General features: G+C 61.8%; 54 protein-coding genes and 3 pseudogenes (2 of these 57 running past the window's edge). 24 read left to right on the forward strand and 33 right to left on the reverse strand.

What is annotated here, in order from left to right; all coding sequences use genetic code 11:
- Positions 1 to 1567 carry the 5' portion of an amino acid permease gene (locus NJU76_RS15275; RefSeq protein WP_254530168.1) on the reverse strand. It extends 821 nt beyond the left edge of the window, so 1567 of the gene's 2388 nt are visible here — the first part of the coding sequence; its start codon is at positions 1565 to 1567; the stop codon falls past the left edge of the window.
- Between the two features lie 168 nt (positions 1568 to 1735).
- Between NJU76_RS15275 and NJU76_RS15280 the strand changes: the two genes are divergently transcribed.
- Both NJU76_RS15280 and NJU76_RS15285 read left to right on the forward strand, forming a co-directional pair.
- Positions 1736 to 2896, forward strand: a complete 1161-nt coding sequence (locus tag NJU76_RS15280) for a thiolase family protein (RefSeq protein ID WP_254530170.1) — start codon at positions 1736 to 1738, stop codon at positions 2894 to 2896.
- Positions 2893 to 3258, forward strand: a complete 366-nt coding sequence (locus NJU76_RS15285) for a nucleic acid-binding protein (RefSeq protein WP_254530172.1) — start codon at positions 2893 to 2895, stop codon at positions 3256 to 3258. Before NJU76_RS15280 ends, NJU76_RS15285 begins: the two co-directional genes overlap by 4 nt.
- Here NJU76_RS15285 and NJU76_RS15290 read toward each other — a convergent pair.
- Positions 3255 to 4049 carry a DUF7547 family protein gene (locus NJU76_RS15290; protein WP_254530174.1) on the reverse strand — a complete coding sequence of 265 codons (795 nt, stop codon included), beginning with the start codon at positions 4047 to 4049 and terminating at the stop codon, positions 3255 to 3257. The two genes, NJU76_RS15285 and NJU76_RS15290, sit on opposite strands and share 4 nt — an antisense overlap.
- Before the next feature lie 142 nt (positions 4050 to 4191).
- On the opposite strand from NJU76_RS15290, the gene NJU76_RS15295 reads away from it, so the two are divergent.
- The 3 genes from NJU76_RS15295 (at position 4192) to NJU76_RS15305 (ending at position 6558) form a co-directional block, all read left to right on the forward strand.
- On the forward strand, positions 4192 to 4866 hold the full coding sequence (locus tag NJU76_RS15295) for a DUF7504 family protein (protein ID WP_254530176.1): 675 nt from the start codon (positions 4192 to 4194) through the stop codon (positions 4864 to 4866).
- Between the two features lie 594 nt (positions 4867 to 5460).
- The gene (locus NJU76_RS15300) at positions 5461 to 5703 is read left to right on the forward strand and encodes a hypothetical protein (RefSeq protein WP_254530178.1); all 243 of its coding nucleotides are present in this window, start codon (positions 5461 to 5463) and stop codon (positions 5701 to 5703) included.
- 102 nt (positions 5704 to 5805) lie between these two features.
- Complete coding sequence (locus NJU76_RS15305; protein WP_254530180.1) at positions 5806 to 6558, forward strand: ribonuclease H-like domain-containing protein; 753 nt, start codon at positions 5806 to 5808, stop codon at positions 6556 to 6558.
- Between the two features lie 246 nt (positions 6559 to 6804).
- Here NJU76_RS15305 and ddfA read toward each other — a convergent pair whose 3' ends face one another.
- Positions 6805 to 7098 carry a DdfA family disk-determining factor gene (ddfA, locus tag NJU76_RS15310; protein WP_254530183.1) on the reverse strand — a complete coding sequence of 98 codons (294 nt, stop codon included), beginning with the start codon at positions 7096 to 7098 and terminating at the stop codon, positions 6805 to 6807.
- A gap of 244 nt (positions 7099 to 7342) precedes the next feature.
- On the opposite strand from ddfA, the gene NJU76_RS15315 reads away from it, so the two are divergent.
- Positions 7343 to 7975: a DUF7998 family protein gene (locus tag NJU76_RS15315; RefSeq protein ID WP_254530184.1), complete on the forward strand. Its 633-nt coding sequence runs from the start codon at positions 7343 to 7345 to the stop codon at positions 7973 to 7975.
- 44 nt (positions 7976 to 8019) lie between these two features.
- Entirely contained in the window at positions 8020 to 9228 is a 1209-nt protein-coding gene (locus NJU76_RS15320) for a hypothetical protein (protein WP_254530186.1), read from the forward strand.
- A gap of 14 nt (positions 9229 to 9242) precedes the next feature.
- Here NJU76_RS15320 and NJU76_RS15325 read toward each other — a convergent pair.
- A pseudogene (locus tag NJU76_RS15325) lies at positions 9243 to 9589 on the reverse strand (cation:proton antiporter domain-containing protein); the annotation flags it as partial.
- Between NJU76_RS15325 and NJU76_RS15330 the strand changes: the two are divergent.
- A pseudogene (locus NJU76_RS15330) lies at positions 9566 to 9847 on the forward strand (DUF8159 domain-containing protein); the annotation flags it as partial. The pseudogenes NJU76_RS15325 and NJU76_RS15330 sit on opposite strands and share 24 nt — an antisense overlap.
- A gap of 19 nt (positions 9848 to 9866) precedes the next feature.
- Here the strand turns inward: NJU76_RS15330 and NJU76_RS15335 are convergent.
- Positions 9867 to 11243, reverse strand: coding sequence for a heme-copper oxidase family protein (locus NJU76_RS15335; protein WP_254530188.1), 1377 nt, complete (start codon positions 11241 to 11243; stop codon positions 9867 to 9869).
- Positions 11244 to 11336: 93 nt separating this feature from the next.
- Here NJU76_RS15335 and NJU76_RS15340 point away from each other — a divergent pair, with 93 nt between their 5' ends.
- Positions 11337 to 11786 (forward strand): pterin cluster protein, encoded by a 450-nt coding sequence (locus tag NJU76_RS15340; protein ID WP_254530190.1) that lies wholly within the window; start codon positions 11337 to 11339, stop codon positions 11784 to 11786.
- A 237-nt stretch (positions 11787 to 12023) separates the two neighbouring features.
- Here NJU76_RS15340 and NJU76_RS15345 read toward each other — a convergent pair whose 3' ends face one another.
- On the reverse strand, positions 12024 to 13235 hold the full coding sequence (locus NJU76_RS15345) for a TIGR04347 family pseudo-SAM/SPASM protein (RefSeq protein ID WP_254530192.1): 1212 nt from the start codon (positions 13233 to 13235) through the stop codon (positions 12024 to 12026).
- Positions 13232 to 13603 carry an Htur_1727 family rSAM-partnered candidate RiPP gene (locus NJU76_RS15350; protein WP_254530194.1) on the reverse strand — a complete coding sequence of 124 codons (372 nt, stop codon included), beginning with the start codon at positions 13601 to 13603 and terminating at the stop codon, positions 13232 to 13234. The genes NJU76_RS15345 and NJU76_RS15350 overlap by 4 nt, the downstream gene beginning before the upstream one ends.
- Before the next feature lie 147 nt (positions 13604 to 13750).
- Between NJU76_RS15350 and NJU76_RS15355 the strand changes: the two genes are divergently transcribed.
- Positions 13751 to 14905 carry a TIGR04053 family radical SAM/SPASM domain-containing protein gene (locus NJU76_RS15355; protein ID WP_254530196.1) on the forward strand — a complete coding sequence of 385 codons (1155 nt, stop codon included), beginning with the start codon at positions 13751 to 13753 and terminating at the stop codon, positions 14903 to 14905.
- A 68-nt stretch (positions 14906 to 14973) separates the two neighbouring features.
- Here the strand turns inward: NJU76_RS15355 and NJU76_RS15360 are convergent, their stop codons facing one another.
- Positions 14974 to 15912: a hypothetical protein gene (locus tag NJU76_RS15360; protein ID WP_254530198.1), complete on the reverse strand. Its 939-nt coding sequence runs from the start codon at positions 15910 to 15912 to the stop codon at positions 14974 to 14976.
- Positions 15913 to 16408: 496 nt separating this feature from the next.
- A complete protein-coding gene (locus NJU76_RS15365) occupies positions 16409 to 18244 on the reverse strand; it encodes an acetyl-CoA carboxylase biotin carboxylase subunit (protein ID WP_254530200.1) in 1836 nt (611 codons plus the stop codon).
- 253 nt (positions 18245 to 18497) lie between these two features.
- On the opposite strand from NJU76_RS15365, the gene NJU76_RS15370 reads away from it, so the two are divergent.
- Positions 18498 to 19670 (forward strand): SPFH domain-containing protein, encoded by a 1173-nt coding sequence (locus tag NJU76_RS15370; RefSeq protein WP_254530202.1) that lies wholly within the window; start codon positions 18498 to 18500, stop codon positions 19668 to 19670.
- Between the two features lie 110 nt (positions 19671 to 19780).
- Here NJU76_RS15370 and NJU76_RS15375 read toward each other — a convergent pair whose 3' ends face one another.
- Together NJU76_RS15375 and NJU76_RS15380 are read right to left on the reverse strand one after the other, a co-directional pair.
- Entirely contained in the window at positions 19781 to 20143 is a 363-nt protein-coding gene (locus NJU76_RS15375) for a DUF8022 family protein (RefSeq protein ID WP_254530204.1), read from the reverse strand.
- A gap of 1 nt (position 20144) precedes the next feature.
- Positions 20145 to 21689 (reverse strand): acyl-CoA carboxylase subunit beta, encoded by a 1545-nt coding sequence (locus NJU76_RS15380; RefSeq protein WP_254532479.1) that lies wholly within the window; start codon positions 21687 to 21689, stop codon positions 20145 to 20147.
- Between the two features lie 157 nt (positions 21690 to 21846).
- Here NJU76_RS15380 and NJU76_RS15385 point away from each other — a divergent pair, with 157 nt between their 5' ends.
- Entirely contained in the window at positions 21847 to 23199 is a 1353-nt protein-coding gene (locus tag NJU76_RS15385) for a sodium-dependent transporter (protein ID WP_254530206.1), read from the forward strand.
- Positions 23200 to 23249: 50 nt separating this feature from the next.
- Here NJU76_RS15385 and NJU76_RS15390 read toward each other — a convergent pair whose 3' ends face one another.
- The 8 genes from NJU76_RS15390 to NJU76_RS15425 all read right to left on the reverse strand — a co-directional run bounded on the left by NJU76_RS15390 (position 23250) and on the right by NJU76_RS15425 (position 33776).
- The gene (locus NJU76_RS15390) at positions 23250 to 23984 is read right to left on the reverse strand and encodes an SDR family oxidoreductase (protein ID WP_254530208.1); all 735 of its coding nucleotides are present in this window, start codon (positions 23982 to 23984) and stop codon (positions 23250 to 23252) included.
- Positions 23985 to 24061: 77 nt separating this feature from the next.
- On the reverse strand, positions 24062 to 24508 hold the full coding sequence (locus tag NJU76_RS15395) for a response regulator (protein ID WP_254530210.1): 447 nt from the start codon (positions 24506 to 24508) through the stop codon (positions 24062 to 24064).
- 207 nt (positions 24509 to 24715) lie between these two features.
- Complete coding sequence (locus NJU76_RS15400; RefSeq protein ID WP_254530212.1) at positions 24716 to 25006, reverse strand: hypothetical protein; 291 nt, start codon at positions 25004 to 25006, stop codon at positions 24716 to 24718.
- A 155-nt stretch (positions 25007 to 25161) separates the two neighbouring features.
- Complete coding sequence (locus NJU76_RS15405) at positions 25162 to 25536, reverse strand: CBS domain-containing protein (protein ID WP_254530214.1); 375 nt, start codon at positions 25534 to 25536, stop codon at positions 25162 to 25164.
- A gap of 477 nt (positions 25537 to 26013) precedes the next feature.
- Positions 26014 to 28032: a SpoVR family protein gene (locus tag NJU76_RS15410; protein WP_254530216.1), complete on the reverse strand. Its 2019-nt coding sequence runs from the start codon at positions 28030 to 28032 to the stop codon at positions 26014 to 26016.
- A gap of 65 nt (positions 28033 to 28097) precedes the next feature.
- Positions 28098 to 29426: a YeaH/YhbH family protein gene (locus NJU76_RS15415; RefSeq protein WP_254530218.1), complete on the reverse strand. Its 1329-nt coding sequence runs from the start codon at positions 29424 to 29426 to the stop codon at positions 28098 to 28100.
- A complete protein-coding gene (locus NJU76_RS15420; RefSeq protein WP_254530220.1) occupies positions 29417 to 31702 on the reverse strand; it encodes a PrkA family serine protein kinase in 2286 nt (761 codons plus the stop codon). Before NJU76_RS15420 ends, NJU76_RS15415 begins: the two co-directional genes overlap by 10 nt.
- Position 31703: 1 nt before the next feature.
- Positions 31704 to 33776 (reverse strand): PrkA family serine protein kinase, encoded by a 2073-nt coding sequence (locus tag NJU76_RS15425; protein WP_254530222.1) that lies wholly within the window; start codon positions 33774 to 33776, stop codon positions 31704 to 31706.
- A gap of 649 nt (positions 33777 to 34425) precedes the next feature.
- Between NJU76_RS15425 and NJU76_RS15430 the strand changes: the two genes are divergently transcribed.
- The 3 genes and pseudogenes from NJU76_RS15430 to NJU76_RS15440 form a co-directional block, all read left to right on the forward strand.
- A complete protein-coding gene (locus tag NJU76_RS15430) occupies positions 34426 to 34860 on the forward strand; it encodes a DUF5820 family protein (protein ID WP_254530224.1) in 435 nt (144 codons plus the stop codon).
- An 85-nt stretch (positions 34861 to 34945) separates the two neighbouring features.
- Positions 34946 to 35392, forward strand: a complete 447-nt coding sequence (locus NJU76_RS15435) for a UPF0179 family protein (RefSeq protein WP_254530226.1) — start codon at positions 34946 to 34948, stop codon at positions 35390 to 35392.
- Positions 35393 to 35599: 207 nt separating this feature from the next.
- Positions 35600 to 35837 (forward strand): annotated as a pseudogene (locus NJU76_RS15440) (histidine kinase); the annotation flags it as partial.
- Between the two features lie 87 nt (positions 35838 to 35924).
- Here the strand turns inward: NJU76_RS15440 and NJU76_RS15445 are convergent.
- Together NJU76_RS15445 and purL are read right to left on the reverse strand one after the other, a co-directional pair.
- Positions 35925 to 36512: a HalX domain-containing protein gene (locus NJU76_RS15445; protein ID WP_254530228.1), complete on the reverse strand. Its 588-nt coding sequence runs from the start codon at positions 36510 to 36512 to the stop codon at positions 35925 to 35927.
- Between the two features lie 168 nt (positions 36513 to 36680).
- The gene (gene purL / locus NJU76_RS15450) at positions 36681 to 38885 is read right to left on the reverse strand and encodes a phosphoribosylformylglycinamidine synthase subunit PurL (protein ID WP_254530231.1); all 2205 of its coding nucleotides are present in this window, start codon (positions 38883 to 38885) and stop codon (positions 36681 to 36683) included.
- 280 nt (positions 38886 to 39165) lie between these two features.
- Here purL and NJU76_RS15455 point away from each other — a divergent pair, with 280 nt between their 5' ends.
- Both NJU76_RS15455 and NJU76_RS15460 read left to right on the forward strand, forming a co-directional pair.
- Positions 39166 to 39849, forward strand: a complete 684-nt coding sequence (locus NJU76_RS15455) for a PHP domain-containing protein (protein ID WP_254530233.1) — start codon at positions 39166 to 39168, stop codon at positions 39847 to 39849.
- Positions 39850 to 39865: 16 nt separating this feature from the next.
- Positions 39866 to 41002: an asparagine synthase C-terminal domain-containing protein gene (locus tag NJU76_RS15460; protein ID WP_254530234.1), complete on the forward strand. Its 1137-nt coding sequence runs from the start codon at positions 39866 to 39868 to the stop codon at positions 41000 to 41002.
- 17 nt (positions 41003 to 41019) lie between these two features.
- Here the strand turns inward: NJU76_RS15460 and NJU76_RS15465 are convergent, their stop codons facing one another.
- The gene (locus tag NJU76_RS15465) at positions 41020 to 41346 is read right to left on the reverse strand and encodes a cupin domain-containing protein (RefSeq protein WP_254530236.1); all 327 of its coding nucleotides are present in this window, start codon (positions 41344 to 41346) and stop codon (positions 41020 to 41022) included.
- Positions 41347 to 41821: 475 nt separating this feature from the next.
- Here NJU76_RS15465 and NJU76_RS15470 point away from each other — a divergent pair, with 475 nt between their 5' ends.
- On the forward strand, positions 41822 to 42253 hold the full coding sequence (locus tag NJU76_RS15470; RefSeq protein ID WP_254530237.1) for an ester cyclase: 432 nt from the start codon (positions 41822 to 41824) through the stop codon (positions 42251 to 42253).
- 441 nt (positions 42254 to 42694) lie between these two features.
- Here the strand turns inward: NJU76_RS15470 and NJU76_RS15475 are convergent, their stop codons facing one another.
- The 5 genes from NJU76_RS15475 to NJU76_RS15495 form a co-directional block, all read right to left on the reverse strand.
- Positions 42695 to 43786 carry an Mrp/NBP35 family ATP-binding protein gene (locus NJU76_RS15475; protein ID WP_254530239.1) on the reverse strand — a complete coding sequence of 364 codons (1092 nt, stop codon included), beginning with the start codon at positions 43784 to 43786 and terminating at the stop codon, positions 42695 to 42697.
- Positions 43787 to 43935: 149 nt separating this feature from the next.
- Entirely contained in the window at positions 43936 to 44244 is a 309-nt protein-coding gene (locus NJU76_RS15480; RefSeq protein WP_254530240.1) for a hypothetical protein, read from the reverse strand.
- Positions 44241 to 45602 carry an NrfD/PsrC family molybdoenzyme membrane anchor subunit gene (gene nrfD / locus NJU76_RS15485; protein ID WP_254530242.1) on the reverse strand — a complete coding sequence of 454 codons (1362 nt, stop codon included), beginning with the start codon at positions 45600 to 45602 and terminating at the stop codon, positions 44241 to 44243. The genes NJU76_RS15480 and nrfD overlap by 4 nt, the downstream gene beginning before the upstream one ends.
- Positions 45599 to 47254 carry a 4Fe-4S ferredoxin N-terminal domain-containing protein gene (locus NJU76_RS15490; RefSeq protein WP_254530244.1) on the reverse strand — a complete coding sequence of 552 codons (1656 nt, stop codon included), beginning with the start codon at positions 47252 to 47254 and terminating at the stop codon, positions 45599 to 45601. The genes nrfD and NJU76_RS15490 overlap by 4 nt, the downstream gene beginning before the upstream one ends.
- A 450-nt stretch (positions 47255 to 47704) precedes the next feature.
- On the reverse strand, positions 47705 to 48379 hold the full coding sequence (locus NJU76_RS15495; RefSeq protein ID WP_254530246.1) for a helix-turn-helix domain-containing protein: 675 nt from the start codon (positions 48377 to 48379) through the stop codon (positions 47705 to 47707).
- Between the two features lie 135 nt (positions 48380 to 48514).
- On the opposite strand from NJU76_RS15495, the gene NJU76_RS15500 reads away from it, so the two are divergent.
- The 3 genes from NJU76_RS15500 (at position 48515) to NJU76_RS15510 (ending at position 49466) form a co-directional block, all read left to right on the forward strand.
- On the forward strand, positions 48515 to 48742 hold the full coding sequence (locus NJU76_RS15500; RefSeq protein WP_254530248.1) for a DUF2249 domain-containing protein: 228 nt from the start codon (positions 48515 to 48517) through the stop codon (positions 48740 to 48742).
- Positions 48743 to 48929: 187 nt separating this feature from the next.
- A complete protein-coding gene (locus tag NJU76_RS15505) occupies positions 48930 to 49163 on the forward strand; it encodes a DUF2249 domain-containing protein (RefSeq protein ID WP_254530250.1) in 234 nt (77 codons plus the stop codon).
- Between the two features lie 39 nt (positions 49164 to 49202).
- Positions 49203 to 49466, forward strand: coding sequence for a DUF2249 domain-containing protein (locus tag NJU76_RS15510; protein WP_254530251.1), 264 nt, complete (start codon positions 49203 to 49205; stop codon positions 49464 to 49466).
- A 54-nt stretch (positions 49467 to 49520) separates the two neighbouring features.
- On the opposite strand, the gene NJU76_RS15515 is transcribed toward NJU76_RS15510, so the two are convergent.
- From NJU76_RS15515 to NJU76_RS26595, 3 genes are all read right to left on the reverse strand, one after another.
- On the reverse strand, positions 49521 to 49718 hold the full coding sequence (locus tag NJU76_RS15515) for a hypothetical protein (protein ID WP_254530253.1): 198 nt from the start codon (positions 49716 to 49718) through the stop codon (positions 49521 to 49523).
- A 144-nt stretch (positions 49719 to 49862) separates the two neighbouring features.
- On the reverse strand, positions 49863 to 50726 hold the full coding sequence (locus NJU76_RS15520; RefSeq protein WP_425604304.1) for an alpha/beta fold hydrolase: 864 nt from the start codon (positions 50724 to 50726) through the stop codon (positions 49863 to 49865).
- A 246-nt stretch (positions 50727 to 50972) separates the two neighbouring features.
- Positions 50973 to 51098: a hypothetical protein gene (locus NJU76_RS26595; protein WP_256566087.1), complete on the reverse strand. Its 126-nt coding sequence runs from the start codon at positions 51096 to 51098 to the stop codon at positions 50973 to 50975.
- A 454-nt stretch (positions 51099 to 51552) separates the two neighbouring features.
- Between NJU76_RS26595 and gatC the strand changes: the two genes are divergently transcribed.
- From gatC to NJU76_RS15535, 3 genes are all read left to right on the forward strand, one after another.
- On the forward strand, positions 51553 to 51831 hold the full coding sequence (gatC, locus tag NJU76_RS15525; RefSeq protein ID WP_254530257.1) for an Asp-tRNA(Asn)/Glu-tRNA(Gln) amidotransferase subunit GatC: 279 nt from the start codon (positions 51553 to 51555) through the stop codon (positions 51829 to 51831).
- A gap of 2 nt (positions 51832 to 51833) precedes the next feature.
- Complete coding sequence (gene gatA, locus NJU76_RS15530; protein ID WP_254530258.1) at positions 51834 to 53102, forward strand: Asp-tRNA(Asn)/Glu-tRNA(Gln) amidotransferase subunit GatA; 1269 nt, start codon at positions 51834 to 51836, stop codon at positions 53100 to 53102.
- A gap of 134 nt (positions 53103 to 53236) precedes the next feature.
- Complete coding sequence (locus NJU76_RS15535; protein ID WP_254530260.1) at positions 53237 to 54037, forward strand: formate/nitrite transporter family protein; 801 nt, start codon at positions 53237 to 53239, stop codon at positions 54035 to 54037.
- 368 nt (positions 54038 to 54405) lie between these two features.
- On the opposite strand, the gene NJU76_RS15540 is transcribed toward NJU76_RS15535, so the two are convergent.
- From NJU76_RS15540 to NJU76_RS15550, 3 genes are all read right to left on the reverse strand, one after another.
- The gene (locus tag NJU76_RS15540; protein ID WP_254530262.1) at positions 54406 to 54756 is read right to left on the reverse strand and encodes a helix-turn-helix transcriptional regulator; all 351 of its coding nucleotides are present in this window, start codon (positions 54754 to 54756) and stop codon (positions 54406 to 54408) included.
- A gap of 133 nt (positions 54757 to 54889) precedes the next feature.
- Positions 54890 to 55681 carry an NRDE family protein gene (locus NJU76_RS15545; protein ID WP_254530264.1) on the reverse strand — a complete coding sequence of 264 codons (792 nt, stop codon included), beginning with the start codon at positions 55679 to 55681 and terminating at the stop codon, positions 54890 to 54892.
- A gap of 90 nt (positions 55682 to 55771) precedes the next feature.
- Positions 55772 to 56063 carry the 3' end of a class I adenylate-forming enzyme family protein gene (locus NJU76_RS15550; RefSeq protein ID WP_254530266.1) on the reverse strand. It continues 1295 nt past the right edge of the window, so the window shows 292 of its 1587 coding nt (coding positions 1296-1587); its start codon lies off the right edge, out of view; the stop codon is at positions 55772 to 55774.

Consider the following 56063-nt stretch of genomic DNA (forward strand, 5'->3'; position numbering starts at 1 on the left):
ACAGGTTTCCGATCATCGCCGCGAGTCGCACGTGCGTCGGCGCACGGGTGAGACGGCGGACGGGGACGAGAATCTGGAACCGATCCGTTTCCGCCGTGGCCGCTTCGGTGCTGGTGCTTTCGACCTGCGCAGATTCGACCGCAGAGCCGCCCTCACCGCCCGCCGAGTGGGCCGCCATCTCCTCTGGCGAATACGGGGAAACGATCTGCTCGAACAGTTCTTCCGTCCCGGGGGCTCCACCCCAGATCAGGTACGCTACGAGCAACGCGACGACGAGAATCGAACCGACGACGACCCCGACAATCGGCAAACTCGTGATGAGCCCCAGGTTGGCCACGATTCCGATGATCGGCACCACCGGGACAAGCGGGACCTTGATCGGGCGATCGAGGTCCGGAAAGCGCCGACGCGAGACGATGAGCGCGACGTTGACGACCGACAACGGCACGAGCAGGTTGAACGTGGCGAACCCGGTCAGTGCCTCGAGGCCGAGACGCACGCCACCGACGCCGCCGTCAGCGGGAAAGAGCATGATGAACGTGACGATGAGGGCAACGATAGTCGCGGTGACGGTCGTGACGCTCCAGAACGGAGTGCCGTAGACGGGATGAATCCGAGAGAACCGCCGCGGTGCCTGTCCCTGTCGTCCCATGAGCGAGCCGATGCTGCTGGCCGCGAGGACGCTCGCGTTCGACGCACTGACCATACTGAAGATCGCACCGGCGACGATCAGCGCCATCCCGATATTGCCGAGAAACGCGTTCGCGACGCTTCCCATCGCCGTTTCGCCTTCTTCCGCGATGACTTCGGCCGGGATCGGCGCGTTGACCATCGCAACGATGACGAACGCATAGAGGATCGTGACGGCGATGATGCTCGCCGCGATGGCACGGGGAACCGTCTTCCGCGGTTCGATGATTTCGCCGGCGCTGGCGGCGATGGCCGAGAAGCCGAAGAACGTGATGAACGCGAGTGCCGCGACCGAGATGATCCCGCCGACGTTCGTCGAAATCTCCGCCGTGAACGTACCGAACGTCTCCGCCGGGGCCTTGTACGCGAACGCGCCGCCGATGAACGCGATGAGGACTGCGACCTTGGCGCCGCTGACGACGACCTGAAACGTTCCGCTTTCTTCGGTCCCCTGTGCATTGAGCGCGCCAAGCAGAACGGCTGCGAGCACTCCGATCGAGCCGTGGGGTATCGGCCATCCGTGGGGCACGACGAACTCGAGGAACCACTCATCCATCGTCGCGAGGTAGAACGCCGTGGTTCCGGTGTACCCCAGAAACAACGACGCGCCGACCGCGTACTCGAGGAGATCGCGATCGAACGTTCGGGAGCTAAACAGGTATCCGCCGCCGTTTTCCGCGTAGATCGATGCGAACTCGGAGTACGATGCGGCCGTTACCCCCGCGATGAGCGCCGCGATGACGAACGCGATCACCGCGCTGGATCCAATCTCCGCGACTGCCGTCCCCGACAACGAGAAGATGCCGGCTGCAATCATCGTCCCCAGCCCCAACGCGAATGCCACCCAGAAACCGAGCGTTCGGGTGTGTTCGACCATACGTCCGCTTCGGGAACGAGGCGGATAACCGTTCAGACGGAACACGCAACCAGAGTGACCAGATCGGTTGGTGACACGAACGTTTCCGGGTAAACTGGAAGTGGGGGACAGCCGACCGCCGCGCACCCAACCCCATAGTATAAATTGATGACTCGAGTCCGGGAACGTATGGAACGTGTTGCAATCATCGGAGCCTCGATGACGCAGTTCGGTCAGCGCGAGGGAGAGTGGGTCATGGATCTCCTCGCAGAGGCCGGGATCGAGTGTCTCGAGGATTCGGGTGTCGAAGCCGAGGACGTCGACCACCTCTACGTCTCGAACATGGCGAGCGGCGAGTTCGAGGGACAGACGGGCGTCCCGAACGCGCTGGCACACGATCTAGACGCCATGCCGGCGTATACCCAGCGTGTCGACCAGACGAGTTCGAGCGGCGGTGCGGGAATCTACGCCGCCTGGCAATCCGTCGCCAGCGGGGCTAGCGATATGACCCTGTTGGTCGGTGGTGAGAAGATGACCCACCGGACGACCGGGGAAGCAACCGACGTCATCGCGTCGTTGACTCACCCCGTCGAGTACAAACACGGCGTGACGCTGCCGTCGTTCGCCGGGCTGACGGCCCGACACTACCTCGAGCGATTCGACGCGCCTCGCGAGAGCCTCGCAAAAGTCGCCGTCAAGAATCACAAAAACGGCGTCGATAACCCCCACGCCCAGTTCCGGAAGGAAATCGACCTCGAGACGGTTCTCGACTCGCCGATCGTCGCCGACCCGCTTCGGTTGTACGATTTCTGTCCGATCACCGACGGATCGGCAGCGCTCATGCTCTGTCCAGCGTCTGTCGCGCAGGAATATACCGACGACTACGCCGTCGTGACAGGTATCGACGGGGCGACCGACACCCACGTCGTTCACGAGCGTGAAGACCCGACCGTGATGGGCGGCGTCGTCGAAAGCGGGCGGGGTGCCTACGAGATGAGCGGGCTCGGTCCCGACGATATCGACGTGGCCGAACTCCACGATATGTTCACCATCCTTGAGTTCCTGCAGATGGAGGGCCTCGGTTTCGCAGACCAGGGCGAAGCGTGGCGGCTCGTCGAAGAAGGCTACACGGAACGCGAGACCGGCGAACTACCTATCAACACGTCGGGCGGACTGAAGTCGAAGGGCCACCCGCTCGGTGCGAGCGGGGTCGCACAGGGCGTCGAGATATACGAACAACTCGTCGGCGAGGCCGGGTCGCGACAGGTCGATGCGGACGCGGGCCTGTGTTGTAACGTCGGCGGCTTCGGAAACTGTGTTATTACGACGATTATGGAGGCAGCACGATGACGATGGACGCGACGCGGTACGACGACGGCTCGATTAGCTACCCCGGACACCCGCGCGGCCCGGACGGCTCGGAACCGGCGGAAACGATCGATCTTAGCGAATACACCGCAGAAATCGTGACCTGGACGACGAGCACCGCCACACCGCCGGGCGTTCGCGAACCGAATCAACTCGCCATCGTCGAGTTCGACGTCGACGGTGAATCGGTCCGCGCGATCGGTCAGTTGACCACTGGAGACGTCGAAACGGGCGACGTCGTCCGCCCGGTTCACGTCGACGAACTGCGCGAACCCGGTGCGGGCATCAGAGAACCCGAGAGTCAAAACTGGGACGGCTATCGGTTCGAACCGATTTCGGATTAACGATCGGGCTCGTCGCCATCTTTTTCCGACGTATCGGGTTCGTCGTCGGCACTGTGGGTGCCGCCGTTACCGTCGCTAGTCGGATCAGGGTCAGCGCCGTCACGGTCGTCGTCGCCGTTCGAGTCTCCTTGCGCACCTTCGTCGGAGCCGTACCGATCCCGCAGCGTCTCGAGTTCGGCGTCGACGTCGACGGCCGAATCGCGGTCGTCGCCCGGTCGGTCGCCATCCGCGTCAGTCTCGGTATCGGCTGGCGTCCCATCCTCGATATCGATCTCGATGCCTCGGTCGGCAGTCGTTTGCGACTGGTCCGTCGTTCGAGTCTCGCGTTCGGCAGCGTCCCGAAGGCGGCGATCCACGTCGTCCCGAAGGGTACGTGCCTCCGTGAGGAGGTCGCGAGCCTGTTCGTCCGCCGGCAGGCCCCCCTCTGAGACGGCTCGCTGGAGTTCCGCGAGTACCGCGTCGAGTTGCGAGAGCGTCGTTCGGCGGAGTTCGCTCGTGCGTTCGCTCGTCGCCTCGGCGGCTGCGGCTGTCCGATCCCTGGCTTCCCGCTCGCCTCGGACGAGTTTGAGGCTCCGCTGGAACGCCTCGAGAGCGCGGACGCTAGTCTCGAGGACGGCGAGAATGGCGGGGAGTGCGACCTCGTCGGAGAAACGGAGCAACTCCCGCGGCGTGGGCGGTCGGAGCGAGGTCCGGCGGCGAGAACGCGAATCGTCGAGTTCGTCACGAAGCGCGTCGATCGTTTGTGCGAGTTCGCGAACGGCGTCGACGAGTTCGTCGTCGTGATCGGCCATACCAGACCTACGGTCGCCGGTATGAAAAGCCGGGCGATCGGTGAGATCGGGATCGAGAAACGCTTCGGTGCGAACGCGAATCGTTCTCGATCTCCTGTCAAGACACAATTTTTATGAATGATCACGTATTCGTTGAAATCGAATGGATGACGAGCGAGGGGGGCTCGCATCAACCGATGTGACGTTCGCACGGACGCTTGATACGCTCAGGCAGGAGGGGTGCAATATACTACTCGTCGGTGCTGAGGCGCCCGAGGCACAGGAAAGTGCCTGTGAGCGGCTGCTCGGGGCACCAGAATGCGACTCACGGTACCGGGTGTTCGTCTGTGGCGACGAAACGCAGGTTTCCTGCGGAAAAACCCACGGGGCCACGGCCGAGCGAATACGAACGATCGAATACGCGACCAGGGGGGTCGAAACGGACGGAAGAACCGAACCGGAGTCTGCGGCGAACGGTGGACGCCCGTCGCCTGGAATGATCGGTGTCGAAATCGTCGAGGCGGTCGACGAACTCGCGGAGACAGCCGCGGGGTTCGAACCGGCAGACCTTCGCGTCTGCGTCAACTCGTTAGTTCCACTTCTACAGGACCACGACGCGGAGACGGTGTTCCGATTACTTCACGTGGTAACGTCTCGCGTCGAACAGGCCCGAGGAATGGCGCACTATCACTTGCCGGTCAGGCCGGATTACGACGCCGTCAATCTCTTCGAACCGATGTTCGACGCGATCGTGACGGTGCGGTCGCGAGACGGATGCGCAGAGCATCAGTGGTACCTCCGAGAGGCGGATACGACGTCTGAGTGGCTCGACCTCTAGACCGCAGCGGCGTCGGTCACTCACTAACGACAGTCTGATATGTGTGAAATCGTGAATCGTATCGCAGTTCTGAGAATTGCGCTGAGACCGCGACTGATTGCTGTTTTCCCGCGCTATCGTTCCAATCATATCGGTGTTGTGAAATAAAGTCGATATGTAGAATGAATTATCAGTTTGCAGAGTATCATACGTGGTCGAAGCCGCCACAGAGCTCCTCGGTGGAACCACCGTTGCCATATTCCTTGCACTCTGTTCTTCGGTATTGTCGTCCCGTGGGACGTGGTACTGGCTCTGCAAATCGACGGCGGTGAACTACCCCGACCTACCGCGCTCGGGCCTACTCGACAGGCTTGAGGACAGCATCGACGACGACCTGACGGATATCGTACATAGTTTGGATGGAATGACGAACGGCCCCGGGCACGGGACGCAGTTGCATCAGAGCGGCGGTACGATGAGTTCCGGCCCGGGAGCCACCTATGTCCAGCAGGCCCGCAGCCAGGTCGGCAATCGGGGGATCGACACGACAGGCTGCCTCGAGCCAGGCCCCACCGCAGAAGGGAACTGGGCCGCAGCCTCGGGCGTAACCGAACGATGTTGACCTTCGAATTCGATACCGAGACGATCGACATATCTGGATCGACCGAACAGTTGCGCCAGTATCAGATGCAGCGCTTCGCGAAACGGAGCTCGACGCCGGACAGGAACGTATCCATCGGTCGGGATCAGATCGTGATCGAGGTTCCCGGCTCGGACGGAACTGCTATCAACCGATGGGGTAACACGGCCGTAAGCATCATCGATCGGACGCTGTATTCCTCGGACACCAGCAGCTGATCCCGAATTGGAGCCCGGCGTTTTACCATCGTATCGGTCCCGAGCCCCCGATCCCCCGGGATGATCCAAGCGTTTTTACCGGTTCAGTGCGCCCCCAGTGGTGTGCGAATTGAGAACAGTTTCATTCCCGTCCGTGGCGTCGGAGAAACTACCGAACGACGCCTCTGGGAGAACGGTATTACCCACTGGGACGACTTCGACGGTAGCGTGGTTGGATCGACCCTCTCCGATCGTATCGAAGCGTTCATCGAAGCGGGATGGACCCACCTCGAGCAGGGCGATGTCTCCGTCTTCGTAGACGCGCTGCCGGCGTCGAGTCGCTGGCGGTGCTACGAGAACGTCAGCGATGAGACCTGCTTTCTGGACATCGAGACGACCGGGCTCAGTGCTGCGACGAACGACGTGACGACCGTCAGCCTCCACCGCGGCGGTGAGACGACGACGTTCGTCAAAGGACGCGACCTCACGAGCGGCCGACTCGAGCGAGAGCTGTCGAACTCGGCCTTGCTCGTCACGTTCAACGGCCAACGGTTCGACGTCCCGTTCCTCGAGACCTGTTTCGATATCGACGTCGGCGTGCCTCACGTCGACCTTATGTACCCCTGCAAGAAGCTCGGACTCGACGGCGGCCTGAAGGCAATCGAACGGGATCTCGGAATCGACCGGGATATGCCCGAGATCAGCGGCCACGACGCCGTCCGGCTCTGGCACGAGTACGAACGCGGCGACGACCGCGCGCTCGAGACGCTCGTCGAGTACAACCGCGCGGATACGGCTAACCTCGAGCCGCTGATGGACATCGTTTCGCGTCGTCTCCACGAGGACGTCTTCGAGGCGGTGAGAGCGAACGACTGAATCGAGGCCGGTATCGAGCAAGTGAGGTTCGATTCTAGTGGGAAGTGATTTCCTCGTCGAGCGGCAACGAAGGCCAATCTTCGGTACGAGCGCCCCCTCATAGACGCTCTTGGTGTTTCGTTGGCAGAAACCGATCCCGTTCTCGTCCGCCTGGAATTTGGGTACGATCGAGCAATCGAGCTAAACGGCGACGTCACCATCGCGCTGTGCGGCCCAGGTGGCCATCCCTGTGTGGTGCAATCGAGATTACTCGAACGAGGTGGTGGAATCAGAGACTGTTACCTCGCGGTCGCTCGTAACGACGACGTGATAGCCGCAGTACGGAAATTCGACGCGTCCGGTCGGTCGTTCACACCCGTTCTCTCGGGCCGCAAAGAGCGCGTCCAGCGCCTCGGGATTGATTACTTCGTAGAGTGCGTCGTATTCGGGCGGTTCGAGGTCCATCGGATCTATACCTTCCCGTTCTGCGACAGCCGCGATTACGTCGAAGCTGATAGACTGTGTCGCTGCCGCATCCGGCCGATCGACTGAGAGTAGCATTGGCCAGACTCTTACTTTGATCCGATATAAATCCTCTGGCCTCAACCTTTGCCTGGGGACTACATTTGATCATCAGGTAACACATCTGTCCCTCATAGTATACATTTTCCCCCAATTTTACCATGATGTTAGCATAGTCCTCGTCTCGTGAACAATTCAAGAAGCTGTACTCTTCGTGTGATTGATTGTGATCGACCGACGTGAAGTCCATCCGTCGGTACCGACGGGTTGTCGATGGCGGTACATGTTCGGCGAACCGTACTGGTCGTTTCAGTCCCACTCTTCACATACGATGTACCCCTTCTCGAGCGGACGAACGACGGGTTCGGAAGGCGACGATAGCTTCGACGAGCCGGGAACGTACGTCCCAAAACACATCCCGGAACCGGGAGTCTTTCTCGAAGGCCACGACGTCCTCGCGGACGGTGATCACGTAGCGTTTCACGAACTCAGTCGGGAGTTGTTCGAAGAACGAGGCGTCTATGACGCGACCTTCGGCTACAACCTGGCGCAGCTCAACTTCGATCGACGGCATCCGGACGCCGGATACCGGTACGCGATCGACGCAGACGATCGCACCGCCCTCCGGGCGGAGTTCAAGCCGACCACGGAGTTCTGTCCGCAGGCCGACGCGCTCGCCACCGGGTCGTTTCGGGCCTGGAACGGTCTGCGCCACCGTCACGAATACGACCTGGTTCGCGTTCGGGTCCGGTCGACTCATCACCAATCGGAGGCCATCAACGAGGCGCTTGAGTCCCTCGAAAGCCGATTTGCCGAAACGGGAGTCGTCCCGAACGAATCTGTCAGTCCGAGCGGAGAAAGCGGTACATCAAACCGTTTGGACCGTGACGATCCGTCCGTACAATCACCGTTCTGATCCGCGATGGGAACTGGTTCGAACGGGTTCCGTTTCGATCTGCTATGGTAACAGGAACAGGGAACGCGACCAAGACGGTCACACGCTGGTCGCGCGCGTTCGTCGCGACCGGGGTCGGCTTCTTCGTCGTCTGGCAGTTCGGTGTAGCAGCGGGGTTCCCTCGAGCGGCGACCGTCCCGCTCGGTGTCTTCGGGTTCGTTCTCCACGTCGTCTTCGGAAAGGCCTACACGCTGGTTCCGTCGTACTTCGCCCGCCAGCTGACCGTCCCGTACGCGCCGGCGGTTCACCTCCCGTTTGCGGTGACCGGCACGGCCGGAGCGGCTGCCGCCGGAGCCGGAATCGGACCTCCAGCCGTCGCGCTCGCCGGTGCCACGTGCTGGTTCGTCGGCTGCCTCGTGTTCGTCACTGCGATTGGCTTGACCGTTCGGACGGACCCGACGGGACGTCACACCGGAACCGGTGCAGCCGACGCACACCGTGAAACGGTCGATCGACTCGCCAACGCCGCCGTTCCCGTCGTACTCGCGTATCTGCTCGTCGGCTCGTCGCTCCGTCTGATCGCCGAACTCGGACTCGAGCCGCCGACCCCATCGGGACCGGCGACGACACACCTGCTCGCGGCCGGGACTGCGGCGCTCCTGGTGTTCGCGATCGGATTCCGTCTGTTACCGCGTCTCCTGGTCGCCGTTCCGAGGACGGAACTCGTCGGAATCGTGCTGATCGCGGGTAGCGTCGGTCCCGCGCTGCTCGCGATCGACTTCCGCGGCGACCTGCCGTTCCGGATCGGTGCGGGACTACAGGCGACTGCACTCGTCGGCTTCGCTGTCGCGTACGTCGACCTCTCCCGACAGAGCGAACGCCATCGGGTCGGTCGCCGGGCGATCCTCGCCGCCTCTTGCTGTGCCGTCCTGATCGCCGCACTCGGAATCGTCTTTGCGTTCGCACCGTCCTCCAACGTCCCGCCGTCCGCGTACGACGCTCACTACCGCCTCGCCGTGGGCGGGTTCGTCGGCCTGACGATCGTCGGCGTCACGTACCACTTCTATCCGCCTGCGATCGCGTCTCGAACTGGTATCGACGATCGGACCGCTCGGCTGTCGATCGTCGTACTCGTCGTCGGCCTGGGCCTCGAGGTCGTCGGATTGCTCGCATCGATTGCGGCGCTGGTCGCCGTTGGTCGCTGGCTCTCCGTTCTCGGCGCGGTGATTTACGCCACCGTTCTCTGGACGATCTTTTTCGAGCGGGCAAAGTGAGACGATCCAACGAGTCAGTCCGCGCCCGTCACGAAGCGCCGTTCCGCTCGCCTCTCGAGCCACCGAATCGCCGGCGGGGCGGTGATACCATGGACGACGATCGAGACCAGGACGATCGCCCCTACGGACGCCAGAGTAAATCGGTACCGGGGAACGCAGCCGCGTTCAACCCGTAAGCGAGATAGTAGAACGAACCAATTCCGCGAACGCCGTAGAAAGAGATCGTCGCCCGTTCGGCGAAATCGCGCTCGAACCCCGCGAAGCCGATCAGGCCGGCGAGCGGTCGAACGACGAAGACGATAAGCATCGCCGCGAGAACGGCCTTACGCGTCAACGGATCGAGTACGTCAACACGGATCGCCGCGACGAGGGTAACGTCCACGACCGTGCCCTGATCGCGGGCGGATACACGGCGCTGGTTGAGGCCGACTACGACGCGAACGCGCTCGGAGCCACGATCCTCGACGATGCACCTGCGTCGTACGGAACGGCCACGGTCGAAACGCCGTGGGCGGCGTACAACGAGGACGAACTGACGGCCGCCGAATACGGCGAACTGGTCGTGACGACCGTCGAATCGCAGCGGTACGAACCGAAGGTTGACGTCTCGCCTGACGAGTACCAGATCGACGCGCCGCCTACCGATCAGGAGACGTTTCGAGGTCGTTCCTGCTCGCGGTCGGTGCTTCCTCGTTCGGCTCGAGTGCGCTCGTGAGTACGCCGGTGAGCCCGCCCCGTCCGTGCCGGTGGATCGTCAGCACCATGTTCGCCACGAACACGACGACGCCAAGCGTTGCGATGGCGCTGCTCGCAGTGACCGCGACGGTAGGGAACCCGACCAGCGGTCCCGCCGACAGTCCACCGAAGCCGACCAGCATCGCCCAAAAATCCGCCCGCTCGAGCCGGTCGTCGTATAGATCGTCGATCGTCGGGACCTGCTCGAAGCCGAGACGGCCGCTGTAGCGTTCGATCCAGATGATGAAGGGGACGATGTGGTAGAGCGAGCCGAGTATGACGAACCCGAAACCACCGAATATGAGGAGCCATCGACTATCGGGATGGCCGAACAGCGTGTCGTATGAGATCGGATTCGCCCACCACGTCGGCGCCGCGAGCGCGACCCACGTTAGTACCGATGCGACGACGACCCAGTAGCGGACGATCATCGGCGATCGGTCGACCGTCGAACCGACCAGTAATCTGGTAATGACGACCGCAAACGCGGCGAGACCGACGAGTAGCGCCACCGCCCCAACGCGGGCTAGCGATTCGATCGCGAGACCCCGTCCGAGCGCGAGCATCACGACCCCCGCCGGGAAACAGACGTGCTCGATGGTCAGCAACGACTCGTTCAACCGGTCCGGTTCGGTCTGCGTGAACATCTGAGCCAACTGGAAGAGGGCGCCGACGACCGGTGCGAGCAGCGCCCCGAACAGCGCAATCGTCGCGTGGGTGAGTTGGACCTCGAGTCGGGTAGCTCCCAACGGATCGAAGACGGGTATCGTGAAATCGACCGAGAGAAGGAACCCGAACGGTGCGACGAGCCCGAAAGACGCGAGTGCGAGCGCGAAGTGACGCTCAGTGAAGTCGTACGGGCGCGCGAGCGCGAGCGTACGGCCGACGTTGTAGACGAACGTCCAGATCCCGGCCATCATGAGTGCACCGGCGGCCGGAAGCCACTGGAGCGCGCCGGCCAGCATCACCGTCGCGGACCCGGCCACACCGACGGTGACGAGCCACAATTGTGCGAGAGCAAGTCGTCTCGAGTGGATCGTCACGCCCGACCAGACGGGCACGAACTGCGTCATCGCACCCATGATCGTCACTGCGATCCAGCCTACGAGCAGGACGTGCAGGTGCGCCAGCCCCGACAGCCCAGGGAGCGTCGTCACGGCCAGCACCGTTCCACCGCCGACGCCGACGACGAGGAATCCGAGCGCGAGGACGAAGTGCCACAGGGGTATCGCCATCGGCGGTTGCTGGTCGGTCCGTCGCCCGCCCGGTATCTGGATCATATCTCGTGATTAGACCGCGACCGCCGTGCGATTCGTCCCGAACATATTCGGAATGGAGCGTTTGTCTGTTCGACCCGTATCGTCATCGAAGCAATGAGACCGGATCAAGCGACCACCGCAGAAACGCAATCAGCGACGACCACTGTCACGGATCGAGACGCGGCGGTCGATCCGAATCGAGAGACGACTACCGTCACCGTTCGGTGTACCGGTCACGTCCGCGACGCCGTCGGGACTCACGAACTCGAGTTCACGTTCGAGGGTGACCAACTTCGGGACTTTCTCGAGTCGTTTTTCGAGGTCTACGATCTCGAAGCTATGCTCATCGCCGAAACCGAAGCGGATGCGACCCACAGCGGCTGGGCACCGGTGCCGGACGACTTGCCCGGCACCTGGCGTAAGAATCCGGAGGGCGAGCAGACCCGGCCGTACGCTCGCGTCTGTATCAATGGCCGGTTCAACGAACACCTTGGTGGATTCGAAGCCGGTCTCGACGACGGCGACCGGGTCGCGCTCATCTACCCGTTCATGTTCTGCTGTTGATCGGACGGCAATCTGCGCGAGCGCCCCGACGAGTTGCTGTTCGCGTGGCCGAAATGCGTTCGCGAACCGGCTCGAGAGACGATCGGCTACTGCACGGCGCCGTGGAACGGAAATCGGGTCGGGCCCCACCCCCTGGCGGCAGTGTCGTGAACGCCGTCCTGCGAGGGCTACGCCCAGAACCGACCGAATCAATCGCGCCGGGCACGTTCGAGACGCCGAATACGGGACGGCACGGGGTCAGTCCGCGGCACCGCCGGCGATCGGTTCCGCGCCGTGTACCTCGTCGTCGCGGAGATAACATTGCGGATCGGGTGCGAACAGGTCCCCGGTCGTCGAAAGCGCACGCAACCGCGATGCACCCCGACAGATCGAGCGGTACCGACAGTCCGCGCACTTCCCCGTCAACAGTTCCTCACGGTCACGAAGCGCGGCGAGCAGCGGGTTGGATTCGTCCACCCAGATCTCGCCGAACGGCCGGTCGCGGACGTTGCCGAGGCTGTAGCCCTGCCAGAACTGCGTCGGATGGACGTTCCCCTGATAATCGACGTCGGCGATGCGCTCGCCCGTCGGATCGCCGCCGTTTCGCTCAAGATACTCGTAGACCGTCCGCGCCTTCGCGTCGCCGAACGTTTCGCGGGCGTATTCTACGAGGAACGCGGCATCGGCGTAATTCCCAACCAGTAGCGTCTCGATCTCTTCGCCCCGGTCGTGATATTCGAGCGTGAGGTCCGCCACTCGTTCGACCGCGTCGCGTTTCTCGCGAGGTGTGAGGTCGGCGTCGACGATATCGGCCCCGCGACCCCCGTAATCGAGGTGGTAGAAACAGAACCGGTCGAGACCCCTGTCGACGAGCAGGTCGACGACTCCCTCGAGATCGGGTGCGTTCACGTCGGTGATCGTGTACCGAAGGCCGGTCTTGAGGCCGGCTTCGAGACAGTTTTCGATACCGCGGACGGCGGCCCTGAACGCGCCATCTGCGCCCCGGAAGCGGTCGTTCCGTTCGGGAAGCCCGTCGACGGAAATGCCAGCGTACTTGAGGCCGGCGTCTCGCAACGCTGCGGCCTTCTCCCGGGTCAACAGGGTCCCGTTCGAGGACAGCACTGCACGGAGATCCAACTCGGTTGCGTAGGCGACGAGTTCGGTTAGATCGTCACGAACGAGCGGTTCGCCGCCGGAGAACAGCACGACTGGAACGTCGAATCGAGCGAGTTGGTCGAGGAACGTCTTGCCCTCGGCCGTCGTGAACTCGCCGGAACCGGGGTCGGACTGAGCCCCAGCGTAGCAGTGCGAGCAGTAGAGGTTGCATCGACGGGTCGTGTTCCAGACGACCACCGGTCGGTGCTGTTTCTCCTCGGCGATCTGTGGCTTGGCGGACTCGGCGGCCGCGTCGTATCGCAAGCCGTCCCCCTCGGCGTCTATGTCACACAGGAGCTTACTGATCGAAATCACGCGTTTCTCGCCTCCGGAGTCTCCGCCGGTTCGTCGTCGGCTCGCAGGTCATCTGGATCCGTATCGGTGCCCGTCTCGCCACCGCGTTCGTCACTGGCGGTCTCGTCCGGCCGGTCGTCGGCAGCTTCCGCAAGCCCTCGTGTCGAGTACCGTTCGACCGCCTCGGCCGGACAGAGCCAGACGTCCACGACGGTCCGGCCGAACAACCGGGACGCGTGTTCGTGCGCCTCCGTCCCGCTCGCGGCGGCGACGCTGCCGACGTGTCGCATCGGACCGCCCGCCTCGTCGCGGACGAACACCTCCCACTGCGGGGTCGGATTTCCGCGTCTGTCACTCGTGACGCTCGAGCGGCGTGCCCTCTCTCCCATACCCCCTCCTTCGACACGAACTGAAAGATTGTTCCGTCACCTCCCAGCGCGTGGGAATACCGGATCCAGTCGACGAACATCTTCCCGTCTTCCCGCTTGTCGGGAACGAGAGTCGCGCTTTCGGCCATCGAAGCCCACCCTCCGACAATGCGCACCGGAACCCTCGATACGTCCGATCGACCGTTCGTCCTGATTTGGGAACTCACTCAGGCCTGTGGGCTCGCCTGCGATCACTGTCGAGCCGACGCCAGACCGCACCGCCATCCCGACGAACTCACGACGACCGAGGGCAAACGGTTGCTCGCGGAAGCTGCAGAGTTCGGCGACGGCCAGTTGGTCGTCCTCTCGGGCGGCGATCCGCTCGTCCGGGATGACGTCTCGGAACTGATCGCCTACGGCGACGATCTCGGATTGCGGATGACGATCACGCCGAGCGGCACGGGATCGCTCACCGCCGACCGAATCGACGGAATGGCCGACGCGGGACTCAAACGAATGGCCGTCAGTCTCGACGGTGCATCGCCCGAAACGCACGACGCCTTCCGGGGCGAGGACGGCAGTTTCGAAGCGACGATCCGGGCCGTCGAAGACGCCCACGCGAGCGGCGTCCCCGTTCAGGTCAACACGACCGTCTGCCGGCAGACCGTCGATGAACTGCCTGCGATCCGGGACTTACTGACCGACATCGGGGCCGTCATGTGGAGCGTCTTCTTTCTCGTGCCGGTCGGTCGTGGGCGGGTCTTAGAGCCCGTCACCCCCCAGCGAGCTGACGCCGTGATGGAGTGGTTGCACGAGGTCAGCGAGACTGAACCGTTCGGTCTCAAGACGACCGAAGCACCGCAGTACCGGCGGGTTTCGATGCAGCGTCGGGCGGCCGCAGACGAGGTGGGTGAGGAGGCGGGCGGTCCGAGGCAGACTGACACCGCGGCCGGACCCGGTTCCGGTATCGAGCGCCGTACTGGCATCGTCGCCGGCGACGGTTTCGCCTTCGTCAGCCACACGGGTGACGTGTTTCCGTCCGGATTCCTCCCGGAATCGGTGGGCAACGTGCGCGATCGACCGGTGACGGACCTCTATCGCGACTCGCCCCTGTTCCAGTCGCTGCGCGACCGCGATCGGCTCACGGGCAAGTGTGGGGCCTGCTCGTTTCGCAATGTCTGTGGCGGCAGTCGGTCGCGAGCGTTTGCCCATACCGGGGACCCGTTCGCGAGCGACCCGCTTTGTCCGTACGTTCCCGACGGCTACGACGGTCCGCTGCCGTGGGATGGCGTTGAGCAGGAGTGTCTCTCGGCCGACGGCTGAATCGACGAGTAAACGTTTCACCGGCCATCATACCGGCACGAAAACGCGAAAAACGCGACGAGACGAACTCACTCGCCCGTATCGACACGATGGGAGTGCGGCATGACCTGTTTGAACACTTTCGTAAACAGGTAGTTCGCGAGTTGAGGTGCCCCGAGAAGGACAACGACGGTGATGACTCCCTGGACCGACCCGATGCGCTGGGCGAAGTGAATGCTGATCCCGAGGACGATTGCGACCCAGCCGACGAGAAGCACGATCGGTTTGATGAACGCGAGGTACGAGAACGAGGAGACGAGGACGCTCGCGATGGTGGTATTACTCGTCGTTTGCGCGATGTCGTCCGAGAGCGAATCGAGTCTGTGGTTCGTTTGATCGGAGAAGTGTTCGATTAGTGCGCCCGCGAACGGAATGAAGGTACGGTCCAGGCTTTCTTCCGGCGTCTCGGATTGGCTGATGTTCGCGACGTACCTGTGGACGGCCGGCGTGACGTGTGGAGAAATGATCGACTGCTTCGAAAACGGATACGGTGAGAAGGAGCTATCGAGCGATCGATCCAGCTTTTGTAGATGGGTGATCGTCCTCGCAGTGTTCTCTTTTTCTTCGTATTCTTCGATTGCCTTCGCGAGGTGATACTCCGAGAGCATCCGTTCTGAGAAATCGAGGGCGATTGCTTTCTTGGATAATGCGAGAATGACGAGCGTCAGTACGAGTGCAATCGCCCCACAGGCGACCGTCGCCGGAAGGATGAGCTCTTCCGGGACGGTGAGAGCGACTGCGGGAATCGAGGCGATATCGTACTCGAGAAGCACGCCGTAGAACGCGAGTGCAAAGAACAACGCGAACGCCTGGATCGAAACCTTCGAGAGCGTTTTCGTGAGTGCGTACTCCTTGACGTGATCCTGGTTAGCGAACACTGAACCAGTAAACGTGCGTATTCGTTCGTGCGTTTCCTCTTCGGGTTCGAATTGCTCGTCTTCCCCCCAGTGTACCATTTCTTCGCTCATGATCTGATAATTATCCCGGCCCCGTTGTTCTCGAATCCGGTCGCACCCATATTGTCTCGTACGCCACTTATAATTTTCTTTAAACATAATTAATTAAAATACGTTCGAATCGTACGACGGTACTCGTACTGAGAAGAGTTCTGATAGGTCTACAGGCGGAGCAGGCCGATTGCCTCGGGGCTTGACCCCGAGGTGGTTCACTCTGTGAATCTTCCGAGGAGGCAAAACGATGGTTCCGAGCAGACGGCTGACCAGCCCCATGTATTATACAATATCTGACAACTGGGATCTGTCGGCGCTATCCGGAAACCGAATTCACTCGAACGAGAACGAAACCCGTCCACTCGCGTTCGCGGTTCTTACACTGGATAGCCGACGTCCACCCCGCAAAATCGTCTCGAGCGCCGATGACGGTGAGTGAGACGAAACGCTCGGATTTTCTCTTCGACCGCGGGTGCCTTGCTCCCACAAAAACTGAGAGCCGCGATAGTCTCCGTTACTCGAGGACGACCAGTGTATCGCCCATGTCGACGCTCTGGCCTTCATCGACGGCGATCTGGGTGACGATTCCGCCGCGGGAGGCGACGATATCGTTCTCCATCTTCATGGCCTCGAGGACGACCAGTACGTCTCCGGCCGCCACCTCGTCGCCTTTCTCGACGTCGACGTCGAGAATCGTCCCCTGCATTTCGGCGTCGACGGTCTCGCCTTCGCCCTGTATCTCGGTTTCGTCGCCGCTCGACCCACCGGCGGGCTCCGGCCGACTCGCCTGGCCCCCGGCAGCTTCGACGTCTCCGGCCGGGATCGCGGGCGCGCCGTGTTCCTCGAGTTCGACCTCGAAGCGCTTGCCGTTGACCTCGACGGTGAATTCACGTTCGACAGACTCCTCGTCGTCCTCGCTCGCACCGTCGCCTGTGTCGCCGCCCCACTGTTCCTGGGCTTCTTCGATGCGCGTCTCGTCGAGTTCCTCGTCGAGATACTTCGTGGTGTGGGTGCTCTGGACGAACTCCTGGTCGGTGAGCATCAGCCGGTGGAACGGGATGATCGTCGGGATCCCCGCGACCTCGTACTCGCGCAGAGCGCGCAGCGACCGCTCGATGCACTCGTCGCGGTCTTCGCCCCAGACGACCAGCTTCGCGATCATCGAGTCGTAGTCGGTAACGAGGTCGTCGCCCTGGCGCAGCGCGTCGTCCATCCGGACGCCGATTCCACCCGGCGGATCGTAGGTCTCCAGAGTCCCACCGGTCGCGGGGGCGAAGTCGTTGGCCGCGTTCTCGGCGTTAATTCGGAACTCCATCGCGTGGCCGTCGATCTCGACGTCGTCCTGCTCGAAGTCGATCACTTCGCCCGCTGCGATCCTGATCTGGCGTTTGACGATATCGATGCCGGTGATCTCTTCGGTGACCGTGTGCTCGACCTGAATTCGCGTATTGACCTCGAGGAAGTAGAAGTTCGTGTCTGTACCGAGCGGACCGTCACGACCGGGTTCTTCTTCGACGAGAAACTCGACGGTGCCCGCATTGGTGTAATCGGCGGCGGCGACGCCCCGACGTGCGGCCTCGCCGATCTTTTCGCGGAGTTCGTCGGTCAGCGCCGCGGAAGGGCCTTCTTCGATGACCTTCTGGTGGCGCCGTTGCAACGAACAGTCTCGTTCGCCGAGGTGGCGAACGTTGCCGTGCTTGTCGGCGACGATCTGTACCTCGATGTGACGCGGGTTCTCGAGGTAGCGTTCGAGGTAGACCGAATCGTTGTCGAAGTACGCCTCACCCTCTCGCTGTGCGCTCTCGAGTTGATCTTCGACCTCGCTCTCATCCCAGACGACTTTCATTCCGCGGCCGCCTCCGCCACCTTCGGCCTTGATGGCGATCGGATAGCCGTGTTTTTCGCCGAATTCCGTGACTTCTGCCGGGTCGGTGACCGGGTCGGTGGTCCCAGGAACGATCGGTACCTCGGCCTCGTTCATGATCGTCCGCGCCTTGGTCTTCTCTCCCAGCGATTCCATCGCGTCGCTGGACGGACCGATCCAGGTGATCCCGTCTGCGTCCTCGACTTTGCCCGCGAATTCCGCGTTTTCGGCGAGGAAGCCGTAGCCCGGGTGGATGGCGTCGGCATCGGCTTTCCGAGCGGCCTCGATGACAGCTTCGTGATCCAGATAGGAGTCGGCCGCACGCGCCGGCCCCACGTTGTATGCCTCGTCGGCATAGCGGACGTGTCCCGAATCCTTGTCGGCCTCGGAGTAGACGGCGACGGTCCCGATGTTCAATTCTTCGCACGCCCGCATGACTCGAACAGCGATTTCCCCGCGATTCGCCACGAGAACCTTCCTGAACATTCTTGTGGAAACCGTCGTGAGGGGCCTACCTTACTTTTTCGCAACGGGTTCGACGACGTGGTCCATCGAACATGTTGGTACGATGTTACTCTCCGGCGGTCACCGGTTCAGTCATCGCCGACAGTGGGTGACCGCGGCCACAGGACCGCTAGACCGACCGAAGTACAACTGGTATGACACCGACCGGCCCCACTACCACGGTGATTGGTATGCATGGGCAAGCGTTATGCGGTTTGGTCCCTTGAAGCACACGATGTATCCAGAACTCATTCCCGCGCAACTTCAGCCGGTACTCGAGGAGCCGCTCTTACTCGTCGGACTGGTCGTGCTCGTGCTCGTTCTCGTCACGGTCTGGCAAATCGTCGAAATCGTCGACGCCTACGACAAAGCCGCACTGACCGTCTTCGGTGAGTACCGAGGGCTGCTCGATCCCGGGCTCAACATCGTTCCGCCGTTCGTCTCGCGTGTGTACACCTTCGACATGCGAACGCAGACGATCGACGTCCCGTCCCAGGAGGCGATCACACGAGATAACTCGCCGGTTACGGCCGACGCAGTCGTCTACATCCGCGTTATGAACGCCGAACGAGCGTTTCTCCAGGTCGACGACTATCAGCGGGCCGTTTCGAATCTCGCACAGACGACGCTTCGGGCCGTCCTGGGAGACATGGAACTCGACGACACGCTCAGCCGGCGGGAGCTGATCAACGAGCGGATTCGCACCGAACTCGACGAACCGACCGACGAGTGGGGTATTCGGGTCGAATCCGTCGAGGTCCGCGAGGTCACGCCCTCCCAGGGCGTGAAAGGCGCGATGGAACAGCAGACGTCCGCCGAACGTCGGCGACGCGCGATGATTCTCGAGGCCCAGGGTGACCGGCGCAGCGCCGTCGAACGTGCGGAAGGTGAGAAACAGTCGAACATCATCCGCGCACAGGGAAAGAAGCAAAGTCAGATCCTCGAGTCACAGGGAGATGCCATTTCGACTGTGCTGCGAGCGCGCGCCGCCGAATCGATGGGCGAACGCGCGGTCATCGACAAAGGTATGGAGACGCTCACGGAGATCGGCCAGGGCGAGTCGACGACGTTCGTCCTCCCCCAGGAACTCTCCTCGCTGGTCGGCCGCTACGGCAAGCACCTCTCGGGTAGCGACGTCACCGGGAGCGGCGCGGAACTCGAGAGCCGCGAGTTCGACGAGGAGACCCGCGAGCTGATCGGTCTGGACAACATCGCCGAGATCATCGGTGAGATCGATCAGGAGGCGACGATGGACGTCGAAGCGATGGAGCAGGAAGCCCAGGCAATCCAGGAGGGCGAGGACATCGCGTCAGACGGGAGCACGGGGATCGATATTTCCGAGACGGGAGACGGACTCTCTGAGACGGAAGACGAACCCGAACCGGATCACGACTCCGGATCGGAGTAGTCTCGCATCTCGGATACAGCCCAAAACCGCTCCCCACACGGCAACACCGCCGCCTCCGTCTCGACATCGGCAGTCGACGTCCGTTCCGAAGCCGAGTCTGGCCGGGTCTGTCAGAAGCGGTCCGTTCGCCCCGCGGCCGACCACGCGTTCGTCGGTGCGTCGCGGGGGACGCGGACGGTCCGATGTTGTTGTTCGCGAACTCGACCAGCGAATGCCCAGCGTTTCTCGTCCCACGTTTCCTCGCCGCCGGCCGCTGCGGCTGCTGCGGCAAGCGCCCGGTCGTGGAGATGCGCACCGACGGCGGCCACGATTGCCGCCGCCTCCGCGTCGTCCGCGTCGTCCGGCACCTCGATGGAGGTGTCACTGGACAGTACCGACTCGAGTCCAGTCGGATCGCCGTCTGCGACGGTCGTTTCGTCCGCAAAGGCTGATGCGGTCGTGCCGTCGTTGGCGGTCTGTTGCTGTGACGTCATACTACAGCGGGATGTTACCGTGTTTCTTGTCAGGGTTCGACGCGCGCTTCGTCTCGAGCATTTTCAGATCGTTGATCAGTCGCGGCCGGGTTTCGGTGGGGACGATGACGTCGTCGAGGAACCCTTTGTCCGTCGCGGTGTAGGGATTTGCGAACTCCTCTCGGTACTCCTCGATGAGTTCGTCGCGGAGTTCGTCGGGATCGTCCGCCTCCTGGAGTTCCTCCCGGTAGAGGATGTTAACTGCACCCTGTGGCCCCATGACGGCAATTTCGGCTGTCGGCCAGGCGTAGTTGACGTCCGCGCCAAGGTTCTTCGATGCCATGACGCAGTAGGCGCCGCCGTAGGCTTTGCGCGTGATGACGGTCAACAGCGGGACGGTCGCTTCGGCGTAGGCGTACAGTAGTTTCGCACCGTGGCGAATGATCCCGCGGTGTTCCTGGTCGGTGCCGGGCATGTAGCCGGGAACGTCGACGAACGTGACGATCGGAATGTTGAATGAGTCGCAGAAACGGACGAATCGTGATCCCTTCATCGATGCGTCGACCGTCAGGGTTCCGGCGTTGACGCGCGGCTGGTTGGCCACGAGGCCGACCGAACGCCCGTCGAGCCGGCCGAACCCGACGACGATGTTCTGAGCGAAGTTGTCCGCGACCTCGAAGAACGACCCCTCGTCGACGACGCTGTCGATGACGTTGGTCATGTCGTAGGGTTTCTGCGGGCTCGGCGGGACGATATCCGTGAGCGCATCGTCACGCCGGTCGGGGTCGTCCCACGGCTCAACGCGCGGTGGGTCCTCGACGTTGTTTTGTGGGAGATACGAGAGAAGCCGCTTGATGTCGTCGAGCGCTTGTTCTTCGCTTTCGCACGCGAACTGAGCGACACCGGTCTTGTCCGCGTGGGTCATCGCGCCGCCAAGTTCCTCGTGGGTGACCTCCTCACCGGTGACAGTTTGGGTGACGCCCGGCCCCGTGATGTACATGTGACTCGTGTCCTTCACCATGAAAATGAAGTCCGTGATCGCCGGGGAGTAAACGGCACCGCCGGCACACGGCCCCATCGTCGCGGAAATCTGGGGGATCACGCCGCTTGCCTCCTGGTTCCGGCGGAAGATTTCGGTGTAGCCGGCAAGACTCTTGACGCCCTCCTGGATACGGGCACCGGCAGAGTCGTTGAGCCCGATAACGGGCGCCCCGACCTCCATGGCCATGTCCATGACCTTGCAGACCTTCTCAGCGAACACCTCGCCGAGCGAGCCGCCAAAGACGGTGAAATCGTGTGCGAAGACGAATACCGTTCGTCCGTTGACCTCGCCGTAGCCCGTGACGACGCCGTCGCCGGGAACCTTCTTCTCTTCCATCCCGAACTGGCTCGTTTGGTGAGTCCGGAGCTGGTCGAACTCCGTAAACGTTCCCTCGTCGAGGAAGTAATCGATCCGCTCGCGGGCGGTCATCTTCCCCTTGTCGTGTTGTTTTTCGATTCGAGCTTCGCCACCTCCCTTCCGGGCCTCTTCGCGGAGTTCCTCGAGGTCGTCGATGCGATCTTCCATCGTCATGCTGGGAACACCCCTGCTCGACTCATACGGCGAAGTCCGAGGACCAACTGGAAAAGGATTCCGTAACTCTATCACAATCAATAACTCATCCCCGGCAATTGATGGAACGTCCACAAAAAGTTATATAGTACTTGTTTTGAAAAAGAGGGGTATGGCACAACGGGAATCATGGGCAACGCGAACAGGCTTCATCCTTGCTGCGGTCGGGAGCGCAGTAGGGTTAGGAAACATCTGGCGGTTTCCATATCAGGTAGGTGAACAAGGGGGAGCGGCCTTCTTAATTATATACCTCCTGTTGATTATCGGCGTCGGCTTTCCGGTCATTCTCGTCGAATTCGTCGTCGGCCGACATACGGAACGGAATCCCGTAGGGGCACTGAAACGAATCGGCAGCGGTGCGTGGACGAAAATCGGCTGGGTGTTCGTGACGGCCGGGTTCGTCATCCTCTCGTATTACAGCGTCGTCGCAGGCTGGACGCTCAGATACGTCCTCATCGGCCTGCAAGGGGACTATTCCGCCGATGCCGCACCCGCTCAGTTCGGCCAGGCTGCGAGTGGGCTCGATGCCGTCTTCCTGCACGCGCTCTTTATGGCGGCGGTCATCGTGATCGTCGCCTTCGGCATCGAGCGCGGGATCGAACTGTCGGTGAAGTTCATGGTGCCGGCCATCATCATCATCTCGGTCGGTCTCGCTGCATACGCGTTCACGCTCGAGGGGGCAGGCGAAGCATACGCGTACTACCTCACGCCGGAGATCAGTACGATCGCCGAAAACTGGACGACGATTCTTCCGGCGGCGGCCGCACAGGCGTTCTTCACGCTCTCGCTCGGGATGGGTGTGATGATTACGTACGCGTCCTATCTCGGCGAGGATCGAAACATGGCGTCGGACGCGGGTATCATCGCGACCCTGGATACCTTCATCGCCTTCACGGCCGGGCTGATCGCGTTTCCGATCCTGTTCGCCGCGGGAATCGAACCCGGCGCGTCCGGGCCGGCGCTCATCTTCGTGAGCCTGGCCGCGGCGTTCGCCGAACTGCCCCTCGGAGGGATCCTCGGTGCGGTCTTCTTCGCGACCGTCGCAATCGCCGCCCTCTCGAGTGCGATCAGCATCATGGAGGTCGTCGTCGCGTATTTGATCGACGAACACGGCATCAGCCGTGTTCCCGCGACGGCCGCATTGGGTGTGGCGATGTTTCTCGTCGGGGTTCCCGCGGCACTCGACCTCATCTTCGTCAGCCTCTACGACGGCTTCGCGAACAGCATCCTGCTCATGCTCGGCGGCCTCCTGCTGTCGGTCTTCGTGGGCTGGGTCGTTCCTGACCTCGCGATCGACGAAATCGGCAAAGGGATTAGAAACGTCGGATCGCTCGGTCGGGCGTGGCTCTGGTTCGTCCGCGTCCCGGTCGTCCTGGCGCTGATCGTGCTGGTCGCGCTGAACGCGTTGGACTACTGGTCGTTCCTGACCGGCGGCTTCGCCGAGTGGCTGAGCACGAATCTCTAACCGAGCGGCGAATCGCGGCCGAGTATCTGCGCTTCTTCTCGCAACGAGCGTCAGGCTTCCCCGTACACCGGCACGGCCGCGCCGCTGGTCACTGCAGCCCCGTCGCTACAGAGGAAGGCCATCACGTCTGCGATCTCGAGCGGGTCGACCCACGTATCGTGATCCGCGTCGGGCATCATCTCACGGTTCATCGGCGTGTCGATCACGCTCGGCATCACGCAGTTCGCCCGCACAGTCCCGCGGTTCTCCTCCGCGAGGGTCTCCGTCAGAAGTCGGATGCCAGCCTTCGTGATTCGATAGGGGCCGTCGCCCTCGCCGCCCTCGAGCGAGGAGCGCGCGCTGACACTGACGATCGCACCACGTGTCTCCTGAAGGTGAGGGAGTGCGTGCTTCGAAGCGAGGAACGTCGTCTTCAGATTGATGTTTACGAGAAAGTCGAATTCGTCGAGCGCGGTCGCTTCGATGTGATCGCCGCCGCGCCACGTTCCTGCGATGTTCAACAGGTGATCGATCCGGCCGTGATCGTCGACGACGCGCTCGACGAGACCCGCGACGTCGTCCTCGTCGGTCAGGTCCGCCTCGTAGAAGGCGAGCGCCGGTTCGTCGTCCGGGTCGATATCGAGCAGGCTATCCTCGTCGGTCGGCTCGATCACGTCGACGGCACAGACGGTGTCACCGGCCTCGAGGAATCGTTCGACGGCGGCACTGCCGAGCGCGCCGCTTGCACCGGTGATCACCGCGACGGTTCCGTCGAAGTCCACGTCGAACTCGTTCGTCGCTTCCATACCGTACGTGCGTTGTCCGTTCGCATGAAAGGGGGGGATGTCGGGAACCGCACGCGTCGTCGTCGCACTGCAACGGCTTACGGTGTACTCGTCGGGAGCGCGACACGCCGTAACCAGAAGTCAGCGATTGCCTCGGCCAATTCGGCGTATTCGGCCGGATCCATCGGTTTCGTCAGGTAGGCGTTCGCGGCGAGTTCGTAGCTTTCCCGAACGTCTTCGACGGTCGCCGATTTCGTCACCACGAGGATCGGAAGCCGTGCAAGGACCGGTTCGTCTCCGATCTCTCTGAGCAACTCGAGGCCGCTCAGCCGCGGCAGATTCAGGTCCAGCAAGACGAGGTCTGGCAGTGCTGACGGCTCGTTGACGCAATTCGAGAGGAGTTGCAGCGCATCTGCTCCGTCAGTGACGACGCGGACCGCTATTTCGAGGTCGATATCGGAGAATGCCTGGACGATGTGGCGAGCGTCTTCCGAGTCGTCTTCGACCAGGAGAATATCGATTGGGGCTTCGAGTCCGTCGATCATGGGTAATTCCTGTCCAATAGAATTGCGCTGGTCGCGTTCACTCCAGTTCTAATCCGCACCTACCCAGGGTATCGTTTTAACGATGTGTACTAAGCAATTTGGAAGTGACGTAGCGAATCTGGTTCGCTTCTCGTTCCAGACGTGTGAGAACGCTCCGGTTCAGTCCTCTCGTATCGTCACAGCGGATGGGTCCGTGGTGAACGCTCGTTATCCCAGTTCGATCGGGCCGAATACCAGATCTCTGGTTGGATCGGCTCGAGCATCGTCGGCGGCCGACTCGACGTGCGATTCGCAGTACCATTCGCGCAGGTGTCCAGATCGCATGGTATCGAGAACGACGAGGTGGGTCGCATCGTCTGCACAGTACGCTATCTCGCAGTCGCCGAGTGACTTCCCGTCGTCCAAGAGTTCCCGGACGATACGGTGGTCCGTACCGTCGGACGTGAGATTGTCCGTTGGCTCTTCGCTCTCGCCACGCTCGCGATCTTCAGCGTTCATTGGTCCTCGCCCTCTTGGGTCGACTTCGTCCAGGCGGGTAAATATTTGCCCATTGGTAACATACCTCATAATATCCGGTCTGTACATGGTTGTCCGTAGTCCCAACTACAGCGACCGGTTTCTCGGACCGCAGGTGACGTCTTGCCTGGCCCCGCCTACGAGAGATGGGCCGTGACGTCCGTCGAGGAGACCATTCCGACGTAGTCATCGGCGACGACTGGGAGGTGCTTGATGCCGTAGGTCGTCATCATCGCAGCGACCTCCTCCATGTAGAGGTCCGGAGTCGCGGTTTCGACGTCGGTCGTCATCACGTCAGCAACCCGCAAATCCGAGACGTCCCGGCCGTCAGCGACGGCATCGAGTACGTCCGTACTGCTAATGATCGCCTGTGGCGTGGTCCGAACCACCAACGCGTTGATGTCTTTCTCGCGCATTCGCTGCGTGGCCTCCATTACCGTGGCTTCGTCGGATATCGTCTCCAGCGGCGTGGACATCACGTCTTCGACGGTGACTCTGTCAGTAGAATCCATACTACCAGAAAGAGACGCCAGGGTCAAGGTAGTTTCTTTCGAGGTCCGAACCGAGCATCCGGTTCGAAGACCCGGTCTGCCTTCGAACGTCATCGCGGCGGTACAGAGGTGTCCCCGGTCTCGAGTGACGGTATCGCCACATCCGATTGCGCCAGTCGACCGAACGTTCCAGCACCTCTCGACCGTGTTCGGTCGGGTTCGCCGCCAGCGTCTCGACACGGGCCGGCACCGACTGAACGACTTCTTCGGACGCCGTGTCGAGATGCGCGCCAGCGTCCGAAGCCCGCGGCGGTCGTATCCACGCCGGTGCTCCAAGAGGCGGAGATGGCTGTCGCCTGATGACCGACGACGGCGGGACAGTCTACTGAGAGACAGCGCAAAAGCGTTCTGGCTGGACAAACCCGCGAAAACGGTCACACGCAGGAGTTCGGAGCGGTCACACCCAGTCAAGTGACCCTGTACCGCGAGTCGAGTGACCTACGCGAGCCACTCGTCGGGCTTCGTGTCGTAGTCGACGTCGTCGGCCGCCAGATGTTCGACGTCCTCCCACGAGAGGTCTTCTGTCGTGACCGAATCACCGTCGTACCGGATCAGTTTCCCCCGCTCTTCAGGTTCGGGCTCGCGGTTGCGCCGCTTGGCGACTTCGATATCGTGTTCGTCGACCTCCTTGACGATCGTCAGCAGGTTCACCGGTCGGCCCCAGAGTTCGAAGATCCGCCTGAGCGTCTCCTTTGCTTTCCCGAGGTCGAGCATGACGCCGTTGTACTGGTGGCCCAGCAGTAATTCGTTCGCATTGTTGTAGTTGCCGTCATAGACCGCGACCGTCGGCTTTCCGAAGTTGGTGAACTGCAAGAGGAGTTTCTTCTTGACGTCCTCGGCGGCGTCGCTGGCAACGTGGAACTGACCGGTCGCTTGCGAGTGTTCGTAGGTGAAGTAGTTGTTCTCCGTGATGAATTCCTGGGTCAGGAACTCGTCTAGGAACGTGACGTCGTTGTGACTCTCCCTGACGTCGAACATCCGATCCCAGCCAGTCGCGAAGTCGACCTCCTCGAGCGCCTCTTCGACCGACGAGTACCGGGCATCGTCGAACAGGTACCGACCGATCCGCTCGAGTTCGTTCTGGTTGACGCGTGCGAGGAACCCGCGGTTCTGTCGTTTGACGAGCGAGTAGTGCCGTCGAGCCAGTCCCTCGTAGGTCAACACCTTCCAGGGGTACGTTTCGACGTCGATCTCTCCGCTCCGAGCCTGCTCGAGCGCCTCGCGGTCGACCCACTCGTCGGGAACTTCCTCGAGCGAATCGAGTGTCCCGTGGGTGATGGTCTCGATCGCTGCCGGCGGCTCGAGCGTTTCGAGAACGGCGTCGAAGTCGACGACCTCCGTGAGGTTCCGCCAAGAGATGCCTTCGACGCGTAGCAGGTGCTCGATGACTTCCTGCCGGTTCGTCGTGTTCTCGACGTACTCCCAGAGTTCCATCCCGAGACTGTAGGGATTGAGACCGCCGGAGGCCAGCACTTTCGCCATGTGGTCGGCGTAGTTTACGAACTCGTCATCGCTGGCGAAGGCCTCGTCGGTCATCATCGTCGACTCCCAGTAGGCCGCCCAGCCTTCGTTCATCACCTTCGTCATCTTCTGAGCGGCGAAGTAGTAGGCCTCGGCGCGCATCATGTCGAGGATGTCCCGCTGCCACTCCTCCATTTCGACCCCTCGCCCGGCCTCGGCGTCGTACTGTTTGCCGTGCTCGCGTACGAACGCCAGGACGTCCTTCTGCGGTGTCTCGGGGAAGTTCACCGCACCCTCTTCCCCCTCGAGTTTCTCGACCCACTCCTCGGTAAACACCTCACCTTTGACCTCGTCGGAGAGGTCGAGTTCGTCGAGTTTCGCCGCAAGATCTTCGTCGATCCCATCGCCCGCCGGTCCCTCGATGTCGTGGCGGCGGCTGAACACCTGATGCTGGTCGATGTTGTCCTCGAGTGAGAGACAGTGGTCGATCCACTTCTCGACTTCAGCGCGGTCGATGTCGGGATCGGACATGTACTCGTCGATGGCTCGTGCGTGGCGCTCGAGCATGGCGGCGGCGTTGACCTGTTCTTCGTCGGACTGGCCGCGGGTGAACATGCCGAACCAGTCGTTGTTCGCGAAGAAGTCCGAGTGGGCCTCGACGTGCGTGATGACCGCCTTCTGGTCGGCGACCGTGTTCGACTCCTGGAGGAAGGCGTGTGCGGGATTGTCGTTGTTGACGATCTCGAAGGCCTTCCCGCCGCTGTACTGGCCCTGCTTTTGCTGGCGGTCGTACTGCATCCCCCACCGCCAGTGGGGATATCGCGACTGAAATCCACCGTAGGCGATGAGTTCGTTCATCTCGTCGTAGTCGATGATCCAGTATTTCACCGGATATGGGTCGAGCCCCAGCTTCGTCGCGAGGTTTCGAGCCTCGGCGACCGGTTCCTCGAGGTCAGCCGCGATCGCCTGTTTGCGGAATCTATCTGTATTACTCATGAAAACCACCGGGTTTCTCGAGTTCCATCGGGGTTTTTTCGTTCGATGGGAGCGAGGAGCGTTCGTTACTCATCGCGATCACCCTCCGTCGAGAGAATGTCGTAGATCGCGTCGGTCACGTCCGACTCTCCGTTTACGTACGCCACCGCGACGTCGTCGGCGTCGGTCCCGAAGTGGCGCTCGAGTTCCTCGGCGTGGGTCGCGTTGATCGCGTTCCCGCTCGGCTGCGTCTCCACGTAGGCGTGGAGGTTGGCCGGAATCTCTTCCATCAGCGGGATTACACGCTCGCCGGTATCGTTCGAGGAGTTCTCGGAGTCGCCCGCTGCGAAGACGTAGCGGTTCCAGTCACTCCAGGGGTACTCCTCGAGCAACTGGGCGGCGAGTTCGTACGCACTCGAGATCTTGGTACCGCCACCGCTTCGAATGCCGAAGAACTCGTCGCGTTCGACCTCCCAGGCGTCGGCGTCGTGGGCGATGTAGATGAACTCGGCGTTGTCGTACTTGCCCTGGAGATACCAGTCGAGCGGTGTGAACGTGCGTTCGACGAGTTCGCGTTTCTTCTCACGCATTGAACCGGAGACGTCGCGGATGTTGACGACGACGACGTTTTTCTCTTTTTCCTCGATGATCTCCGGGTGGCGAAAGCGCTCGTCCTCGCGGCGGAAGGGGACGTGCCTGATCCCCTCGCGGCGGATCTTCTGCTGGACGCTCTCGCGGTCGACGTTTTCCTCGACCTCCTGGATCGAGGCCCACGTGCCGCGTTCCGCGTCCGGAACGTCAGCGTATGCTTCTTCGACCCAGGCCATCGACACCGGGAGGTTTTCCCTGCGCGCCCACTCGAAGACGTCCCGCGGGGTGATGCCCTCGACCTTGCAGAGCTCTCGCAGGAAGTCCTCGTCGAAGTCCATCGAGAGTTTTCGCTTGAGCCCTTCTTTGAACATACGCTCGAAGTCGAGCGTGCTGTTCGGGCCGGTCCGCGTGAGGTCCGTAAACGGACCCTCTTTCTCTTCGACGACCTTCTTTCCCTTTGGATCGAGGTCGAGTCCGAGTTCTTCGTCGAGTTCCTCGGCGAACTCCTCGGGGTCCATCTCGTAGTATTCGTGTTCCCCGCCTTCCTCGCCGGGTTCGCCATCTTCGCCGTCATCGTCGCCCGGCTGGGGCTGTGGCTGGCCGACCGGCTGACCGGTGTCCGGCGTTCCGTCTTCGCCCTGTCCGACCCCGCCTTTGTCGCGCTGGTCGTACTCGAACTCCGGCAACGAGATGATCTTCACCGGTATCTTGATTTCCCCCGGTCTGCTTTGACCGAGGTCACCGTACTGGATGAAGTCGGCCAGGTCTTCGCGGCGTTCCTCGCCGACTTCGCGGAATCGGTCGAGGTCGTCTCTCAGTCCCATCTATAGCTCACCTGCCCCATAACGTGTCTGCTCGTCAGTTCGGCCGATGACTCCGTGTACCCGAAGAGGGAGACCAACGTTTCGATCGTGTCTTCTTTCACCGTCGCCGTCTCGGTCCCGTTCGGCGGATCGTCCCACTGGCGCGGGTCGAAGTCCTCGAAGGTCCGCTCGACGTCGTCCCAGTCGTGGCTCTCGAGGACCGTCTTGATGACCGGGATTGCGGTGAGATCGACGTCTTCGACCGAGAAGTCCTCGTTTCGGTGTTCCCACGCGTGGCGGTTCAGCGACGTGATCACCTTCTCACGTCGGAAGTTACGGACGCTCTCGCGGGGAAGGTTCCCTTCGTACTCGTCCTCGGAGAACCGTCCGAGGTGCTCGACCTCGAAAAGCTTCATCTTCAGCGGGTCCGGTTCGACGCGCTCGCCGCGGTCGTTGTGCAGCGGTTCGTCGGTTTCCCAGGCGTAGACGTGTTCGACGTACTCGGCGACGGTCTCCTCGTCGACGCGTTTGTCGTGCATGATGGCCTCGATGACGTCGCTCTCCTGTTGGTCGTAGATGTAGTTCTTGACAGGGACGACGCGGTTCTCGAACTCGGAGCGCTCGTTCGCCGAGAAGACCGGCGCGTCGGCCAGTCCCTCGACTAGAGCGTTCAACACGTCACGTGGCATGATGACGTCCTCGACCGACAGGTCGGGGTGGTGGCGATCCCGGTCTGTCTGGAGCAGTTCCGCGAGGGTGTCTCGCGTATACGTTACCGGAACGCCATGGTCACCGTCGGTGCCGTCGTCGTCGAAGTCGAACTCGTCTTTCACCCGTCTGATGTCGCCCTCCTGTAAGTACCCCTGATCGTAGATGAGCGCCTTGTCGACGAGGTCGAGGCCGTTCGGGAGGTCCTCGTCGTCCATTCGCGTGACGACGGCATACAGCGCCGCCGACTCGATCGCGTGCGGCGCGAACTCCTGAACGCGCGTTTCGCCGTCGCGGTCTTTGACCGTCACCGTCACCGGCTCGCGGATCCGCTCTGCGAGCTCCTCGTAGCTATCGGCCTCCCAGACCTCCGTCTCGTTCGTTAGCTCACGCCGGATCAGCTCCGTCTCGAGCGAGAGGTTCGTCAGGTAGCCAAACCGGTGTTTGTCAAGCCGGCGCTTGAGCGCCTTCAGCGGGTCCATCCCGTTCCGGTCGGCGTGCTGGTTGAGCTGCGCCTCGAGGTCGGGATTCGAGATGATCAGCATCTGCGTGTCGACGTCCATCCCGATCCCTTTGTCCAACTTCACCGACTGCTCGTCCGGGACGTTCAACAGCTTCTGGAGCAGGTCAGCGTGCTGGGCGGCGTCTTCGACGATCGTGAGAACGCCGTTGCCCTGCGACAGGACGCCGTCGTAGCTGAATGCCTGTGGATTCTTGCGTCCGCGCGAGTCGAGTTCCTGAAGCATCCCGTGCATCCACGAGCCGACGAGCCGTTCTTTGGGTGGGCCGTCGTCCTCCGAGTGGAGGACGCCGACACCCTGGCCGACGTCTACGACGTAGTTCTTGACGCGGAGGTGGTTCTCGTCGGTGATTGCCGAGAACAGCGCGTCCTCACCCTCTCGGCGATACCGCTCCTCCAGGAAGTCGTAGGCTTCCCGGGAGAACGGATCGAGTTGCGCGTCCACCTGGACGGGGACGTGGTCGTCGAGACCGTCGTTGAGCTGGGCGAGCAGGTCCTCACGGACCTCGGGAGGGAACACCGACAGCGGATGCGCCTGGACGGGGCTCTCGTACCAGTTCTGGTCGTCGCCGGCGGTCGCGTCACCGCCGTAACTCAGGCCACGCTCGCTGGCCTCGGCGGTGGTGACGTTCCACTCGACGGTGTACCGGCGGCCCTCCGGCGTTTTCGAGTACTCGCGCAGCCCGTTGACCAGACAGCGCTTGAGCTCTGACTTTCCGGTCGCGGTCGGCCCCTCGAACCAGATTATCTTCTCGTCTTTCGCGCGTCCCGCGGCGATCGATCGAAGATCGTCGACGAACCCGTTCAGCACCTCGGTGTTCCCGAGAATCGCGTGTTCGCCGTCATTTTGCGGGTCGTCGAAAAAACGGTATCGCTCCTTTTCTTCGCCCTCCTCGACCACCGTGCGAGTGCCGGCAGCTTCGATCGCCTCGAGCAGGTACTTCGAGGCGTGGGAGGCGACGGTCGGGTTCTCGAAGACCCGATCGACGTACGCGGCGAGGCTCATCGGTTCCTCGTAGGTCTCCTCGAGCGCGCGATTGGCCTCGGTGACGTAGTCCTCTCCGGTCATATTAGTCTTCCATCTCGGCTTTGGCGACTTCAGCGCCGGCGAACTCGAGCACCTCCTTAGCGCCTTCCTCGGAGTAGCCCTGTTCGATCAGCGCGTCGATCCACGCCGAGCGTTCGTCGTCGTCGAATTCGTTCGCCGACACCAGTGCCGAGAAGTTGATGTTGTGCTTCTTGTCCTCCCAGAGCTTGCGCTCCAGGGCGCGGCGCAGGCGCTCGTTGTCCTGCGGGTTGAAGGCTTCTCCCTCGCGTGCGCGCCTCGAGACCCAGTTCGAAACCTCCTGGCGGAAGTCCTCTTTGCGGTCTTCCGGGATGTCGAGTTTCTCCTCGACCGACCGCAGGAACGTCTCGTCCGGTTCCTGCTCGCGGCCGGTGAGTGCGTCCTCGATGGTGTCGTCGTCGATGTAGGCCATGACGTGGTCCATGTACTTCTCGCCCTGGCGCTGGATCTCGTCGATGTCGTACGCCAGTGCGTGGCGAACGTCCTCGATAGCCCGCTCTCTGTACTCCTCGCGAACCGTCTCGAGGTAGCGATAGTACTGTTCGAAGTTCTCCTCGGGGATCGAGCCGTGATGCTCTAAGTTCTCCTCGAAGAAGTTGAACACCGTCAGCGGCGATAGGAAGCCGCGCTGTCGGTGCTTCGAGTCCATAATCGCCTCTGCGATCTCGTCGCCGATGAACCGGGGCGAAATGCCGACCATCCCTTCCCCGATTTCGGCCTTCGTGGCGGCTTCGTCGCGAAGTTTCTTGACGTCGATGTCGTCGCCCTCGTCGATCTCGCCGTTGTAGGCTTTCGCCTTCGAGAGCAGCCCGATGGTCTCGGTGTCGGGTTCTTCGATACGGGTGAGAACGCCGAACAGCCCCGCCATCTCGAGCGTGTGCGGCTCGACGTTGATGTCGGGGACGTCGGCGTTGTTCAACATCTTCTCGTAGATCTGGGCCTCGTCTTCGTACGAGAGGACGTAGGGGAAGTCGATCCGCTTGGTGCGGTCGTTGAACGCCTCCATCTTCTCGTCGCCCTTTTTGTCCTTGTATTCGGGCATGTTGGTACGGCCCACGATCACCTGGTCGATGTCGATCCGTGGGTTGTTCTTTGGTTTGATCGTCTGTTCCTGGGTCGCGTGGAGGAAGTCGTAGAGGAATTCCCGCTGGAGTTTCAGCAGCTCCTCGCCGGAGAAGACACCGCGGTTCGCGTTACAGAACGCGCCGGAGTAGTCGAACGCACGCGGATCGCTTTCGCCGTAAATCGCGATCTTCGAGTAGTTGACGTCGCCGGTGAGTTCGGTCTCGTCCTGGTTCTTCTTGTCTTTCGGCTCGAATGTTTCCAACCCCTGACGTTTGTTCTCGTCCGCGACGAATCGGACGATCTCGATGTGGTTCTCGAGCACCTGCTGGAGGTCGTCGTCGTAGTACGCCAGGAGTCTGTCTATGTAGAACTCGCTTTCGGGATCCAGCGCCTGTTCGTTCTGGATCGTATACGGCGCATCGAGATTCTCGTTGAGATCGTCGATCACCCGCTGGCGCTGCTCTAAGGGGAGGAGGACGAGTGGATCCTGGTTCATCGGAGACCGGACGGTATCGTCGGCCGGATCCTGATCCTGGATGACGTCACAGAGGTTCGTCCAGCGGAACGTGTACATCCGTCCGTCGTCGCGGAGGGTGTAATCTTCGAAGTACTTGCGAACCTGCTTGTCGAAGTGAGACTTCCCGGAACCGACCGGGCCGAGCAAGAGTTTGATCCGTCGTTCCGGACCCAGGCGTCGGGCACCCGATTTGACCTTGTTGACGAACTCGTGGATTGACTGGTGGATCACCTTCCCGTAGAAGGTGTTCTCGCCGTCGCCCAGCGGATCCTCGCTCGCGAGCTGGTACTCGACCATTCCTTCGGTCTCGTCGTAGGTGGTGCCGTAATAGTCGAACATATCCGCGACGCGCTGGTGGGCGTTGCGGGCCACCTTCGGGTCTTCGTATACCTCTTCGAGGTACCAGTCGAAGGACTTGGTTTCCCGCAGGTCTGCGGGCATCGATTCCTTGTAATCCGTACTGAGCTGCTCGAGTGTCTCGATGTCACCGGTCATGGTATCACTGCCAGTTTCGGGTTGCCCCGTATACGGTCGTCCGTGATCGCACGGAACGCGGAAGCGAACGTCGTTCGACCGACCGAGGCGTCTCGTGGCCGAACCGTCGGAATCCGTCGCCTCGCGTCACCCGATATGGACGCGGCGTGGCCGTCAGGCTCCTCAAGCGGGCACCCGGGGAGCGTGACCCTTTGCGGGCGGCGTCTATCGTGCCGTGTCATGTGTCATCTTTCACCACTGTCCGTTGCGCGATCGTTCGGAGTCTCGGGCAACGGTGCGCCGGGGACGGGCGCGAAGTGGATCGGTCCGGCAAACGGATACCGATAGTATTTAATGAGTGAGTAATCCAGCTACTTAACCTTAGCCCCAAAAGATATTTATCAGAAGTTAATTCCGGCAAAATACTGCCAGAACTATATCGTGATTATGGGTATCACGGCACACATTCGGGTGGGGGCGACATAAGTTGACGGCTTGCAATTCCTACGTTTGCTGGTGCGCGCAGTCCAACTGCTCGCGCGACAGTAACGCAGTGTGCCGATTTTCCGTCAATTGGTTCGACAGGGCAGCGATCGGAGCGTGCGAACACCGCTCCCAGTCGCCCACGTCCGACGACGACGCTTTAGGCCCCCCGGTCCAATCCACAGCTATGTCGGACTCGGATACTAAAGGACACCTGGATCGCTCGAACCTGCCCGACGGCTGGGACGTCTGGAGTCAGGGCGAAGACGGACGTCTCGTACTCGCCTACCGACCCGACGTCTTCAACGCAGACGGGTTTCCCGCCGCCTGTTTGCCGACGCTGTATCTCACTCACGGCAAACGGACCCGGCGACCCGGACTCAATCCGGCCGACACAGCCGCTTCTTCGGACTGGTTCGTCACACTCTATCTCGAGCCCGACGTCTCCCTGAACGAGACGCAGCGTTTCTCGACTCGAGCGGCCGCACTCGAGGAGGTCGTCGAACTCGCCGGGAGGTTCGACGCGGGCGAAATCGATTATCGAGCGCTGTATCAGGTTCCACGGGAGGCGTATTTCGAGCGGCTCGACGAGCTCACTGGTGACGAAACGAGCGAGTGTTGATCCATTTCGACTGGCGTGCGACGTCGACTCCGCTCGTAGCGCTCCAGACGTGACGCTTAACAGCTGGTGGCGACTACTATTTCCTATGTCGACTGTTACGCTCATCGGCTCCCGGCTGGCCGAGCCAGGAACCGAGTTCGTCTACGAAGGCGAAGCCGACGCCTGTGCGGGCTGTCCCTACCGCAGTCAGTGTCTCAACCTGTCAGTCGGAACGAAGTACCGCGTCACGTCCGTCCGAGAAAACGCCCAGACGCTCGAGTGTGCCATGCACGATGGCGGCGTGCGCGCCGTCGAGGTCGAACCTGCCACCGTCCGTGCGAATATCACGTCGAAGGGTGCCTTCGCCGGCAGTAAGACGAGCCTTCCCGGTCCCTGTCCGTACGTCGAGTGTTCGAGTCACGAGTACTGCGAGCCGGACGGCGTCGCGTTCGGCAAAGAGTACCGGATCACGGACATTCTCGGCGATCCGCCGCACGAGGTCTGTCACCTCGACCGGTCCCTCGAACTGGTCGAACTGGAAACCGACGACTGAGCGCTCACGACTCGCTGCGGTGTTCTCGAGTCGAACGGGGGACCGAATGATCTCAGTTCACACCGGACGTCGCTCGGCCACGACACTGAAACAGGGCTTTCACCAACTATAGGCTGATCGGCGGTCGATGGTGACAACAGCTCCGGACAGTGTTTGCCTCGAAATCGATGGAGGGACGGGCCCGTCGACTGGTAGGGGTGGAAATCAGTGACGACACGCTCGGCACCCCTCGTCGACCACGTTACCGACGCTTTCTTTGCACTCGATACGGGCTTTCGGTTCACGGATCTCACCGAGCGAGCCGAAACGCTGCTCGAGCGCGATCCCGGTGAACTGATCGGTCGTGTTATATGGAACGGATTTTCCCCAAACGATCGAGACACAGTTTCCGGAGGGGTTCCGCTGTACGATTGACGCGCAGATCCCCGTCTTGTCCGAAAGGTACATGCACGACGGCTCCGAGCGACGGCAAGCGGAAGCCAGGCTCGACAGTGCAGTAACGGGGAGACGAAACGGTCCAGACTCGATCTCGCTACTTCGGGATGACCGATTCACGCGCGATGTCCTGACAGAGCTGTCGGTATCCGTCTTGTTCTAACAGCTCCTGGACCGTATCGTTGACACGGACGCGGAGAACGGCAATTCGATCGTTGAGTTCGGCGTACTCCTGGCTGGACTGGCGTTCGGCCTCGGTCTTCTGATCGTCGAGTAGCGCCTTCTTGGAGGCGAGTGCAAAGAATTCCTGAAGCTGTTCGTCGTACATGGCGCGAAGGACCAGTTGTTCGATGATCCTGATCAGTTCCTTCTTCGAGACTGGTTTGACGAGGTAGTCGTCGAATCCCATCTCGATAATGTCGAAGTCCGGTTCGACCGCCGTCACCATCGCGACCCGGCAGTCGAGTGATCGATTTCGGATCGTATCGAGAACCGTATCCCCGGAGAGACCGGGCATCCGCCGGTCGAGCAACACGACATCGATGTCCTCATCGATGGCGTCGAGCGCTTCGTTTCCGTCGTACGCCGTCTCGACGTCGCACTCGCCGCCGAGCCAGGCCGCGTACAGGTTCGCGAGGTCCGGCTCGTCTTCGACGATCAGAACGGACGGGGTCTCGGTTGTCATCAGACTTCCTCCTGGGGTACCCGCTCGTATGACGAATAGTTCCCGATCTATATCAAGATGCCGGACACTCTGTCCAATAAACGTCTCAGCGATAGCCATTCGACGCCGCGACAGGCGAGGTCGGAGACGTCATTTGACGTGGTTTCACTCGCGTTCGCCGGCGATTCGCTACTCGAGTCCACGTTCGATCGTCGCGCGCAACTCGCTGATCTCGGTTGTGTCCGTCGTGAGCGTTCGGTCCCCGACGTCGATCGTGAGCGTTCCATCGTCGGTTCCCACGCCGAGTTCGACGATCGGAGCGACGCCGTTGAATGCCTCCCGCACGGCGTCCACCGATTCGGTCTGGATCAGTGCGCGACCCGGCTGTTCGTGAAACAGCGCGCCGACCGGATCGTCACCGGGGATCGACACCCTGAGACCGGCCTCGGCCGTCACCATCTCGGCGAGCGAAACGGCCAGTCCGCCGTGGCTGACGTCGTGGACGGCCAGCGTCGCACCGTCGTTCGCGACCGTCGCGAGCGACTCGATCAGGCTCTCGGGATCCGACGGGAGGTCGGGGAACTGATCGCTCCCCTCGAACTGTGCCAGGTACTCGGAACCGCCGAGTCTCGGTTCGCCGGTTTCGATGCCGAGATCACCGACGAGCACCAGATCGCCCGCCGACTCGACTGTCAGCGGCGGTGCGTCGTACCCCGCCTTGGAGCCGACCATCGCGAGGGTCGGCGTCGGCGGAATCGGCCCCGTGACCGAGTCGTTGTACAGCGAGACGTTCCCGCCGACGACGGGCGTCGATAGCGTCTCGCACATCTCGGCCAGTCCGTCGACGATTCCCGTAAAGCCGCCGTAGACCTCGGGTTTCTCCGGGTTCCCGCCGTTGAGACAGTCGACCGCGACAAGCGGCATCGCACCCTTGGCAGCGATGTTCGTCGCGTTCTCGAGTGCGATCGCACGGGCACCCTCACGGGGGGCTATCTCGGTCCAGTTCGGTGCGGCGCCGGAGGAAATCGCGAGCCCCGTTCCCGTCTCGCGGCCGTCGCCGTTCGACGCGTCCGTGGACCGTGGCTCCGCGCTCGCTTCCCGGATCGCGACGACGGCCGCGTCGTCACCCGGTCCCACGCTCGTTCGTACGCCGACCTCGTGATCGTACTGCCGATAGACCCACCGCTTCGAGGCGGTATTCGGACTCGAGATCACGGCATCGAAGGCGTCCTCGAGATCGACGTCGGGCAGGTCGGTGGTGGGCGGTTCGGTGGCGTCTGTCGAGAGATCGTTCATCGGCGCGCCCTCTCCCAGGAAGTACGCGTCCACGTCGACCACGGTCTCCCCCTCGAACCTGCAAACGTAGTTGCCGTCGGTGACTTCACCGATGACCGAGCAACCGAGATCGAACCGCTGTGCAATCTCGCGTACGCGGTCGACGTGTTCCGGTTCGACCTCGTAGCACATCCGCTCTTGGGACTCGGCCAGTAGAATCTCGAGCGCCGACATGTTCGGTTCGCGCTGGTGAACGCGCTCGAGGTCGATCCGTGCCCCCAGATCGGCCTTGGCGACCATCTCGCTCGAGGCGCCGCCGAGGCCCGCAGCGCCGAGGTCGCGAGCGGATTCGACTAAATCCTCGTCGACGAGCGCTTCGTTGGCCTCGATCAGCAGTTTTTCGGCGTACGGATCGCCGACCTGTACGGCGGGTCGGTCTTCGGTTTCGGCGTCCTCCGCGAGGTCCTCGCTGGCAAAGCTGGCGCCGCCGAGTCCGTCCCGGCCGGTGGCGTTTCCGACGAGGACGAGCGCGTTGCCGGGTTTCTGGGCCTCGGCAGTGACGAGCCGATCTTCGTCGGTCAGCCCGACGCAGGCGACATTGACCAGCGGGTTTCCCTCGTAATCGGAGTGAAAGTCGACGCTCCCTCCGACGGTAGGAACGCCGATGCAGTTCCCGTAGTGGCTGATCCCCTCGACGACGCCCTCGAAGAGGTACTTCGAGTGTTCGCGGTCAAACTCGCCAAAGTAAAGCGAATCCGCGAGCGCGATCGGGTAGGCGCCCATCGAGAGCGTGTCTCGAACGATGCCACCGACGCCGGTCGCAGCGCCGTCGAACGGGTCCACGTAGGAGGGGTGGTTGTGGCTCTCGATCCCCAACGTGACGTACGTTCGTTTCCCGTCACCATCGCCGGTTCCAGGCAGCGCGACGACCGCCGCATCGTCGCCAGGCCCAACTACGACCTGTTCGCCCTCGCTGTCGAACGCCGACAGCAGCGGTCGCGAGGAGCGGTACGCACAGTGTTCGCTCCAGAGGTTCTCGAACAGCGCCGCCTCCGCAGGCGTCGGCTCTCGCCTCAGCTCGGAAACGACGAGTTCGCGGTCCGAATCGGCAAGACTCATTCACCTAGATGATGAAAGCCGGCCGGTAAAGGGGTTTCCATGTCCACGTTCGTGCATAGATCGAGGCCGACCATCGACGGGACCGATCGGTGTAGACTGGCCGGGGGCGGCTCTTCCGCTCGCAGCGCGCCGTCGATGAGTGGTCGCCGCTCGAAACCACCTGTCGAAGGGTCGACGCCGACCAGAGCGGGCCTCGACCACTTCGTCTCCCGATTGATTCGAGTTCGACTCGAGCGGGAGGATCGAGCGGTTTTTGATCAGGCCGTCAAAACGTACGACCGTGCTGTCGGTCGAACTTCACACGCACTCGTCGTTGTCCTACGACGGCCGCGACCCGGTCGAGCTCATTCTGGAGCAGGCCGAGGCCGTCGGCCTCGATGCGATCGCGGTGACGGACCACGACGAAATCGACGCGAGCCTCGAGGCCGTCGAGCGCGCCCCCGATTACGGCCTGGTCGGCATTCCGGGAATGGAAATCTCGAGCAAGGCGGGCCACGTGCTGGGGCTGGGCCTCGAACGGGCCGTCCAGCCGGGGCTCTCGTTCGAGTCGACGCTCGAGGCGATCCGCGACCAGGACGGACTGGCGGTGATTCCACACCCCTTTCAGGAGGCCCGCCACGGCGTGATGGCTCGCATCTCTCGCGACGAACTCGCGGAGGGGGATGCGATCGAGGTCTACAACTCACGGCTGTTTACCGGACGAGCGAACCGGCAGGCCGAACGCTACGCAAAGTCTCGAAACCTGCCGATGACAGCCGGCAGCGACGCCCACATCAGCGAAATGGTCGGACAGGCGATTACGCGTGTCGACGCCGACGAACGGACGGCCGACGCGATTCTCGAGGCGATCGCGGACGGCCGGACGACCGTCGAAGGGAAACGAACGCCGTGGCGAATCAGCGTTCAGCAGTTCGCCGGCGGCGTCACGAGACGACTGAGCCACGTCCTCAAACTATTCAGATGACCGGTATGCAGCCACAATGACCGAAGCGAAATTACGCGGTGCCGAGACGACGTTCGTTCGCGACGCACTCGAGCGCCGCGACCCGCTGCCGGGTACGACGGGCTTCGCCGGAGCACTCGACGACCGCCTCGTTCGAGACGTTCTCGGACGCGTACCGCTGTTCGTCGACGCCGGCGCAAATACCGACGGCCACGACCAGACGTGGGCATTCGAGCCGTCCGCTCTCGACGATCCCCGGCTCTTTCCGGCCGGTGCGGTCGCACCGGTGGACGACCCGCTCGCCGGACAGCGGTCACACTGGACGCTTCCCAGCCCGGACCCGGAGCCGGACCAGGACGTCGCGCTCTCTGACCTCGCAGACGCGATTCGGACGGCCGGCGACACCGTCAGTGGTGATGGGCAGGAGATCGCCGTCGCCTTCTCGGGCGGCGTGGACTCGGCGCTGGTGGCCGAACTCCTCGATGCGCCGCTGTACGTCGTCGGCTTCCCGGACAGTCACGACGTCGATGCCGCACGGACGGCAGCCGACGCGATGGACCGCGACCTCACGGTGGTCGAACTTGAGCCGGACGATCTGGAACGCGCCGCGCCCGAAGTCGCGCGGGCCACCGGCCGGACGAACGCGATGGACGTCCAGATCGCGCTTCCGCTGTATCTAGTCGGGGAACGCGTCGCTGCGGACGGGTTCGATGCGCTCGCGGTCGGCCAGGGGGCGGACGAACTATTCGGCGGCTACGAGAAGGTCGTCCGGCTCGATCACCGCGTCGACGCCGAGACGGTCCGCGGAGCAGTCCGGGAGCAAATCGAGGGCCTCCCGCGCCAGCTTCCACGAGACGTACTGACGATTCGGTCGACGGGCCTCGAGCCCGTGGCGCCGTTTCTCCACGACGCGGTACTCGAGGCGGCGCTGTGCCTGCCGGATCCCCTGTTGGCGGACGACGACGGGCGAAAACGAGGATTCAGACGGATCGCGACACGGTATCTACCGGACGAGGTCGCCAAACGAGACAAAAAGGCGGTCCAGTACGGCAGTCTCGTCGCCCGCGAACTCGATCGGCTCGCCCGCCAAGCGGGCTACAAACGCCGGATCGACGACCACGTCACGAAGTACGTCGAATCGCTACTCGAAGACGCACCCACCCGATCCGACTGAGCGCAACGGGGTTCTGCTCAGGACGGCAGGGGACAGAGACTCGCGGTGAAGACGACCATCTCGTCAGTCTCGTTGTGCGCGCCGTGGTCGACTCCGCGCTCGTGGTGCACGACTCCGGGTGCGGCGATTTGCTCGCGCTCGTCGTCCTGAATCACGGTCACCGTCCCCTCGAGGACGTGGAAGACGTTCGTACTCTCGGCGTGTTCGTGAACCTCGAGTTCCGCGCCCGGCCCGAGGGCGAACGCCTTCACGAGCACGTCGTCGGTGACGACCAGTTCGGCGGTCTCGATCTCTCCGTCGCCCGGCTCGAGGTCGGCGATCGCATCGGCGTATCTATCGAACATGTGGATTGAATTCGCCGGACGATCCTATAACGATGGGGGAAGAGACGTTTGGCGAGTGATCAAAGCGGCGTCGAGAATACGGACGAGTGCGGAATCGAGTTGCCAGTCAGTACCAGTTGTTGCCAATATAATTCCTGTATTCAGAATGTAACAGAAATGAAAACAGTGTAATTCTTTCACTGGCAAGTAAAAATAATCAACTGGATATATTTCTAAGAAGGCTTATGATTCTAAGCCCGAAATATCCAATAAAGAAGCATACAAATTTAACGTTGGTACTTCTATCAGCCATCGGTGATGGTGGCAGAGCAGTGCTGGATACAAAGCGTGTAGTTCTCGTTTTCTCCGAAAAGCAATTGATACTATAACGGAGTCCTCCCCAAGCCTTATCGATATGGTGGTGATAGTTAACGGAGACCACAGCGTAGAAGAACTTGCCCCGTGACAAGGTCGCCTCGAAGAGGAGACACTAAGAATGATAACCACACCAGAGGAGAACAAGGAAATCGTCCGAAAGTTCCCGGAAGAGGTGATCTCGGAGCAAAATATCGATCTCATCGACGAGATCGCCACCGAAGATGTGATCGACCACCACGACACTTTCGGAAAGACCCAAGGCCGCGAGGCACTCAAGGAAACGACCGAATACCTCTATGAAGCGTTTTCAGGCCCCTCGGCTACCGTCAAGGACGTTGTCGCCGAGAGCAATCGCGTCGCTATTCGATGGTCGTCGCGAGGAATCCACGAGGGTGAGTTCATGGGCTTCGAACCGACAGGGAAGGCATACGTGATCGAGGTTACGATGTTCGCTCGCATGAAGGACGGGAAGATTGCCGAACGATGGGTGCTGAGTGATACGCTCGGCATGCTCCAACAATTCGGCGTCATCGAACAACCCAACAGTTAATGCGGGCCAGGCCACCGATATTTCGAAGCAGACGAAGAACGTAGTGTTGATTTGCCAGGGGAAAGACAGCTCCTGTATTCAACAGGCCGATCACGACATCGTCTATAGGGGATGAGTCCCCGTCCGATAACTACACTGCCCGTACTGATCAACCACCACGTTCGTAGATTGAACTGAATCTCGTGCTGCATTTGCACGCTGTATGCAGCAGACGAATTCTGACAAAAGTTCAGCAGAACAGCTACCTGCGAACCGCGAGTGAAACCCATTGGACCCCGGTCGAACCAGTGTCATGACTCAGGGAGAAGATGAAGGTTAACTAATTTGATAATTCATGCGAGCTAGATGAATTGGTACGAAAAATCACGCCGCAGACTGAATAAAGAAATCGTATTTGCAACAACTGATACGGAGTGACGAGTCGGCACCCGTAGACGTCGATCAGTCCTTGGTTTCGGTCGGCAGTTTGTTTGCCGGTTCGTGTTCCACGTTGTCGGCGACCGTCCGGCGATTGGTCTCGCCGATCCGATCGGCGATCTCGCCGACGACCTCCTCGACGTACTCTTGTACCTCGCTGTCGTCGTCTTTAACGAGTGCCCCCTCGCTCCCATCGGCCCCGAAGTCGGGATGGATCGGAATCTTGCCCAGCAGCGGCACGTCGTAGTTCTCGACGATCGTCTCGGCGCCGTCGGTTCCGAACAGGCCGTGTTGATCGCCACAGGACGGGCAGATGAACGAGCTCATGTTCTCGACGACGCCCAGCACCGGGGTGTCGTGTTTGTTGAACATCTGGATCCCTTTTCGGGTGTCGTCCAACGCCATCTCCTGGGGCGTCGTGACGACGACCGACCCCGTAACCGGCATCGACTGCAACAGGTTCAACGTCGCGTCACCGGTCCCTGGCGGCAAGTCGACGATGAGGTAGTCGAGCCGGCCCCACTCGACGCCCTCGAGGAATTTCAGCATGAACTTGTTGACCATCGGTCCGCGGAGGATCGCGGGGTCGTCTTCTTCTTCCATCATCAGGCCCATACTGATGACCCGTACGCCGTCTGATCGCGGCGGAACGATTTCCTCGTTCGGAGTCACACCGGGTTCGCTTTCGACCGGCAGTATCCGGGGGACGTTCGGTCCGTGAATGTCGGCGTCGAGCAGCCCCACCATCGCACCGCGCTTCTCGAGACCAGCCGCGAGATTGGCCGCGACCGTCGTCTTGCCGACGCCACCTTTCCCGGAAGAGACGGCGATTACGTTACGAACGCGCGGCAGTACCTCGTCGTCGAACCCGTGTTCCTCGCCGACGTGGGCCCGGAGGTCCGCCTCGAGGCCGGCATCCTCGATGACGTCGCGGATTCGGTTGCCCAGCTCGAGTTCGGACGGTGCGTACGGCGCGTTGAACGCGAGCGATATCCTCGCCGTCTCGTCGTCGATCGTGACGTCGTTGACCAACCCGAGCGAGACGATGTCCTCGCCGATGTCCGGGTCCTCGACAGACTCGAGTTTGATTTCGAGTTCGTGTTCTGTGATACTCATAGTGGCTGGATGCTAGCCGTACGAACGGCGTGGAGCGGGATACGTGTGATGGTTCGGTCCTCGAGCGACGAGGCTCTCGACGCGTCGTGCGCAAAAATGAAAATCGATGTCGACGTCGGTGTCGGTGTTCGGATGCGATACGGTGACGGTTACGGTGGGCCGACGTTGGTGAACGGCTCCGGCGCGCCGCCGTAGAAGACGATGCCGATGAGAACGGTCAGAATGAACATTCCGACCCACATCGATGTCGTCAGTCCGACGAGATAGCTCACGCCGAGGAGCCCGGTCTTCGTGTCGCGTGGTTCACCTAGGAACCAGGCCGCGAGCATGATGTATACCGGGACCAGAATCACTGCGAAGATGATGTAGGTCCCCTCGTTGGCGAAGCCGGTGAAGCCCTTCGTACCGTCGTAGCCGTGGTACAGGAGTGTGGACAGGATCGTTTGCGTTGTACTCATGCTTCCACCTCAGGTTCGGTCGGTTCGGTCGGTTCGGCACCGTGTTCGTGGTCACCACGCAGGTGTTCGATGGCGTGGAGTTCAACCACAGGAACTAGCTTCGCGAGGTTGAGGAATAAAAGTGCAACCAGCGCGGTCGTGCCGACGAGCGACAGCCACTCGATTGCGCTCGGGAAGTAGGTCCCGGGAGTCGCCGCGTAAATGTCGAACGTGGGGTGCAAGAATCCCTCGACGACGAATAGAATTTTCTCGGTTAGCGTACCACAGAGAATTATAGCGCTCGCGATGAGCGCTCGCTTCTTACTGAACAGGGCCGGTCGAATCCCCTGCAAGAAGATGTACACGAGCGTGCCGAAGATCAGTGCCATCGCAACTCTGTAGACCGGATGGGCGATCTTTGCCTCGACCGCAACCGATTGGTTAGTCGGTCCGAGGAATACGCCGTTGATTATCTGCTGAAGCTGGAACCACAGGAACAACAGGGTGAAGAATCCGAGCCACAGGAGCAGCCCTCGGAAAATGTCGTCGGTGATGATGTGATCCCAGTCGTAGGCTCGGCGGAACGCATAGGCGATGATCATTATGCCACTGATCGCCGACATGAGCGCGATACTGAGGAACGTTGGTCCCTGAATTGCGCCGGTCCAGCCAGGCATCGCCGGAAGGAGTGCGAACAGCCACGGGATCACGCCACCGTGGAGCAAGAGCGGAGCCATGATAATGACTGCGGCGGCGAGCCACCAGACCATCCGATCGATGATCGCGTCTTCTTTCTCGCTGTAGCCGATAGTCAGTATCTTGTAGACCGGTTCGAACATGTCCGGCAGATCGTCTCGCAAGCGGCTAACATCGTAGCGAAGGGTCAGACCGAGGTACGTCGCCGACAGCACGAAGTAGGCCGTAATGACGGTCACGTCCCACACGAGCGGGGAGTTATTGACCGTGATGTGGTAGTGGCCGATGACGCTCGTCACCATCCGATCCGGCCGCCCCATGTGGACCAGGATGTAGAAGCCGGCGGCGGAGAGGCCACCGATCGTCGTCATCTCCGCGAGCCGGGCGACTGGCATGTACCGGTCCATACCCAGTAGACGGACCGCGGCTGAAAGGATGATGCCGCCGTGAGCGACACCGACCCACCAGATAAACGCGCCGATGTACAGACCCCACGTAGAGCCGCCACCAGAACCCCAGTCGCCGAGGCCGGTGACGATCAGCCCCTGCTGGAGCTGATAGGCCCATGCAACGAGGAAGGCTACGAGCCCCAGCGCCGCGATGCCGTAGACCGCCATGTATTTTTTCGTGAACGATCCGATCGGACGGAGGATGTCCTCCTCAGACGGTGTCTTCGTGCTCATAGCGACACCCCGTCAATGCGTCCGACGGTTTCGTTGTCGAGGACTTCCTGGCGCTCGTCGACCAGGTCAATGTCCTCGTATTTGGTCGGTCCTTCGACCTGATGGGCGTTTGGTCCGGGCTCCTGTCCGAGATACGTAACGTTCGGGTTCGTTCCGACGTCCTCGAGCAGTTTGAACGAGTTCGGCTTGCCGGCGAACTGCTCGAGTCGGATCCGTGCGTCTCCCGCGTTGCCCTCGCCGAGTTGAAGCTCGGCAAGTGCGTCCTCGGTTTCGAGGTCGACGTATTGCTCGATCGCCGCCAGGGATTGGAGAATCGTCTGTTCGCCCTGGAGGATGCTGTTGTTCTCGTCGCCGTCCGGTTCGAGGCCCTCACTGGCGATATCGATCGCCTTCATGACGGCCAACGTGTCCTCGGTGAAGGTCACGTCCTCGAGGCTGTTGAGGGCCTCGACGGCGGATTCGATGTCGTTGTCCGAACTGAGAGTGCTGTTGACGGTATCCGGCGATGGGATATCCCACTCGGATTCCGAACTGTTCGTGAGGTGGACGACCGCGCGACTCTTGGTCGGGTGTTCGCGGTGCTGGTAGGGGTCGCTCTTCTCGTCTTTGACGTTGCCAAACTGGATCGCGTTCGGCGGACAGGCGTCCTCACACGCCGTCGTTCCGACTTTCTCCTCGCCCATGTCGCCGTCCTGTCTGGACGGACACATGACACACTTGCTCATCGCACCACGGGGGGCCCGGGCATCGACCCAGCGCTCACCGTATTCGTACTGAGCGGTGGTCATGTTCTTCTGATTCGGAATTTCTTCGTAGGCCGTATCTGGCTCGTCCCACTGGAAGTAGTTGACGCCGTATGGACAGGCGACCTGGCAGTATCGGCACCCGATGCAGACGTCGTAGTCGGTCAGCACCAACCCGTCCTTGTCACGGGTGTGACGGGCCGTCGTCGGGCAGACCTTCTCACACGGAGCGTCGGTACAGTGCTGACACGGCCGCACGAGCATGTTGAACTCGCTCAGCCGATTGAAATTGCTACCGACCTGGCCCTTTTCGGCATTCTCCGAATTGTGGAGCTCATCCTCCCAGGCCATGACGTACATCCAGTTGACGCCCTTGTCGAGGGCGTTCTCCTCAGTACAGGCAGTCATACAGGAGAGACAACCGTCACAACGCTCGAGGTCGATCGTCATCCCCCACTGAACGTCGCTGTGTTCTTTGGTCTCCGTTGTGCCGTGGCCTCCTTCCGCGGCGGCGAGGCTCTCCTTGACATCGCCGGCTTTGCCGCCAAATGCACCCACACCGACGGCCGCTGCGCCGACCCCCATCTTCTTCATCGTCTCGCGTCGGGTTTCGTCCCCGTCTCCGTCGAATGCATCGAGCATCCGTGAGAACGTGCCCTTTGCTTCCTCCTGAGCGGCTTCGTACGCCTCAGCGGTCGGGCGCTGGTCCTCGCCGAACTCCTCCATCACGTCGTCGTGATAGCGTTCGTGGAATTCGGCCTCGGAGAGTTCGCCTTTCGTGACCCGCATCGCGTCTTTGGCCATCTCCATACCGAGCTGGCTGTCGTACTCGGTATCGTCGAGCATCGACTCGAGTTCGTCTTCCCACTCGTTCCCGAGCGGATGAAATGATTCGTCGTCCGTGCTCATTAGATCAGAACACCTCTGAATATGACACTGGTGTCATGCCGGAGGTACTCGACGGCATGCACTTGAAATCGTTCATTTGTTGATCCTCACTCCCCGTCTCACAACCGAACTCGGATGAAGTATAGAGCCGATTTCCAACACCTGAGAATTGGCGCGATCATGTTCGGATCTTTAAGTCAAATCGCCCCTCTTGGGAAAGCATCACTCGTCCGGATCGGTGAACGTACGCGTTCGAATCGGTGGAACGACGAAATCAGCGTCATGGTAAGAGAACTCACCGCTCAGTGTGAGCGGAGACCTACGACCACCACGCTACTCCAGTGGCCCGACACATACGCTCGCAGACCACAGCCGAGAACCCCACGTGGCATCAGTCAGGGTGCCTTCGGGCAGACGAGACCGATTCGTTGGGAGACGAAGAAATTCTCGTAGTTCAGTGCGGGGAGGATGTCATGGGCTCGCAATCTGCTCTTCGAGCGGTTCCTCGTCGTCGACGTTCGGTAAATTCTCGACGAACCGCTTGATGACCCCCTCTTCGGCCCGATGGAGCGTCTCGCTACAGGTCGATTTGGCGATGTCCAGTTCGCCGGCCAGCTCCGTCAGCGAGCAGCACCGCGGCGTATCGTAGTACCCCGCGTCGACAGCGGCGGCGATCACCTCGAGCTGTCGCTCGGACAGTATCTGGCTCTCGTGGAGCCGCTCACTGACGTGTTCGATCCGGTACTGGAGTCCGAACTCGCCGAATTGATCTGCGAGTTCCGAGAGACGTTTTCGGGACCCGGTGACCTCTATCGTCGCCTCGCCGTCTCGAATCTCGACCGGCAGTTCGATCGGCATACCTGACTCTCGAGCGGAGAACATCAGGAGCGGCGCGGTGGTCTCGAAGTGGACCGTCGCCTCGTTGTCGCTCCACTGAGCGAGCGAGAGTTCGGTGATCTGTGGGTGATCGTCCATGTCCTCGACGATATTCGGGACGGACGACCCGGCGATCCGGACGAGAGCGAAGCCGGTTTCGGAGCCGGGAACGGCCGCCAGCACCCGAAACGTCGAGTCGGGATACGCCGTCGATATCTGCTGGATCCAGACCGCGTCGGGCATCGTCAGGGTGAGCGTCGCGTGGGCCATACGAACGTATTCTGATCGGATCTATGTCCCGGTGGCTACGAATATGTTCGGCTTTTTCCAACGATGTGGGAAGAGCGACCGCTCCGAACACGTTCGGACGAACGTCCAATCCCCCGCGACCCGAACGACTGAGCGATGGCAACTGGATCCACAGACCGAACGCTCGACGTTCGAGAGATCGAGGGCCCTCCGTTCGACGATATCGTGGCCGCACTCGAAGCACTCGAGTCGGATCAGCGACTGCGATTGATCGCGCCGTTCGAACCCGAACCGCTCTACGAGGAACTCGACGCTCGGGGGTACACTCACGAGAGCGAACAGCGTGACGGTGGTCTCTGGCACGTTCGTATCGAGTACGCGTAATCCGCCGCATCCGCGCAGTCATATACGGGCTCGCGCGGTCCGCTATCGAATCGAAACGGTCAACTCGAATATCGTCGCCCCCTGCTACCGGCGGTCTTCCCGACTCTCGAACGACGGCGAACTGTATCGACCGACCCGAACGTGTTCGTACAAACTGCCTTGCGACGAGCGTACCGACCCCGAATAGATGACGCGACTCGACGTCAGAGACATTCCGCCGGTGAACCGCCATCCGACCATCCACGAGGAATTCGAGGCACTCGAGCCGGGCGAGACGCTGACGATCGTCAACGATCACGAGCCGAAGCCCCTGTTCTACGAGTTTCAGGCCGAAGTCGAGCGCTTCGACGCCGACGGCTACGAGGTCGAGCAGATAGCCCCGGACGAATTCGTCGCCCGATTTCCGAAACGGGAGGCCTGAGAACGCACCTCGATCGTGCGACGCCTTCCATCACCGATCATGTTACAGACCGCAGCCGTCGTCGACCGCACGGACGCACCGTCCGACCAGCCCCGGGAAAAGATCGACGTTCGTTCGTTCGGTCCCCCGAAACCGCTCCAGCGAACCCTCGAGACACTCGCCGATCTCCCGGCGGAGACGGTCCTGATCCAGCGAAACGATCGCCTCCCCCAGTTTCTGTTTCCGAAGCTGGACGACCGCGGCTATCTCTACGAGTCCGTCGAACGCGACGAGGAGGTCGTAACAGTCATCTGGCGGGCGTAAACTCGAATGTGGCCAGCCCCTCCTCGAGAAACAGACCGCGTGCACGAGGAACCACTAGTCGGGGAATACGGAGATCCTGACCGGAACACGAGAGACGATCGTCGTTGCTGGCTGACGGCCCTCGAGCGTGGCGCTCACTTCGGAACAGCCACGACAGCAGAAGCGTCCCTCGACGTCGTCTGCGGTGACCGGTTCCTCGGGAGTCGGGAGACTGCAGAGCGAACAGGAACTCATTTCACGCAGGATACTCACGGACGCGCCGGGTAGCCGTACCGCCGAACACGTTTCCGACGGTCGCAGCCTGATCGGCTCGAGCGATTCCGAGGAGGGGCGGAACGTAGTGCATCCAGGGTCGCGAAGAGGTGGTCCGGGCAAGTCCGGCGAGGACGGAGCGTGTTACCCGTCAGCGAAATGTTCGAGGAGCAATTCGGTCAATCGAGTCGGTTCCTCGTGGGGAACCCAATGGCTCGTTCCAGACAATAACTCGAGTCGGCCGTCTACACAGTAGTCCGCGCTGTCGACTGCCAGCGCGGGGACGAGCGCCGCGTCGTCTTCACCCCAGACGACGAGCGTCGGCGCGTCGACCCGGTCAGTCGGCGGGTTCGGCGGGTACCGCGTGGCCGCGCGGTACCAGTTGAGCATCCCTGTGAGTGCACCGTCCCTGTCCCAGGCACGCCGATAGCGGGCCAGTTCGTCGTCGGTGAACGTTTCTGGCGCGGCCAGATTTCGAAGCGATCGCTCGAGCAAGCGGTAGTCGTCGTATCGGCACACCCGTTCCGGGAGCCACGGGAGTTGGAACAGGACGGCGTACCAGCTTCGACGGAGCTGTTCGGGATTCGCGAGGAGTTGCCGGCGATAGGCGGTCGGATGCGGTGCGTTGACGATGGCGAGGCGCTCGACGGTATCGGGAAACCGGAGTGCGAGGTCCCAGGCGACTATTCCGCCCCAATCGTGTCCGACGACGGACGCTTCGTTCCGGTCGTCTGATTCGATCAGGTCGACGATGTCCCGCGAGAGTTCGCTTCCGCGATAGGCCGACACAGCTGTCGGCTTCTCGCTTCGATTGTACCCCCGTTGATCGGGGACGAGTACTCGATAGCCCGCCTCTACGAGGGGCCCGATCTGTTTTCGCCAGCCGTACCAGAACTCCGGAAAACCGTGGAGCAAGACGACGAGCGGATCCGATTCCCCGCCGGCTTCGACCACGTGCAACCGAGTACCGTTGACGATTCTGTAAGTCGAACGTGCATCGACCCCCATCGGAACGGCAGATTCGTCCCTCACGCCGTCGTTCAGTGACAGATCGTACGCACCCATACCGCCTGATTGGGCGCCGAGGCCGTATATTGGTTCTGACGAAAACGGTGGGTCACGAGTCTCAGGCCAACTCGAACTGGGACTGGGAATTTCACTCGGACTGGGGCCTCATCGGACTACTGTACGTCATTGCCGGTACACCCGAAGGACGGGCGCGGTTGCACCAGTACATCGGTACAGCAGACCGTATCACGTCCAGACGCGAAGGCAGTCCGTCGAGCAGAAGTGGAGGTCGACGCTCTCTCGGCCACCGGACTCGACGTAGGTCGTCAGGGTGTACGCCACCTCGTCTGACTCGCAGTTATCACAGTCCATGTTCGGTCATCCCGTGGAACGTTCTTGAGTATGAACTGGTTAGCGGACACTCCCGTCAGTTAGTACGGTATTGGGACGGCACAATTTCATCTTACGTCTCGGTTTCGGGTCCCGCTCGAGGGTGGGTCGTGAGTTCGGAGCGCGCACTCACACTTAAAATCTGATCTTCTATCGGAAGTATCTGAGGCAGCTTTCGACGCGCTTCCAGCGTTGCGTCAGCGAGTACGACGACTTGTTTCGAGTACATAAATCGGCTCTTCGGATGCAACAGCCGTCGCCCGGTTGGTCCGACCCTGTAGCCGGCCGGTGCCCAAACCGGGCCGTCCGCCGGCACATCCAGTCTTCCGATGGGGAACTCGACGCCCCACTACCGTCAGCCGCTGACACCGAGACGTCGTCCTCGTCGCGTACCCGTATCGAAACCCTTACTCTCTGGAGGCCGGTGCGAACACGTATGAGCGACGACGCCGTCAGCCCCGAGGAAGTCCGTCACGTCGCGGACCTGGCTCGCATCGACCTCGACGACGACGAGGTCGACCGATTCACCGGGCAGTTCGCGGACATCCTCGAGTACTTCGAGACGTTAGACGAGGTGCCGGAAGTCGATCGAACGGTCGATCTCGCGAACGTGATGCGCCCCGACGAGGAACGTCCATCGCTCGACAGCGAGGAAGCGCTCGGGAACGCACCGGAAACCGAGGACGGCTACTTCAAGGGGCCGAACGTCTCCTGATCATGGCGGAGAACATTTTCATCACCGACGAGCGGATCGAGGGTGCGGAGGACGGCCCGCTGGCTGGACGGACTGTCGCGATCAAGGACAACATCTCGACAGAGGGCGTTCGGACGACCTGCGGTTCGCGGATGCTCGAAGACTACGTCCCGCCCTACGACGCGACGGTCGTCTCTCTGCTCAAAGATGCGGGCGCAACCATCGTCGGAAAGGCCAACATGGACGAGTTCGGGATGGGAACGACCACCGAAACGTCGTTCTTCGGCCCGACGGACAACCCCGCTGCCCCGGGCCACGTCCCCGGCGGTTCCTCCGGTGGCTCTGCGGCCGCCGTTGCGGCTGGCGAGGCAGATCTCGCACTCGGTTCTGACACGGGCGGTTCGGTCCGCTGTCCGGCCGCGTTCTGCGGCGTCGTCGGCATCAAGCCGACCTACGGGCTCGTCTCGCGGTACGGGCTCGTCGCCTACGGCAACAGCTTAGAGCAGATCGGTCCGTTCGGCGAGTCGGTCGAGGACGCCGCTCGGTTACTCGACGTTATCGCCGGGAGCGACGATCGCGACGCGACTACCCGGACCGAGGGAGACGATTCCAACTACGTCGACGCTGCGACGGGAGACGTCGACGGGCTTCGGATCGGGGTTCCCACCGAATTGCTCGAGGGAGCCGACGAGGGCGTCGTGGAAACGTTCTGGGACGCGCTGGGGACGCTCGAAGATCGCGGCGCGACGTATCACGAGGTCAGTCTCCCGTCGGTCGAACACGCGGTAGAAGCATACTACGTGATCGCCATGTCAGAGGCGTCCTCGAACCTCGCGCGGTACGATGGGGTTCGATACGGACACGCGAGCGATGCGACCGGAAACTGGAACGAAACGTTCGCGCGGGCTCGCGAGGAAGGCTTCGGAGACGAGGTCAAACGTCGGATCTTGCTGGGAACCTACGCACTCTCTGCCGGATACCACGACAAGTACTACAAGAAGGCACAGGACGCGCGTGCGTGGGTCAAACAGGACTTCGACGAGGCTCTGTCGGAGGCGGACGTCCTCGCGTCGCCGACGATGCCCGTTCCCCCGTTCGAACTCGGCGAGAGTCTCGACGATCCGCTCCAGTTGTACCTGGCCGACGCGAACACGGTCCCGGTCAACCTCGCGGACCTGCCTGCGATTTCGGTTCCGGCCGGCGAAACGAACGGTCTCCCCGTTGGCCTCCAACTCGTCGGTCCAGCGTTCGAGGAATCGGTACTGATTCGGGCCGCGAGCGCGCTCGCCTGAGGCCGGTCCGGCTACCGGCCGATTCGGACGAGGTATCGAACGGTTCCGACATCAAGCGAGTAAGCCATCAGAGCGACGAGGCCATGGCGTATTCATGTCTGACCCTTATTTGTCAGTGAGCGTACGTCAGAGCTGTGCCCGTCGCCCCTGACCCCGCCGAAATATTCGATCGGGCTGTCGAGGAAGGCGACCGACGTCTCGACCAATCCTTGCTCGAGCTCGCCTCGACGAGTTTTATCGCAGGGTTCACGATCGTCTTCGGTATCGCCGCGCTGGGCGTCGTCGACGCGCTGGTCGAACCGCAGTTCGGCGACGTCGCTCACATCGCGGGCGCGCTCGCCTTCGGCGTCGGCGTCGTCTTCCTCGTCGTTGGGCGAACGGAATTGTTCAACGAGAACTTCTTCGATCCGGCCGCGAAGGCGGTCGATCAGTCCGGCTCGTGGCTGCTCGCGCCGCTCATTCGACTGTGGGTCGTCACGCTCGTCTTCAACCTCGTCGGCGGGTTTCTGTTCGCGCTGGTCTTCGCCGTCGACGGCGTCCTTCCCACGGGGACGGCCCACGCGCTGGGACGGACCGCAGAAGAAATCGTTCACCGGCCGACGAAGGCGGTGTTCGCGAGCGCCATCGTCGGAGGCGCCCTCGTGAGTCTGCTGTCGTTCCTGCTGGAGGGCGTCAATACCGTCGGAAGCCGCATTTCGCTTGCATACCTCGTCGGCTTCCTGCTTGCTCTCGGACCCTTCGACCACGTGGTCGTCACTGCGATTCACGTCTACTTCGGGATGCTCTTCGATCCGGTGATCGGATACCAAACGCTGGTCGAGACGATCGTGGTCGCGACTGCGGGGAACTTCGTTGGAGGACTGGGACTGGTCACGTTCACTCACGTCACCCAGGTGCGAGGCGCACGAAAATCGGGCGACGCGGACGAATCGTAACCGGACGCCTCGAAGCGTCGGCTATCTTCCATAGGCGTGAGAATCTCAGCCGACAGGCCAGGCGTGAATCGCCGCACCACTGATTCTCATGGTCTGTGGCCGTACTGGATGCTGACCGACGCGGCACACCCGCGCCCGTGCTGGAACAATCGGTCACTATCGGCGTTCCGACTCGAACCCCGTGGGTATTCCTGCGAGAGACGTGAGGATACCGACGTAAACCAAGTCAGATACCTCCGAACCCTTCGCGGGAGAGGAGTAACGGCGGCGTGGCCCCGCCAGCATCCCGTCGGGTGTTACATCGTCCCTCTCCCAACGCAGCAAGCTTCGGCTCGTGGGAAGCCCCGTCGTGTACGATTGGGAGGGGGTCACTCCTCGTACGCGAGATTCATGATCCACTGCGAGAAGGCGTCACTGTTGGGGTCGACCTCCTCCTCGCCGATGAACGGCGAGAGCATGTCGCCGGCCATCAACAGCGTGAAATCGAGGTCACGGGCGGTTGGCGTGATGTAATAGGTGTTGTGACCGGCGTATACGGTTTCCTCTCGATTGACGAGTTCCTTCTCGACGAGCGACTCGACGATGCGACTGCCCTTTCGCGAGGAGACGTCGAGTTCCTTCCAGAAGTCGCTCTGGTGAATGCCGCCCGACTCGCGGACGAGCTCGAGACCGGCCCGCTCGTCGTCGGAGAGTTCGGATTCGGCCGCGGTAACGCTCACGGTGACCACCTCTCCGTGCGCTTCGCTACAGGCGGGAGTGCGTCCATATTCATACGAGGTAGAGCGAGCCGCTTAAATGTGCCCTTCCCCGTCGGTGACTGAATCGATCTCGCCCCGTTCACAGGGGTGACAGTCACTCGGCCATGCCCTCGCCACAGCCTTCGATACGCGACTCGAAAATTTCGTCGTCGGGCGCCGTGACAGTCCGATAACTCGTTCGACAGGGTGGTCCCGGTGCAAATTCGTATTTCCTCGTGTCATCGCCGATAGCGATCAGCGACGAGGAGCGAGTTCCGAATCCGTCTCGGTGAACACAGACGCCGTACTCGTGATCGCCGAGGACGTCGCCCGCGCGTTCGAGCCAGTCGCACACCGTCTCGTTCGGTTCGACCGTGAGCGTGTCCCGTACTGCTCGACCGTTCGACGCCTGCTTTCGGCTAGCAGCCGTTCGAATCGACGGCACGTCGACGTGGTCGTCGACTGCGACGTTGACAACGACGTGGACGCCAGGGTCGAACTCGGTCAGGGCCAACTCGCCGTTCCACTGGTAACAGAACGCGTCCGCCGCGTCGGCGACGACGAGGTAGAAGCCGCTATATTCGTCGTCGTCGGTCGCGCCTTCGACGATCGATTTCGCTTCCATGGCGGATCGTGCCTCGAGGACGTCGGCGACGAGGAGCCCCCGCGACCGCTCGCCAGCGAGATCGCTGTCGTTCCACTTGTTCGTGATTCCGACGAAGACGCCGAACTCGTTGTATCCGATCCACGTGCCGCCGGCTTCGACGTCCCGCGGCGCGACGATCAGCGGCCTCTCGTTGTAGACTCCCGGCGGCTCGGACTCGCGTCCGATTGCCTCGTCACGGTTCGCAGCGACCGCGACCGGGACGTCGTCGAACACCTGCCAGGCGAGTGCGAGCGTACACACGATTCAGAGTTGGAACGCCAGCGTCTTAACTTCGGTTCTATCGGTTAGCCCCGTCGGTACCAGGTATCGACGTCTCTGTACGGGTGCCACTCACGTCGATTCGGTGACGTCCACGCCCGCCTCGCGCAGCCGATTTCGGACCGCATCGCGGTCGACAGTCCCTGACGGCGTCCGGGGAAGCGACTCGGCGAACCCGATCGTCTTCGGCCGCTTGAACCCGGCGAGATGCTCGCGACAGTGTGTGACCAGCGACTGGACGACGAACGATCCGTTCGTGTTCGTCTCCGTCCGCTCTGAGACCACGAGCGCCGCGACCTGCTCCCCCCACTCTTCGTCGTCGAGTCCGATCACCGCGGCGTCCTCGACGAAGGGGTGTGATCGG

It is taken from the genome of Natrinema gelatinilyticum (assembly GCF_024266705.1).
GTDB classification, from domain to species: Archaea; Halobacteriota; Halobacteria; order Halobacteriales; family Natrialbaceae; genus Natrinema; species Natrinema gelatinilyticum.

What these genes read in the sequence shown, in the direction of transcription:
- NJU76_RS15280 (WP_254530170.1), top strand. Translation starts at nt 1,736, where the DNA reads ATGGAACGTGTTGCAATCATCGGAGCCTCGATGACGCAGTTCGGTCAG.
- NJU76_RS15285 (WP_254530172.1), top strand. Translation starts at nt 2,893, where the DNA reads ATGACGATGGACGCGACGCGGTACGACGACGGCTCGATTAGCTACCCC.
- NJU76_RS15290 (WP_254530174.1), bottom strand. Translation starts at nt 4,049, where the DNA reads ATGGCCGATCACGACGACGAACTCGTCGACGCCGTTCGCGAACTCGCA.
- NJU76_RS15295 (WP_254530176.1), top strand. Translation starts at nt 4,192, where the DNA reads ATGGATGACGAGCGAGGGGGGCTCGCATCAACCGATGTGACGTTCGCA.
- NJU76_RS15300 (WP_254530178.1), top strand. Translation starts at nt 5,461, where the DNA reads ATGTTGACCTTCGAATTCGATACCGAGACGATCGACATATCTGGATCG.
- ddfA (WP_254530183.1), bottom strand. Translation starts at nt 7,098, where the DNA reads ATGCTACTCTCAGTCGATCGGCCGGATGCGGCAGCGACACAGTCTATC.
- NJU76_RS15315 (WP_254530184.1), top strand. Translation starts at nt 7,343, where the DNA reads ATGTTCGGCGAACCGTACTGGTCGTTTCAGTCCCACTCTTCACATACG.
- NJU76_RS15320 (WP_254530186.1), top strand. Translation starts at nt 8,020, where the DNA reads ATGGTAACAGGAACAGGGAACGCGACCAAGACGGTCACACGCTGGTCG.
- NJU76_RS15335 (WP_254530188.1), bottom strand. Translation starts at nt 11,243, where the DNA reads ATGATCCAGATACCGGGCGGGCGACGGACCGACCAGCAACCGCCGATG.
- NJU76_RS15340 (WP_254530190.1), top strand. Translation starts at nt 11,337, where the DNA reads ATGAGACCGGATCAAGCGACCACCGCAGAAACGCAATCAGCGACGACC.
- NJU76_RS15350 (WP_254530194.1), bottom strand. Translation starts at nt 13,603, where the DNA reads ATGGGAGAGAGGGCACGCCGCTCGAGCGTCACGAGTGACAGACGCGGA.
- NJU76_RS15355 (WP_254530196.1), top strand. Translation starts at nt 13,751, where the DNA reads ATGCGCACCGGAACCCTCGATACGTCCGATCGACCGTTCGTCCTGATT.
- NJU76_RS15360 (WP_254530198.1), bottom strand. Translation starts at nt 15,912, where the DNA reads ATGAGCGAAGAAATGGTACACTGGGGGGAAGACGAGCAATTCGAACCC.
- NJU76_RS15365 (WP_254530200.1), bottom strand. Translation starts at nt 18,244, where the DNA reads ATGTTCAGGAAGGTTCTCGTGGCGAATCGCGGGGAAATCGCTGTTCGA.
- NJU76_RS15370 (WP_254530202.1), top strand. Translation starts at nt 18,498, where the DNA reads ATGTATCCAGAACTCATTCCCGCGCAACTTCAGCCGGTACTCGAGGAG.
- NJU76_RS15375 (WP_254530204.1), bottom strand. Translation starts at nt 20,143, where the DNA reads ATGACGTCACAGCAACAGACCGCCAACGACGGCACGACCGCATCAGCC.
- NJU76_RS15380 (WP_254532479.1), bottom strand. Translation starts at nt 21,689, where the DNA reads ATGGAAGATCGCATCGACGACCTCGAGGAACTCCGCGAAGAGGCCCGG.
- NJU76_RS15385 (WP_254530206.1), top strand. Translation starts at nt 21,847, where the DNA reads ATGGCACAACGGGAATCATGGGCAACGCGAACAGGCTTCATCCTTGCT.
- NJU76_RS15390 (WP_254530208.1), bottom strand. Translation starts at nt 23,984, where the DNA reads ATGGAAGCGACGAACGAGTTCGACGTGGACTTCGACGGAACCGTCGCG.
- NJU76_RS15395 (WP_254530210.1), bottom strand. Translation starts at nt 24,508, where the DNA reads ATGATCGACGGACTCGAAGCCCCAATCGATATTCTCCTGGTCGAAGAC.
- NJU76_RS15400 (WP_254530212.1), bottom strand. Translation starts at nt 25,006, where the DNA reads ATGAACGCTGAAGATCGCGAGCGTGGCGAGAGCGAAGAGCCAACGGAC.
- NJU76_RS15405 (WP_254530214.1), bottom strand. Translation starts at nt 25,536, where the DNA reads ATGGATTCTACTGACAGAGTCACCGTCGAAGACGTGATGTCCACGCCG.
- NJU76_RS15410 (WP_254530216.1), bottom strand. Translation starts at nt 28,032, where the DNA reads ATGAGTAATACAGATAGATTCCGCAAACAGGCGATCGCGGCTGACCTC.
- NJU76_RS15415 (WP_254530218.1), bottom strand. Translation starts at nt 29,426, where the DNA reads ATGGGACTGAGAGACGACCTCGACCGATTCCGCGAAGTCGGCGAGGAA.
- NJU76_RS15420 (WP_254530220.1), bottom strand. Translation starts at nt 31,702, where the DNA reads ATGACCGGAGAGGACTACGTCACCGAGGCCAATCGCGCGCTCGAGGAG.
- NJU76_RS15425 (WP_254530222.1), bottom strand. Translation starts at nt 33,776, where the DNA reads ATGACCGGTGACATCGAGACACTCGAGCAGCTCAGTACGGATTACAAG.
- NJU76_RS15430 (WP_254530224.1), top strand. Translation starts at nt 34,426, where the DNA reads ATGTCGGACTCGGATACTAAAGGACACCTGGATCGCTCGAACCTGCCC.
- NJU76_RS15435 (WP_254530226.1), top strand. Translation starts at nt 34,946, where the DNA reads ATGTCGACTGTTACGCTCATCGGCTCCCGGCTGGCCGAGCCAGGAACC.
- NJU76_RS15445 (WP_254530228.1), bottom strand. Translation starts at nt 36,512, where the DNA reads ATGACAACCGAGACCCCGTCCGTTCTGATCGTCGAAGACGAGCCGGAC.
- purL (WP_254530231.1), bottom strand. Translation starts at nt 38,885, where the DNA reads ATGAGTCTTGCCGATTCGGACCGCGAACTCGTCGTTTCCGAGCTGAGG.
- NJU76_RS15460 (WP_254530234.1), top strand. Translation starts at nt 39,866, where the DNA reads ATGACCGAAGCGAAATTACGCGGTGCCGAGACGACGTTCGTTCGCGAC.
- NJU76_RS15465 (WP_254530236.1), bottom strand. Translation starts at nt 41,346, where the DNA reads ATGTTCGATAGATACGCCGATGCGATCGCCGACCTCGAGCCGGGCGAC.
- NJU76_RS15470 (WP_254530237.1), top strand. Translation starts at nt 41,822, where the DNA reads ATGATAACCACACCAGAGGAGAACAAGGAAATCGTCCGAAAGTTCCCG.
- NJU76_RS15475 (WP_254530239.1), bottom strand. Translation starts at nt 43,786, where the DNA reads ATGAGTATCACAGAACACGAACTCGAAATCAAACTCGAGTCTGTCGAG.
- NJU76_RS15480 (WP_254530240.1), bottom strand. Translation starts at nt 44,244, where the DNA reads ATGAGTACAACGCAAACGATCCTGTCCACACTCCTGTACCACGGCTAC.
- nrfD (WP_254530242.1), bottom strand. Translation starts at nt 45,602, where the DNA reads ATGAGCACGAAGACACCGTCTGAGGAGGACATCCTCCGTCCGATCGGA.
- NJU76_RS15490 (WP_254530244.1), bottom strand. Translation starts at nt 47,254, where the DNA reads ATGAGCACGGACGACGAATCATTTCATCCGCTCGGGAACGAGTGGGAA.
- NJU76_RS15495 (WP_254530246.1), bottom strand. Translation starts at nt 48,379, where the DNA reads ATGGCCCACGCGACGCTCACCCTGACGATGCCCGACGCGGTCTGGATC.
- NJU76_RS15500 (WP_254530248.1), top strand. Translation starts at nt 48,515, where the DNA reads ATGGCAACTGGATCCACAGACCGAACGCTCGACGTTCGAGAGATCGAG.
- NJU76_RS15505 (WP_254530250.1), top strand. Translation starts at nt 48,930, where the DNA reads ATGACGCGACTCGACGTCAGAGACATTCCGCCGGTGAACCGCCATCCG.
- NJU76_RS15510 (WP_254530251.1), top strand. Translation starts at nt 49,203, where the DNA reads ATGTTACAGACCGCAGCCGTCGTCGACCGCACGGACGCACCGTCCGAC.
- NJU76_RS15520 (WP_425604304.1), bottom strand. Translation starts at nt 50,726, where the DNA reads ATGGGGGTCGATGCACGTTCGACTTACAGAATCGTCAACGGTACTCGG.
- NJU76_RS26595 (WP_256566087.1), bottom strand. Translation starts at nt 51,098, where the DNA reads ATGGACTGTGATAACTGCGAGTCAGACGAGGTGGCGTACACCCTGACG.
- gatC (WP_254530257.1), top strand. Translation starts at nt 51,553, where the DNA reads ATGAGCGACGACGCCGTCAGCCCCGAGGAAGTCCGTCACGTCGCGGAC.
- gatA (WP_254530258.1), top strand. Translation starts at nt 51,834, where the DNA reads ATGGCGGAGAACATTTTCATCACCGACGAGCGGATCGAGGGTGCGGAG.